The following is a 44,942-nucleotide window of genomic DNA, read 5'->3' on the forward strand; positions in this document are numbered from 1 at the left end:
CGGCCGCGGCCGCCCCGGCGCCGGCGGCGGCGCGGACGGATGTCGTCCTCGGCGCCGTCGTCCTCGACCAGGTCCTCGGGTCCGAGGTCGACGAGCTCGATGCCCTCGGCGGCAAGCTCGGACTCGATGACGCCGATCTCCTCGGCCGCGGCCGCGTCGTCGCCGCTGAGCTCGACGTCCAGGAGCGCCGCTGCGGCGTCCCGAGCGGCGGCGGCACGCGTCGCAGCGGCGCGGGAGTCGCTGGCGCGGGAGTCGCTCGCGCGGGAGTCGGCGCCCGCGGCCTGGTCTGCCGGGGGCGCGGCGACGGCGGTGGTCTCGACGACGTCCGGCGCCGGCGCGGCCGGCGAACCCGAGCGGCGCGTGGCGCGCTTGCGCGCCGGGCGTGAAGTCGTGGCGGGTGCCTGCTCGACGGCGGGTGCCCGCTCGACGGCGGGCTCGACGGGCGCCTCGGGGCTGACCTCCGGGGTCGCGGCAGCCACGGCCCGGGCGCGGGAGAACGACGGCTGCTCCTCGTGCGGGCGCGGCGGCCCGGCGGGGGCCTGCGCTCGACGGGACCGGCGCGGCGTGGACAGGTCGGGCGCCTGGAAGAGCATGGCCGTGGTGGCGAGGCGGGGGGTCGTCGACCCGCCCGTCCGGGCCGCGGGAGACGAGGGGGCGTCGGCCGTGGGTGCCGTCGCGGCCGGCTCGGTGGCGGCCTCAGGCTCCTGGGCCTTGGCCCGGGTGCGTCGCGCGGCCGTCCCGCCAGCCGTCTTCGCGCCGGTGGACTTCGTTCCGGCCGCCTTCGCGTCCGTGGACTTCGCGCCTGTGGACTTCGATCCCGCCGCCTTCGCGCCGCGGCGGGTCTTCGCAGCTGCCGGCGCAGCGTCGTCAGTCGCCCCCGCCGGCTCGACCGGGCCGGCAGGGCTGGCCGTGTCGGTGCCGGCCGTGTCGGTGCCGGCCGTGTCGGTGCCGGCCGTGTCGGTGCCGGCCTGGGCGGCGGCATCCGGCTCGACGGCTGCGTCGGGCTCAGCGGTGTCGGCCTTCGCCGCGCGCCTGGACTTCGTCGCGGCCTTGGTCTTCGAGGTGGCGGCGCGCTTGGACCGCGCGGCGCCCTTCGTCGCCGTGCCGGCGGTCTCCTTCCCCTCGGCGGGCTCCGCGCCGGCGTCGGCCTGGTCGGCCCCGGCGGCGGGCTCCGCCGCGACGGCCTCGGCCGGCTGCTCGGCCGGCGTCGAGACCGGGCGGGTAGCGCGGCGTCGCCCGCGAGCGGGCTTCTCCGGCTCGGCGGCTCCGTCCGCCGCACCGGCGGGGCCCTGCGGGAGCACGATGTCGGCGAGCGAGCGCGGGGCGACGTCCCCCGCCTGGGGCGCGGGAGCCTCCGGCGCATCGGCGGCGCGCTCGGGGAGCACGATGTCGGAGAGCCCGCCCTCGGCGGGCGTCGCGGTCGGAGGTGCGACGGGTGCCGCCGCGGGCCGGGTGGCACGCCGGCGGGCCGGCCTGCGGCGCGGCGCCTCGGCGGTCTCGCCCGCAGCCTGGTCGGTGCGGGTCTGGTCCCCGGTGGGAGTGTCGGACGTCACGTAAGGCGCTCCTGCCCCGGCGACCCGCGCCACACCTGCGGGCAGCCGGCTGGTCGTCGTCGGACGGCGGCGCTGCTCAGCGCACCGGCCGGACGGAAGTCTCGGTCGCGGCTGCGGCACCGGCGCTCTTCGCGGACGCCTGCGGTCGGGAACCTTGCTGCCCGGCCGCGGCATCGCGTGCGGATCGCGAGTGCTGCGAGCTCGTGGCCGCCCGGGGATGTGGCCCGGCGGCCTCGTCCAGTATCGCACCCCGCAGGCACGGCCGCGCCCTCCCCCGCTCGCGACACGCCGCCGTCGGGCCCGGTTTGACTCGTGAAGGAATTCACGAGCAAGATCGTGAACATCTTCACGAGCGCTCTTCCCTCGGGCGACGTCCCTGGTCGTGCGCCCGCGGAGCATCGGTCCTACCTTCGGAGTGGACGGGCCGGTACGACCGTCGTCGTACCGGGCCGGCAGCGCCTGAGACCCCCAGGAGACCCCGTGGACGCCCTCGCACTCGCCCGTTGGCAATTCGCCATCACCACCGTCTACCACTTCATCTTCGTCCCGTTGACGATCGGGCTCGCTCCGCTCGTCGCCGGGATGCAGACGGCCTGGGTGGTCACCAAGAAGGAGCGCTGGCTGCGGCTCACCAAGTTCTTCGGGAAGCTGCTGCTCATCAACTTCGCGCTGGGCGTCGTCACCGGCATCTGGCAGGAGTTCCAGTTCGGGATGGCGTGGAGCGAGTACTCGCGGTTCGTCGGCGACGTCTTCGGCGCCCCGCTGGCCATGGAGGCGCTCGCCGCGTTCTTCGTGGAGTCGGTCTTCCTCGGCCTGTGGATCTTCGGCTGGGACCGGGTGTCCAAGAAGGTCCACCTCGCGGCCATCTGGCTGTTCGCGCTGGCCACCAACCTCTCCGCGTTCTTCATCCTCGCGGCCAACTCCTGGATGCAGCACCCCGTCGGCACGATCTACAACCCCGAGACGGGGCGCGCCGAGATGGAGTCCATCGGGGCCGTCCTGACGAACAACACCCTGTGGGCGGCGTTCCCGCACACCATCAGCGCCGCGTTCCTCACCGCCGGCACCTTCGTGTGCGGGATCGCGGCGTGGTGGATGGTGCGGCTCGCCCGGACGAAGAAGCCGGAGGACGCCGAGACGGCGCGCACCGTCTACCGCCCCGCGGTCCGCCTCGGCGCCTGGGTGATGATCGTCTCGGGCCTCGTGGTGATCTGGTCGGGCGACGTGCAGGGCAAGCTCATGTTCCAGCAGCAGCCCGGGAAGATGGCGTCCGCCGAGGCGCTCTGCGAGGGCGAGGAGGCGGCCGCCTTCTCCATCCTGTCGATCGGCAACCTCAACGAGGGCTGCGAGGGCGTGCGGCACATCCTCACCGTCCCGTACCTCGCCAGCTACCTCGGCACCGGACACTTCACCGGCGAGGAGTCGTTCCTGCCCGGCGTCTACGACGTCCAAGAGGACTACACCGCCCGCTTCGGGGACACCACCGAGGCCGGGGAGCCCGTCACCTACACGCCGCCCCTGGCCGTCGCCTACTGGTCGTTCCGGCTGATGATCGGGTTCGCGGCGTTCTCGGTGGCGCTGGCGCTCGCCGCCTTCTGGTTCACGCGCAAGGGCCGGGTGAGCGACAACCTGTGGCTCTCCCGACTCGGAATCCTCGCCATCCCCATGCCGTTCGCCGCCTGCTCGTTCGGGTGGATCTTCACCGAGGTCGGTCGCCAGCCGTGGGTCGTGGCGCCCAACCCGACGGGCATCGACCAGGTGCGGCTGCTGACGGAGCGGGGCGTGTCCACCGCCGTGCCACCGGGGGTGATCCTCACGTCGATGATCGTCCTCACGGTCATCTACGCCGTGCTCGGGGTGATCTGGTACCGGCTCATGCACCGCTACACGATCGAGGGCGCGCCGGTCGCGGTGCGCGACGAGTCGCCCGAGTCCCAGGACCCCGACGACGCCGACCGCCCCCTGTCCTTCGCCTACTGAGCACCGAGAACGAGACCGGAGACCCGCCGTGGACCTCGCCATCCTGTGGTTCGTCATCATCGCCGTCCTGTGGACCGGCTACCTCGTGCTCGAGGGCTTCGACTTCGGCGTCGGCATGCTGCTGTCGATCCTGCCGCACGGCGGCAGGGAGCAGAAGGAGACCGAGCGCCGGGTGCTCGTCAACACGATCGGGCCGGTGTGGGACGGCAACGAGGTGTGGCTGCTCACCGCCGGCGGCGCCACCTTCGCGGCGTTCCCCGAGTGGTACGCGACGATGTTCTCGGGCTTCTACCTGCCGCTGCTGATCATCCTCGTCGGGCTCGTCGCCCGCGGCGTGGCGTTCGAGTACCGCGGCAAGATCAACGACCCCCGGTGGGCGCGCCGGTGCGACCTCGCGATCCAGGCCGGGTCGTGGATCCCGGCGATCATGTGGGGCATCGCGTTCGGCAACCTCGTGCGCGGCCTGCTGCTCGACGCCGACTTCCAGTACGTGGGCGGCTTCTGGGCGCTGCTCAACCCGTTCGCGCTGCTCGGCGGCCTCACGACGCTCGTCCTCTTCCTCCTGCACGGCAGCGTCTTCGTCGCGCTGAAGACCGACGGCGACATCCGGCAGCGGGCCTGCCGGCTCGCCGCCGGGCTCGCCGTCGTCGCGCTGGTCGTCGCCGGCGGGTGGGCGATCTGGGCGCAGGTCGCGTTCTCCGTGCCCTGGACCTGGGCGGCGGTCGCCGTCGCGGCCCTCGCGCTCATCGGCGTCGTCGTCGCCACCCGGGCTCGCCGCGAGGGCGTCGCCTTCACGCTGTCGGCGGTCGCCATCGCGAGCGCCGTGGTGCTGATCTTCGGCTCCATGTACCCCGACGTCATCCCGGCGATCGACGGCGGCGTGCCCCTCACGGTCGCGGAGGCCGCCTCCACGCCGTACACGCTCACGGTGATGTCGTGGGTCGCGGTGGTCCTCACCCCGCTCGTGATCGCCTACCAGGCCTGGACCTACTGGGTCTTCCGCCGTCGGCTGTCCACCAAGGACATCCCCGCGCCCGTCGGGCTGAGCTGGCAGAAGATCAAGGACGCGGCGTTCTGAGCGCTCGGACCCCGGCCCGCCTCCCGCCCGCGACCCGCGACACTGGTCCCGTGAAGCCCCTCGACCCCCGGCTGCTGCGCCGCGCCCAGGCCGCCCGGCGGTACGTCGTGCTCACCGCCGGGCTCGGCGTCGCCGCCGCCGTCGCCGTCGTCGTCCAGGCCTTCGCGATCGGCCATGCCCTGGGGCCGGCCGTCACGGCCGGCAGCGCCGAGACGGCGCTCGCCCTGGCCGACGTCGCCCCGTGGCTCGCCGTCCTGGTCGCCGCGCTGGTCGTGCGCGCCGGTGTCGCGTGGGCGCAAGAGCGTTACGCCCAGCGCGCCGCGGCGCGCGTCGTGGCCGAGCTGCGCGAGCAGGTCGTCGCCCACGCGGTGGCCCTCGGCCCGCGCGGCGCGGCGGACGACGGCTCGGCGCGCGACGGCGCGATCGGCGGCGCCGCGGCGGCGACGCTCGCGACGCGCGGCCTCGACGACCTGCAGCCGTACCTGGTGCGCTACCTGCCCCAGCTCCTGCTCACCGCGATCCTCACGCCGACGCTCGTGCTCGTCGTGGCCGGCCTGGACTGGGTGTCCGCGGTGATCTGCGTCGTGACGCTGCCGCTGGTGCCGCTGTTCATGTGGCTCGTCGGGGTCATGACGGCGGGCACCTCCGAGCGGCGGCTGCGCACCATCTCCCGGCTCGGTGCCCAGGTGCTCGACCTGCTGGCCGGGCTGCCGACGCTGCGCGCGTTCGGGCGCGAGATCGGGCCCGGCGCCCGGGTGCGGGCCCTCGGCGACTCCGCGCGACGGGCCACGATGGGCACGCTGCGGGTCGCGTTCCTGTCGGGGATGGTCCTCGAGCTGCTCACCACGCTGTCGGTCGCGATCGTCGCGGTGGGTGTGGGCCTGCGGCTGGTGGAGGGGATGATCGCGCTGGTCCCCGCGATCATCGTGCTCGTCCTCGCCCCGGAGGTCTACCTGCCGCTGCGCCGCGTCGGCGCCGAGTTCCACGCCTCGACCGACGGCCTGGCCGCCGCCGACCGGGCCTTCGCCGTGCTCGAGCGGCCGCTGCCGGACGCCGGGACGGTCCCGGTGCCCGCGCTCGCGGGCGGCGCCCTCGTGCTGGACGGCGTCAGCGTGCGGGCCGGAGACCGCGGCGTCCTCGCCCCCGCCGGGCTCGACGCCCGCATCGTCCTCGGCAGCGGCCGCCCCGGCGGCGGGCGCGTCGTCGCGCTGCGCGGCCCGAGCGGGTCGGGCAAGTCCACGACCGCGCTCGTGCTGCTGGGCCTGCTGCGACCCGACGCCGGGCGGGTGCTGGTGGAACCGGCCGACGTCCGTGCGGGCGGCGGCGCCGTGGACCTCGCCGACGTCGCTCCCGCCGACTGGTGGCGCCAGGTCACGTGGGTCCCGCAGCGCCCGTCGCTGGCGCCGGGCCCGCTGCGCGACGTGGTCACCGACGGTCGGGCCGTCCCCGACGACGCCCTGACCATGGCCGGACATACCACCGGGCTCGACGCCGTCGTCGCCGGCCTCCCGGACGGCTGGGACACGCCCGTCGGGCTGGGCGGCACCGGGCTGAGCGTCGGGCAGCGGCAGCGGGTGGCGCTGACCGCCGCGCTGCTCGGCGGCGACGCGCCCCCGCCCCTGGTGCTGCTCGACGAGCCGACCGCCCACCTGGACGCCCGCGGGGAACAGGTCGTGCTCGACACCGTGCGGGCCTGGCGCGACGCAGGCCGTACGGTCGTCGTCGTCGCGCACCGCGCGTCCCTGCTCGCGCTGGCCGACCAGGTCGTGGACGTCGAGGCACGGGAGGTGGCGGCGCCGTGAGCGGGCAGACGACGGCCACGAGGGCGGGCCGCGACCCGCTGCGCCGGGTGCTGCCGCTGCTGGAGGTGCGCTGGGCGCGGGTCGCGCGGGCGGTGCTGCTGGGCACGCTGGCGCTCGGGTTCTCCGTGGGGCTGTCGGCCACGGCCGCGTGGCTCATCGCCCGCGCCTCCCAGATGCCGCCCGTCCTGCAGCTCTCGGTGGCGGTGGTGGCGGTGCGCGCGTTCGGCACCGGGCGCGGCGTGCTGCGCTACCTCGAGCGGCTGGCCTCGCACGACGTGGCGCTGCGCGGGATGGCGGCGCTGCGCGCGAACCTCTACGACGCGCTCGCCCGCGGCCCCGTGACCCGCGTGATCGCCCTGCGCCGGGGCGACCTGCTGGCCCGCGTCGGGGCGGACGTCGACGCCGTGGGGGACGTCGTCGTGCGGGCGCTGATCCCCGCCGGGGTGGCCGCGTGCGTCGGGCTCGGCTCGGTCGTGCTGGTCGGCGCGTTCCTGCCCGCCGCCGGGCTCGCCCTGCTCGGCTGCCTGCTGCTCACGGGCGTGCTGGCGCCGTGGCTCGCGTCCCGCTCGGCCGCGTCGGTGGAGCGTCGGGGCGCCGCCGCGCGCGCCGAGGTGACGTCGCGCGCGCTCGAGCTGCTCGAGGACGGTCAGCAGCTGCGGGTGTCGGGCCGGCTCGACGAGCGGCTGGCGGGCCTTCGCGACGCCGACGCCCGGCTGACGCGCTCCACGGATGACGGGGCCCGGATCTCGGGCACGTCGGCCGCGATCGACGCCGGCGCACAGACCCTGGCCGTGCTGTGCTCCCTGCTGCTCGGCATCCCGGCGGTCGCGGCGGGGACGCTCGCCCCCGTCGAGCTCGCCGTCGTCGTGCTCACCCCGCTCGCGGTCTTCGAGGCCACGTCCACCCTGCCAGCCGCCGCGGTCCAGCTGCGCAGGTCCCGCGAGGCCGCCCGGCGCCTCGTCGCGCTGCTGCCCGACGAGCCACCGGCACCCAGCCTGGGCACCGCTCCCGTCGACGGTGCGCCGGCCACGCCGCTCCTGCGGCTCGACGGCGTGGCGGCGGGCTGGGCGGACCGCGCCGTCGTGACGGGCGTCGACCTCGAGCTGCGCCCCGGCTCGGTCGTCGCGCTCGCCGGGCCGTCCGGCGTCGGCAAGACGACGCTGCTGCTCACCGGCGCCGCGCTGCTGCCGCCGGTCTCGGGCGCCGTCGGGCACGTCGGCGACGCCCTCTTCGTCGCCGAGGACGGCCATCTCTTCGGCACCACGGTGCTGGAGAACCTGCGCGTGGCCCGCGCCGACGTCGCCGAGGACGAGGCGCGCGCCGGGCTCGCGGCCGTCGGCCTCGACGCCTGGCTCGACGCGCTGCCGGACGGGCTCGGCACCGTGCTCGGTCCCGACGGCGCGAACGTCTCCGGCGGCGAGCGACGGCGCCTCCTCGTCGCCCGCGCCCTCCTCGCCCCCGCCCGGGTGCTGCTGGTCGACGAGCCCGCCGAGCACCTCGACGCCGCCACCGCCGACGCCCTGGTCGCGACCCTCGCGGAGCACGCGCGCGACACCGGCCGCGCCGTCGTGCTCGCGTCGCACCGGCTGACCGCGCTGGCCGTCGCCGACGAGGTGCTGCTGCTGGGGGCGGACGACGGCGGGCCGGCCCGCGTCGTCGCGCGCGGGCCGCACGACGCGCTGCTGCGCGACGACGCCGGCTACGCGTGGGCCGCGGCACAGGAGCGTGAGGCGGCGACCCCACCCGTGGGATGACCGGCCGGAGGGGAGGTCCACCCGAGGGATGACGCGGGCGTCACCGGAGCGCACCTACCGTCGTCGACCATGATCATCATCGACGCGCTGACGAAGCGATACGGAGACGTCACCGCCGTCGACGACGTCTCCTTCCGCGCCGAACCGGGCCGCGTCACCGGCTTCCTCGGCCCCAACGGCGCGGGCAAGTCGACGACGCTCCGTATCGTCGTCGGCCTCGCCGGCCCGACGTCGGGCTCGGCGACCGTCCTCGGCCGGCGGTACGTCGACCTGCCCAACCCCGGGCTGGAGATCGGCGTGCTCCTCGACGCGTCCGCGCAGCACGGCGGGCGCACCGGCCGCGAGACGCTCGTGCTCGGACAGCGGACCCTCGGCCTGCCGGGTGCCCGCGTGGACGAGGTGCTGGAGCTGGTCGGCCTCACCCGCGCGGAGTCGCGCCGGCGCGTGCGCGACTACTCCCTCGGCATGCGCCAGCGCCTCGGCCTCGCCACCGCACTGCTCGGCGACCCCCGCGTCCTCGTCCTCGACGAGCCCGCCAACGGCCTGGACCCCGCCGGCATCCGCTGGATGCGCGACCTGCTGCGCACCTTCGCCGACGACGGCGGCACGGTGCTGCTGTCCAGCCACCTCCTCGCCGAGATCGAGATGATCGCCGACGACATCGTCATGATCGGCGGGGGCCGCATCGTGGCCTCCGGCACCACCACCGGGCTGCTCTCCGGCGGGGAGACTCTCGTCCGGGCCGACGATGCCGGCGCGCTCGCCGCCGCCCTGCGCGCGGCCGGGCTGGACGCGGCGGCGACGGCGGACGGTGCCGTGCGCACCGACGGCGACCTGGCCGCCGTCGGCCGAGCGGCGTTCGCCGCGGGACTGGCCGTCACCGAGCTACGCACCGCCGACGGCGGAGGCCTGGAGGACATGTTCCTGGAGCTCACCGCCTCCACCCAGCGCGAGACCGCGCCGACGCAGGGAGCCGCAGCATGACCGCCACCACGCCGACGACGGCCGGGGACACTTCCGGGGGTACGGCCGGCAGCCGGGGCGTATCGGCGCGCGCCAGGAGGGACACCGCCGACGTCACGATCCGCCCCGTCCCGTTCCACCGCCTGCTCGACGTGGAGCTGCGCAAGACCCTGGACACCCGCGCCGGCGCGTGGCTGCTGGCGAGCATCGCTCTGATCGCCTGCCTCGTCGTCGGCGTGTTCGCGCTCTGGGGCAACGAGGACGAGCTCGACATGCAGTCGTTCGCGAGCACCATCAGCTTCCCGATGCTGCTCGTGCTGCCGATGGTCGCGGTCCTCGCGGTCACGAGCGAGTGGACCCAGCGCAGCGCGCTGACCACGTTCGCGCTCGTGCCCCGGCGCGGGCGGGTCGTCGGCGCGAAGGCCGCGGCGGCGCTGCTCGTGGCCGTGGCCGCTTCGGCCGTCCAGCTCGGCGCGAGCGCGCTGGGTGCCGTGGCCGCCGCCGCGTTCCGCGGGCTCGACGCACGCTGGGACCTGCCGCTCGACCTGGCGCTGCGCCTCGCCCTCCTGAACGTCGTCGCCGTGGCCGTCGGGTTCGCGTGGGCCGTGCTCATCCGCGCGTCGGCCCCCGCACTCGTCGCGTACCTCACGTTCGTGCTGGTGCTGCCCATGCTGTCGGGCATCGTCGCGGCGGTCTCCGACTGGTACAGCGAGCACTCTGCCTGGCTCGACCTGTCGAGCACGATGCTGGTGCTCAGCGCGCCGTCCGTCTCCGGCGAGGAGTGGGCGCAGCTCGGCACCGCGGCGCTGCTGTGGGTCGGCGTGCCGCTCGCGGTCGGGCTGCGCCGGCTCGTACGGGTCGAGATCCGCTAGTCGTCGTCGCCGGGGCGGCGGGTCCGGCGCCCCGGGGTGTCCCCGGACGGTCGTTCAGGGTCGGAACCGGGGCGATGCCCGATCCGGGGGGCGCCCCGGCCGACCTAGCGTCGGGGCCATGATCACGATCTCGGGACTCACGAAGCGCTACGGAGACGTCATCGCCGTCGACGACGTCTCGTTCACGGCCGCGCCGGGCCGCGTCACTGGCTTCCTGGGCCCGAACGGAGCAGGGAAGTCCACCACCCTGCGGATCCTCACCGGGCTCGGCACAGCGACGTCGGGCTCCACGACCGTGCTCGGCACGCGGTACGCCGACCTGCCCAACCCCGGGCTGGAGATCGGCGTGCTCCTCGACGCGTCCGCGCAGCACGGCGGGCGCACCGGCCGCGAGACGCTCGTGCTGGCCCAGCGCACCATGGGCCTGCCCGCCGGCCGGGTGGACGAGCTGCTCGAGCGCGTCGGCCTCACCCGGGCCGAGTCGCGGCGGCGCGTGCGCGACTACTCCCTCGGCATGCGCCAGCGTCTCGGCCTCGCCACCGCGCTGCTCGGCGGCCCCCGCGTCCTCGTCCTCGACGAGCCCGCCAACGGCCTCGACCCCGCGGGCATCCGCTGGATGCGCGACCTGCTGCGCTCCTTCGCCGACGACGGCGGCACGGTGCTGCTGTCCAGCCACCTGCTCGCCGAGATCGAGATGATCGCCGACGACATCGTGGTCATCGGCTCCGGGCGCGTCGTCGCCCGGGGCACGAAGGACGAGCTCCTGGCCGGCGCCGGGACGCTGGTGCGCGCGGACGACGCCGGCGCGCTCACCGCTGCCCTCGCCAGCGCCGGCCACGAGGTCGTGCCGGCGGACGGCGCCGTGCTCACGGACGCCGACCTCGCCACGGCCGGACGCGTGCTGTTCGCCGCCGGCGTCGCCGTCACCGAGCTGCGCGCCGCCGACGGCGCCGGCCTGGAGAAGATGTTCCTCGAGCTCACCGCCGCCACCGCGCGCGACGACGTCGCGCCCGCCACGACCGGAGTCGCAGCATGACCGCCACCTCTGCCACCGCCCCCGTCCTGACCCGCTCGAGCCGCCCGGCGCGCGCGTCGGCGCCGGTGCCCTTCGGTCGGCTGGTCGGCGTCGAGGCCCGCAAGATGTTCGACACGCGGTCGAGCTTCTGGCTCCTGGCCAGCATCGGCATCGTCGCGCTCGCCGCGGTGCCCATGGTGATCGCGTTCCAGCCGACCGACCAGATCACGTACTCGATGTTCGTCAACACCCTGGGCTACCCGTGGTCGCTCCTGGTCCCGATGGTGGGCCTCCTCTCGGTGACCGGCGAGTGGAGCCAGCGCGGCGCGCTGACCACGTTCGCGCTGGTGCCCCGCCGCGGCCGCGTGATCGGTGCGAAAGCCGTCTGCGCGACCGGGGTCGTGCTGGCCGCGATGGCGCTCAGCTTCGCCGCCTCCGCCGCCGGGAACGTCGTCGGCGCCGCGATCGTGGGGATCGACCCGGTCTGGGACGTGACGCTGGACGAGCACCTGTTCCTCTCCCTGTTCCAGACGATCGGGATGGCGGCCGCGTTCACGCTCGCCGTCGTCCTGCGCAGCAGCCCCGCCGCCCTGGTCGGGTACTTCGTGTTCGCCCTGGTGATCCCCGGGCTCTCCAGCGCCCTGGCCAGCGCGCAGGAGTGGTTCCGCGACGCCGCGCCCTGGGTGGACCTCACCTACGCCCAGTACGGGCTGCAGTCCGGCTCGATGTCCGCCGAGGCCTGGGCGCAGCTCGGCACGACGACGGTGCTGTGGCTCGTGATCCCGCTCGTCCTCGGCATGCGCCGGCTGCTGCAGGTCGAGATCCGCTGACGCGCCCGCGCCTCAGGCGGCGCCGAGCACCGCCATCGCCGCGGCGCGGCCGGGGATGCCGCTGACTCCCCCGCCGCGCCGCGCGCCGGCGCCCGCGACCAGGACCCGCGGGTGCACGGTCTCGACGCCCCACGTGCCCGGCCGGTCCAGCCCCGCGGCGTCCTCGTCGTCGTCCGCGGCCCACGGCCACGACAGGTCGCGGTGGAAGATGTGCCCGCCCGGCAGGCCGACGTCGCCCTCGAGGTCCACGGGGGTGCGCGCCTCCAGGCAGGGCCGCCCGTCGGCGTCCGCGAGCAGCACGTCCGCGATCGGCTCGGCCAGCACGGCGTCGAGGGACCCGAGGGTCGCCCGCAGGGCTTCGGACCGCGAGCGCTCGGGGTCGTCGCGGAACAGCCGCGCGGGCATGTGCAGGCCGAAGAGCGTGAGGGTCTGAGCGCCGGACTCCCTGAGGCCCGGGCCCAGGATGGACCGGTCCGTCAGCGAGTGGCAGTAGATCTCGCACGGCGGCACGTCGGGGACCCGTCCCGCGGCCGCCTGCGCGTGCGCGGCCCGGAGCTGCTCGAACGACTCGTTGACGTGGAACGTGCCGCTGAACGCCGCCGCCGGGTCGACGCCGTCGCGCAGCCGCGGGAGGCGACGCAGCAGCATGTTGACCTTGAGCTGAGCTCCCTCGGGGCGCGCTGCGGTCGCCCGGCCCGAGGGCGCGGCGCCGCCCGCGGCCAGCAGTCGGTCGAGCGTCGCCGGGGCGGCCCCGGACAGCACGGCGCCGGCCCGTGCGGCGCCGGCGCGCCCGCCGTCGTCGGTCCAGGCGACCTCGGCGTCGCCCCCGGCGGTGCCGGGGTCGACGGCGGTCACCTCGGCGCCCGTGACGATCGTCGCGCCGGCCGCGAGCGCCGCGTCGCGAAGCGCCGCTGTGACGGCGCCCATGCCGCCGACCGGCACGTCCCAGTCCCCCGTGCCGCCCCCGATCACGTGGTAGAGGAAGCAGCGGTTCTGCACGAGACTCGCGTCGTCCAGGTCGGCGAAGGTGCCGATGAGCGCGTCCGTCGCGACCACGCCGCGCACGACGTCGTCGGCGAACGTCGCACGGAGCGTCTCGCCGAGCGGGCGCTCGACCAGCGCGCGCCAGGTCTCGTCGTCGTCGACGAGGGCGCGGGCCCCGGCGGGGGGCAGCAGCGGCTCGGTCACCGTCGGGAAGAGCCGCCGCGCGAGACGGCCGGTCGACGCGCCGAACCGGCGCCACGCGTCGTGGTCCGACGGCGGCGCCCCGATCGCCGCGAACGACGCCCGCGTGGCCGCGTCGTCGCCCGTGTCGACGAGCAGCCCGCCGTCCCCGACCGGCGTGTACGAGGCGTACCGCCTCCGGACCAGCCGCACGGGCAGCGCCAGCTCGTCGACCACCCGGCGCGGCATCAGCGAGACCAGGTAGGAGTAGCGCGACAGGCGCGCGTCGACGCCGTCGAACACCGGCGCCGAGACGGCGGCGCCGCCCACGTGGTCCAGGCGCTCGAGCACGAGGACGCTGCGCCCGGCCCGGGCCAGGTACGCGGCGGCGGTGAGCCCGTTGTGCCCTGCCCCCACCACCACGGCGTCGTAGCGGGCAGCGGGCGATGGCGTCGTCGACATGCGGCCCATCCTGCCCCGGGCGCCGGGCCCGCTGGTAGCGTCCCGGGACGTGAAGATCCTCGTGCCCGGCAACGTGCCGTTCGACCTGACGATCGACGTCCCCGGGGTGGAGGTGGCGCACTACGTCATGCGCGACCTGGTGCCCGAGGAGCACACGGACGCCGACGCGCTCGTCACCTGGTCCAGCCCCCAGCGGGTGCTGGAGGACGCCGCACGCCGGATGACCGGGCTGCGCTGGGTGCAGACGCTCAACGCCGGCCCCGACCAGGCGCTCGCGGCGGGGTTCGCGCCGGACGTGGTGATCTCGTCCGGCCGGTCGCTGCACGACGCCACCGTCGCCGAGCACACGCTGGCGCTGGTGCTCGCGTCGGTGCGCCGCCTCGACCGCACCCTCGGGGCGCAGGCCGAGCACCGCTGGGACCGCGACCTGGGCCGCGAGCAGGCGAACGACGAGGCGCGCTTCACGCTGCACGGCGCGCGGGTGACGGTCTGGGGCTTCGGGTCGATCGCCGCCGTGCTCGCGCCGCTGCTGGCTGCGCTCGGCGCCCGGGTGACGGGGGTCGCGTCGTCGGCGGGCGAGCGGTACGGGTTCCCGGTGGTCGCGTCGTCGGCCGTCGACGAGATCCTGCCGACGACGGACGTGCTGATCTCGCTGCTGCCTGCCACCGACGCGACCCGGCACGCGCTGGACGCGCGCGTGCTCGGCCTGCTGCCCGACCACGCCCGGTTCGTCAACGCCGGCCGCGGCGCGACCGTCGACGAGGCGGCCCTGGTCGCCGCGCTGCAGGACGGGACGATCGCGGGCGCGGCCCTGGACGTCACCGAGACGGAGCCGCTGCCGGCACAGTCCCCGCTCTGGGACGCGCCGCACCTGATCCTCACCCCGCACGTCGCCGGTGGGCGCCCGCAGGGCGCGGCGGCGTTCGTCGCCGAGCAGCTGCGGGCGTGGCTGTCCGACGGCGCGGCCGGGCTGCGCAACGTCGTGCGCCGGTAGTAGCGTCCCGCCGTAGCCACGCCGTTCGCCGGCGCCCCTCACTGAGCAGAGCGTTCCGCTCAGCCGAGCTCGTCCAGGGGCCAGAACCGGACGGTCTTGTCGACGCTCCCGGACGCGAGCCAGCGCCCGTCGGGACCGAACGCCACGCCCCTCACCGCGTAGTCGTGCGATGCCTCCAGCCGCTGCTTCCCGGTCGTCAGGTCCCACAGGCACACCGTGCCGTCCTCGCCGCCCGTGGCCAGCCATCGGCAGTCGTGGCTGAAGGCCACTGTCCTCGCGACGCCGTCGAAACACAGATGCCGACTCCCCGAGGTCGCATCCCAGACCTGTGCCGTCCCGTCGCTCCCGGCGCTCGCCAGCCACCGACCGTCGCGGGACGCCGCGACTCCGCACACGGAACCACTCTTGTGGCGCACCGCGAACACCTCGTTCCCGGTCTCCGCGTCCCACAGCACTGCGGTGCCGCCTGGCCGACCACCGAAGACATGCTCGCCCCCGGGCGTGAACACCACCGACTCGACACCGACGGACTCGATCGCCCGGCGGATCTTCCCCGACCGGGCGAACAGGACCTGCACGGGCCGGCCGGTCCCGGCCACCACCGCCCGGTCGCCCTGCGGGCCGTAGGCCACGGCACGGATCGGCCCCTCCTTGCGCGGGCTGAACGCGGCGGCCGGTTCGCCCGTCCGCACGGCGAGCTTGTGGCAGGTCCCGTCGTCGCACCCGACGAGGAGCCACCGCCCGTCGGGGCTGAACGCGACGCCGGAGACGTCGTTGAAGAAACCGCAGACGACGCGAGTCCAGAGGAGCTCCTGACTGGCGACCGACCACATCCGGACGCGCTTTCGCGACCCGGTCGCGAGCAGGCGCCCGTTCGCGCCGACCGCCAGGTCCGTCACCCACTGCCCCACGTCCCAGCGGCGCAGCGCCGTCGGCCGCACGATCACCGCCTCCGCCTGGCCATGTCCCTTCTTCCGTCCCTTCGTCGCGGGTCCGGCAGGCCGCGGTGTCGGCGCCGAGCCGGTCCGACCGACAGGTCTCACTGCTGCCGCCGGTCCCGGAACGGCAGGCACGTCGCCTTGCCGCTCAGCCGGGTCTCCCCTGCTGTCCCCCTGGTCCCGCGCCGTTGCGGCCCTGGGATCGTCGACCTCCGGCAGCAGTGCCGCCGCAACGCCCTCCCGGGCGGGCACGTTCCTGGCGCCGTCGGTCTTCGGGCCGACATCCGCCGCGACAGCACCTGCCGAGCCGGCCACCTCGATGTCGGACTCCGTGTCGACGTCGAAGATCTGGCCGTCCGGAGCACGCAGGTACAGCACCGGCGTGCCCCACTCCACGGCGTTCTGATCGTGGCGCACGGCCTTGCGGGCGTCGCCCACGGCGGCGTCCAGCGGGTAGCCGTCGGCGATCGCCTCGTACAACCCGTGGGAGAACACGATGGCCGCCCTGTCCGTGATGTCGGCCTGCATCGCCACCACCGCGGGGATGCCGCGGCGGACCAGGCTCTGAGCGGTGCCGCCGTACGGGTCCTCCCGTCCGCCCCGCGCACCCTCGCAGGCGTTCAGCACGCACAGGCGCAGCGTCCGGTGGTCGTGGAGCATCTCGCCGAACTCCGAGCCGCGGACGTGGACGCCCCGGCCGTCCGGACCCTCGACGATCAGGTACCCGTCGCCGTCGCGCTCGTCGTAGGCCCCGTGGCCGATGAAGTGGAAGACGTGGTACTCGCCTCGACGCAGCGCCTTCTGCAGGTCGGACATCCGCCCGCCCGGCAGCAGCTCGACGACCACCTTGCCCGCGCCCTCGAGCTCGCCGAGAGCCTCCCGCATCCGCGCCCACTCGTCCTCGACGTCCAGGACGTCCTCGTCGTTCGGGCTCGAGATCATCACGAGCACGCGGAGCGGCGGGTGGACCAGCAGGGGTTTGATGCTGCCCCGAAGGTGCAGGTACCGGATGACCGGAGTCCACTCCGACAGCGCCAGGTAGGCGGCGCTCTCCCGGTCGTAGAGGAACTCCCACGGGAGCTCGGCGAGCTCCGGGCAGTCGGTCAGCCGCAGCCGCAACCGGAGCCCGCACCCCTGGGCCTCGGCCTGGTCGCGGCTCTGGACCAGCGCCAGGTGCAGGGCGTCGTGGAAGACGGCGTCGAAGAGGTCGGCACCGAACTTCTGCACCGCGCGGTCCTCGTCGGTGCGGGTGTGGCGGACGGCGCTGCGCCGGCCGATCCGGTGGAAGAAGCGCTCGAGCTCGGCGCTCGAGAACGGGGGCGACACGGGGACCGCCGACGTCTCCCCCGACGGCGCTCGCAGCACGCGCGCCTGGTAGCCGCGCTCCAGGTCCCCCTCGACCAGGAGGTCGAAGTCCAGATAGCTTCGCGAGCGCAGCACGGCGGGCCCGGTCAGCTCGTCCCGGGGCCCTGCCCGGCGCTCTGCCCGGCACCCTGTCCGGCGCGCCAGGTCAGCGTCACGCGGAAGTTCGCCTGGGCCTCCGCTGCCGCGATGATCGCGCCTGCCGCCGCGGTGAGCTGCACCCCGAACTCGACCTGGATCGTCTCCGGTGTCGTCCCGAGGTCGCGCATCTGCCGCAGCAGCACCTCGGCGGCGGGCCGGACGCTCGCCACGGCCGCCTCGAACGACTGCTGCGCCTGCTGGACGACCCGCGTCGACGCCCCGCCGCGCGTCACGGTGTCCGTCCTGCCGGCGTCACCGGCCACCAGCAGGGACCCACCGCCCTCGAGCGGGAACTCGATGATCTGCGGCATCCCGCGACTCCCTCGTGCGCGCGGCGTGACGAGGTCCACCCGCTCGTCAGGGGCGAGTCGTCGCCGAGCCTTCACCCAGGATGAGCATGCGCGACCGTCCGCGATACGGCGGGCGCGAAAGTTCACCCGGCGACGCCGCGTGCCCCGGACGGCGCGACGTCGCCGCCCGGGATCTCACCACCGACCGGCCCGCGGCCGCGGCTGGCAGACGGGGCACGTGTACGAGGAGCGGTTCATGAACGGGTCGCGGCGCACCGGCGTCCCGCACCGGAGGCACGGTTCGCCCGCGCGGCCGTAGACCGCGAGCCCGCGGGCGAAGTAGCCGGACTCGCCGTTGACGTTCACGTACAGGGCGTCGAAGCTCGTCCCGCCCGCCGCGAGCGACTCGCGCATCACCTCGGCGGCGGCGTCGAGCGCGCGGCGGATCTCGACGGGTCGCAGCCGGTCCGTCGCCCGCGCGAAGTGCAGTCGCGCGCGCCACAGCGCCTCGTCCGCGTAGATGTTCCCGACCCCCGACAGCAGCGTCTGGTCCAGCAGCGCCCGCTTGATCCCGGTGCGCCGGCGGCGGACGGCGGCCACCACCGCGTCGACGTCGAACGCCGGGTCGAGCGGGTCGCGGCCGATGTGCGCCACCGGCTCGGGCACGGCGGGCAGGTCGCTGCCCCGGCCGCCGGGCGCGCCGTCGGGCGTGGGCGCCAGGTCGACGATGGACAGGTGCCCGAACGTCCGCTGGTCGACGAAGTCGAGGTACGAGGCTCCCGACGGCGCGTGGCTCAGGTGGAGGCGCACCCGCAGGTGGGGGTGCGCCCAGTCCCCCGCGACGGCGGGGTCGCGCACCAGCAGCTGGCCCGACATGCCGAGGTGCGCCAGCAGGGCGGCGTCCGCGCCCTCGAGCGGCAGCCAGAGGAACTTGCCGCGGCGGGCGGCGCCGGCGAGGCGGCGGCCGCGCAGCTGGTCCGCGAAGCCCGCGGGGCCGCCGTCGTGCCGGCGCACCGAGTAGTCGCGGAAGACCTCGACGTCCCGCACGACCGCACCCACCACGAGGCGCTCGAGGCCGTCCCGGACGGTCTCGACCTCGGGCAGCTCAGGCACCGGCGGGAGGTTCCTGGGTCTCGACAAGCTCGACCGGCGAGGCAGGCTCGACCGCCGAGGCAGGCTCGACCGCCGAGGATCCCGGCACGGGGACCGACTGCAGCGCGCGGTAGGCCTGCTCCGCGGCGGCCTGCTCCGCGTGCTTCTTCGCCGTGCCGGTGCCCAGCCCGAGGACCGTGCCCGCGGACACCTGGGCGTGGAAGACCCGCGCGTGCTCCGGACCCTCCGAGGAGACCTCGTACACGGGAGCGCCGAAGCCGCGCACGGCCGCCGCCTCCTGCAGGGAGGTCTTCCAGTCCAGCCCCGCGCCCAGGTCGGCGGCGGCCTCGAGCGTGGGGTCGACCAGCCGGTGCACGAGCCCCCGAGCGGTCTCGAGGCCGTGCGAGAGGTACGTGGCGCCGATCAGCGACTCGACCGTGTCCGACAGGATCGAGTCCTTGTCGAAGCCGCGGGTGCGCAGCTCCCCCTTGCCCAGCAGCACGTACCGGCCGAGGTCCAGGTGGCGGGCGATGGCGGCGAGCGAGCGCTGCGACACCGTCGCCGCGCGCATCTTCGCCAGCTCGCCCTCGGGCTGGTCGGGGTGGCGCCGGTACAACGCCTCAGTCACGACGAGCCCCAGGACGGTGTCGCCGAGGAACTCGAGCCGCTCGTTGGTGGGGATGCCGCCGGCCTCGTGCGCGAACGACCGGTGCGTCAGCGCAAGGACGAGAAGCTCGGGGTCCAGGTGGACCCCGAGCTTCTCGAGAAGAGCGGTCGGCTCCGGTCGCTGCCGGGTGCCGGGTGCAGGCATGTCAGCCCGCGTGCTCGGTGCGCAGCGCCTCGGCGTACTGGCGGCCCTTGTACGCGCCACAGGTGGGGCACGCGGCGTGGGACAGCTTCTGTCCCTTGCAGCTGGGGCACGTCGTGAGGGTCGCCGCGGAGGTCTTCCACTGCGAGCGACGCGCACGGGTGTTGCTGCGCGACATCTTGCGCTTCGGAACAGCCACGGCTAGCTCTCTTTCTTGTCGTCGGACACGCTCGACTCCTCGAGCATGGTCTGCAGCGCCGACCACCGAGGGTCGACGACGTCGTGATGGTGGTCAGGATCTTCTGCCAGCCGCGCCCCGCACTCGGAGCACAGGCCAGGGCAGTCCTGACGGCACAGCGGTTGAAATGGTAGTGCAGTGACCAGCGAATCCCGAACGGCGGGCTCGATGTCGGCCAGGTCGTCGACCAGCACCGCCTCGTCCTCCGCGTCCTCGTCGCCCGACTCCTCGGCCGCCTGGACGCGCTCAGGGTACGCGAACAGCTCCTGGACCCGGACCGTCACCTGCTTCGACACCGGGTCGAGGCAGCGGACGCACTCGCCGACCGCCGTGCCGCGCACGACGCCCGTCACGAGCACGCCCTCCAGGACCGACTCGAGCCGCAGCCCCAGCATCAGATCGGCGCCCTCGGGGATGCCGATGACGGCCGTGCCCAGGTCCGCGGGGGCCTGGACCTTGCGCGAGACCTCCTGCATCGTGCCGGGACGCCGCGAGAGCTCGTGCGTGTCGAGCACGAGCGGCGAGCGCTTGTCGGTACTGATGGCAGGCTCCAGGTCTGATGGTGCGCAAGAAAAGGGGGTGCGGCCCGGACTCGGGGCCAGCGACCTAGTCTAGGGCATCTCCGGGGCGCCGCGCACGACGCCGCGGAGTGACCCGCCTCTCAGGACGACTGCGCCCGCGGCCAGCCCGGATCCTGCACGGAGTCCCAGCGCACGCGGGGGGCATCGCCCTCGAGCCGGCCGGCCAGCTTCTCGCGTCCGGCCCGCACCTGCGCGCCCAGCGCGTCGAGATCCTGCTGGAAGTCCGCGAGGCGGCGGTCGCAGTACTCGTCGGCGTCGGTGCGCAGGGCGGCGGCCTTGCGCTCGGCCTCCGCGACGATCTCCGCGGCACGCGACTGCGCCTGCACCACGACCTGCTCGGCCTGCACCAGCTCGATCGCCCGGGCGCGCGCCGAGGCCACGATCTCCTCGGACCGGCGGTGCGCCGAGTCGAGGGAGTCGTGCGCCTCCGCGAGCACCTCGTCGGCGCGGGCCACCTGGGTCGGCAGCGCATCGCGCAGCTCGTCGACCAGCCCCAGCGCCTGGTCGCGGTCGATCTTGACGTTCGTGGACAGCGGGCTGGACCTCGCGTTCTCCACTAGCGCCGCCAGGTCGTCGAGGATCTCCAGCAGGCCCGCGGTGGGGTTCTCCCCCGCCGCGACCCCGGTCGTCGCGCCCTGGGGCGCCGTCGTCTCGCTCATCGTTCGCTCCTTGGTCGTGCGAGTGCCGCGTGCACCGAGTCCGCGACCCCGGGCGGCACGAGGTCGTCGATCGGCCCTCCGAACCGGGCCACGTCCTTGACCAGCGACGACGCGACGTGCGCGTACCGCGGGTCGCCCGGCACGAACACCGTCTCGACGCCGGTCGAGCGGCCCGTCAGGTGCCGGTTCATCAACGCCATGGGCAGCTCGGCGTCGAAGTCCGCGCCGCCGCGCAGTCCCTTCACCACGGCCACGGCGCCGACGTCGCGGCAGAAGTCCACGAGCAGTCCCGGGACCTCGGCCACCCGCACGTCCGCCGTGGCAGGGTCCGCCTCGAGCGCGCCCCGCGCGAGCGCGATCCGCTCCTCGGGAGCGAGCAACGCGTTCTTGGCGGCGTTGCGGGCGACGCCGACCACCACGACGTCGAACATCCGGCGGGCGCGCCGGACGATGTCGAGGTGGCCGAGCGTGATCGGGTCGAAGGACCCGGGGCAGACGGCGATGCTCACGCGGCCACCGTAGGCCGCCCGGCGGCCCCGCCCGGGGATTTGGGCCCGGCCCGTCGCGGGGTGCCGCCCGACGGCGCCGAGCGCTACGCGCCGGGCTCGGCGCCGGGCTCGGCGGCGGGCTCGGCGTAGTGCACGGCCGTCTCGCCGTAGTCCTTGCGCGCGAACGCGGCGAGCCCGGCCGGCCATGACGGCTCCGGGCTGCGGGCCGACCGCTCCACGACGACGACCGCGCCGGCGGCGAGCACCCCCGGTGCGGCGAGGTCGGCGAGGACCCCGCCGAGCGCGTCGTCGGACAGGTCGTACGGCGGGTCGAGGAAGACGAGGTCGAACGGGCCGGGTGCGCTCCGGGCGTACCGCTCCGCCGCGTCCCCGACGACGCTGACGCTGCCGCGCAGGCCCAGCGCCGCGACGTTGCGGCGCGCGACGTCGGCGGCCTTGCGCGCGACGTCGACCAGCACGACCTCGGCGGCGCCGCGGCTCGCCGCCTCCAGCCCCAGCGCGCCCGACCCGGCATACAGGTCGAGCACCCGGGCGCCGTCGAGCACGTCGAGGTGCTCCAGCCGGGAGAAGATCGCCTCGCGGACCCGGTCGCTCGTGGGGCGCGTGCCCTGGGGCGGGACGGCGATGGTGCGCCCGCCGACGGTCCCGGCCACGATCCTCGTCATGGCGACGAGCGTAGGTCACGCGCGCTCGAGGAACTCCTCCTGCTCGTCGTCGAGCTGCGCGGCGATGGCGGCCTGCAGCTCGGGCTGGAAGTCCAGGTCGGGGTCGGACTCGACGACGGCGCTCGCCTCGTGCCGCGCCTGGGAGATGACGTCGGCGTCCTGCACCACCCGCAGCAACCGCAAGGAGCTGGACCGCCCGGACTGGGCCGCGCCCAGGACGTCGCCCTCGGACCGCAGCTCGAGGTCGAGCGTGGCCAGGCGGAACCCGTCGGTCGTCTCCGCGAGCGCCTCGACGCGGGCCGCGGCCGGCGTGCCGGGCTGGGCGGTGGACACGAGCAGGCACAGGCCGGGCGCGCTGCCGCGGCCGACGCGCCCGCGCAGCTGGTGCAGCTGGGAGAGCCCGAAGCGGTCCGCGTCGAAGACGACCATCACGGTGGCCTCGGGCACGTCGACGCCGACCTCGATCACCGTCGTCGACACCAGCACCTGCACCTCGCCCGTCGTGAAGCGGGCCATGGCCGACTCCTTGTCGGCGGGCGCCATCTGGCCGTGCAGCACCCCCACCTCCAGCCCGGCGAGCTGCGGCGTCTCGCGGAGCATGTCGGCGACCTCGAGGACGGCGCGCAGCGGCGCACGCTCCCCGGCCTGCCCCGTGCCGTCGCCGTCGACGAGCTCGAGCAGGTCCGGGACGTCGTCGAAGTCCTTGCTCGGCGACTGCCCGGCCGCGGCCAGGTCGGCGTCGGGGTGGATGCGCGGGCACACGACGTAGACGCGGTGCCCGGAGTCCACCTCCTCGCGCACGCGTGCCCAGGTGCGCTCCAGCCAGCGGGGGTTGCCCGCGGGCACGACGTGCGACGTGACGCCCGCCCGCCCCGCCGGGACCTGGGTGAGGGACGACGTCTCCAGGTCGCCGAAGACGGTCATGGCCACCGTGCGCGGGATCGGGGTCGCCGTCATGACGAGCAGGTGCGGGGCCGTGCGCCCCTTGGCCCGCAGCGCGTCGCGCTGCTCGACGCCGAACCGGTGCTGCTCGTCGACGACGACGAGGCCCAGGTCCGCGAACTGCACCTGCTCGCCCAGCAGGGCGTGCGTGCCGACGACGATGCCCGCCTCCCCGCTCGCGGCCTGCAGCAGCGCCGCCTTGCGCGCCGCCGCCGGCAGCGAGCCGGTGAGCAGCGCCACCCGGGTGCCGTGCTCGGCCCCGCCGAGCAGCCCGCCCTCCGCGAGGGGCCCGAGGAGCTGGCGCAGCGTGCGGGCGTGCTGGGCGGCGAGCACCTCGGTGGGGGCGAGGAGCGCGGCCTGCCCCCCGGCGTCGACCACCTGCAGCATGGCGCGCAGCGCGACGACCGTCTTGCCCGAGCCGACCTCGCCCTGCAGCAGCCGCTGCATCGGGCGGGGCTCGGCGAGCTCGCGCGCGACGTCCTCGCCGACGGACCGCTGACCGTCGGTCAGCGTGAACGGCAGCGCGGCGTCGAAGTCGGCGAGGACGCTCGCCTCCCCGGCCGCACGTGGCGGGCGGGCGGTCGCGTCCTGCGCGGCCGCCCGGACGCGGCGCTGGGCGAGCGCCGCCTGGAGGACGAACGCCTCCTCGAAGCGCAGCCGGTCGCGCGCCCGCTGCCACTCCCGCTGGTCGGCGGGCCGGTGCACGGACCGCAGCGTGTCGAGCCGGCCCGCCAGCCCGAGCCGCGCGCGCACCTCGAACGGCACGGGGTCGGTGACGTCGTCGTCGGTCAGCGGGTCGAGGACGGTGCGGACCGCGCGCTGGATGCGCCAGCTCGGCACCGCGGACGACGCGGGGTAGATCGGGATGGGGCGGCTCGCCTCGAACATCGCCGACTCGGCGTCGTCCGCGTCGACGCCCACCATGACGTAGTCGGGGTGGGTGAGCTGGCGCGTGCCCCGGTACTCGCTGACGACCCCCGTGAACAGCCCGACGCGCTCAGGCCGAAGCTTGTCCTCGTGCGGGCGCAGCGCCCCGGGCCGCTTGGCGAAGAAGGTCAGGGCGAGCTCGTGGTGCCCGTCCGTCACCACGGCCTGCAGCATCGCGCCGCTGCGGGCGCGCATCGTACGCACGGTCGCACGCGACACCCGGGCCATCACGGTCACGTGCTCGCCGAGCGCCAGCCGGTCCATGTCCGTGAGGGTGCCCGGGTCGCCGTACCTGCGCGGATAGTGCCGCAGCAGGTCACCGACCGTCTCCAGCCCGAGCTTGGCGAGGGGCGGCGCGCTGCGGGTGCCGATCACCTTCGACAGGGGCTCGTCCTCGCGCCCGCGCGGGGCGCCCTCCTGCGCGCTCATCCGTCCACCTCCGTCGCGATCTCGATCTCGTCCCCCGGGCGGCCCGTGGGCAGGACGAGCGCCTCGGCCCCCGCCGCCTCCGCGGCGCGGACCACCGCGTCGACGGCGACGTCCCCGACGCCGGCGTCGACCAGCACGGTCACGACGTCGGCCCCCGCCGACCCCTCGAGGAGCGCCGCGAGGGCGCCCGCGCCGCGGTCCGCGCCGACCCGCACCACACGCAGCCCGTCGAGCGCCGCCCGCAGGGCCTCCGGCGCGCCGCCCGGGGCTTGGTCCGCCTCCGCGAGCGCGGCCAGCGCGACCACCAGGTGTGCGTCCGTCGGCGCGTCGAGGACGACGACGACGTGCTCGTCCTCCGGCTCCCCGGCACGGTGCGCGTCGAGCGCGGCCGCCACGCCGGGGCCGGCGTCGAGCGCCGGGCCCGGCAGCACCAGCACCTGGGGCTGCGGGCTACCGACCGCCGCGACGGCGAGATCCTCCGCCGTCACGGGTGCGTCGAGCCCGACGAGGACGACCGCGCCGGTGCGCGCGAGCTCGCCGGCGAGCCCCGGGGCCGTGGTGGCCGCGACGACACCCCACCCGGGGCCCGGGGCGTCGCGCGTCGCGAGGTGGCGTACGTGCACGTGCGAGACGGTCGCCCGCGCCGCCCACCGGCGCGCGACGTCGAGCGCGGCGTCCAGGTCGACGGTGTGCACGTGCGCCTGCCACAGGGTGTCGGCGTCCGGCTCCGCGTCCGCCAGGGCCGCCCCGGACGGGTCGGCCCCGCCCACCACGACCACGGAGCCGCCGACCGCGCCGAGGTCGCGGCGCAGCGCGTCCGCGACGGCCCCCGTCGCGTACTCGCCGGCGCCGGCGGGACGGTGGAGCACGAACATGAGCTCGAGCTCGTCGTCGTGCGGACCGGCCGGCACCACTCCGCCGGCGGGCGGCCTCAGGTCGATGTCGAGCGTCACGGGCGCCATGCTGCCCGGCACCTCCGACATCCCGCCCGCCGTCCCGACCGCCCGGTGGGCCTCCGCCAGGGCGTGCAGCACCAGCAGCAGCCCCCCGGCCCCGGAGTCCAGGACGCCGGCCTCCCGCAGCGGGGCGAGCGTCTCGGCGCTGGCGAGCGCGGCGTGCCGGGCGCCGCGTCGCGCCGCGTCGAGCAGTCCCTGCCGGTACGCGGCCGGGCCCCCGGGCACGAGGTCGCCGTCACGCTCGGCACCGCCCCGGGCGGACTCGTCGCGGGCGGCCCCGGCCGCTGCCTCGGCGGCCGTGAGGATCGTGCCAGGCGCGGGGCGCGCGACGGCCCGGCGCGCGGTCCGCGCCGCGGCGTCGAGGGCCACCTCGAGCGGCTCGCGGCGGGTCGCCGCGGCGGCGAGGCCGCGCAGCCACTCGCTCAGGATGACGCCGGAGTTGCCGCGGGCGCCCAGCAGGGTCCCGCGGGCGAGCAGCCGCAGGAGCCGCGCCCCGTCCGCCCCTGCGGGCTCGGCGCGCACCGCGTGCGCGCCCTCGCGCAGCGTGAGGAACATGTTGGTGCCGGTGTCCCCGTCGGGGACGGGGAAGACGTTGGCGCTGTCGAGCGTCGCCCGGGCCGCTCCCAGCGCGTCGACGGCGAGCGACGCCCACGCGCGCACGACGTCGGCCTCGAGCAGCTCGGCCGGGTGCACGACGAGCGCCACGCCACCTCCTCCTCGCGGGTACGGTCCCGCGGGACCCGCCGTGTCGTTCGAATGTCCAGCGCCGGACGTCCGCCGTCGGGGCGCCGGCCCGGGCTCCACGGTAGCGGTGGGGCCGCGGTGATCGACCCCACGTTGAGGCGGCCCCCGAAAGTCGGCTATCCTCGTGTAGTTGCCCGGGCTGTCCTGGGCTCCCCCAGACCACCATCCCCACATCCTGCTGCCCAAGCGCGGGAGTGGGCTCGACGATTCAGGAGACACCGTGGCTGCCAACTGCGACGTCTGCGGCAAGGGCCCGGGCTTCGGGCACAGCATCTCGCACTCCCACATCCGCACGAAGCGCCGCTGGAACCCGAACATCCAGCGCGTGCGTGCCGTGGTCGCGGGCACCCCGAAGCGTGTCAACGTGTGCACCTCGTGCCTCAAGGCCGGCAAGGTCACGCGCCAGGCCTGATCCCCCGGCACCGGTCCGACCGGTGCCACCGCACGTCGACGACGCCCGTCGGGTCCGCCCGGCGGGCGTCGCGTCGTTCCCGGACGCGCCACCGCGGCGCGGGCCCGGCGAACCGCAAAGAATTCGTGAAGCATTCACCAACACACCTTGGCCGACCGCCCTCGGGCATGGCACGCTGAGGCCATGGCCGAGGGAGTGATGGTGCAGACCGACAACGACGTGGTGATCCGTTCCGCCGGCGTGACGGACGCGGCGAACATCGCGCGGGTGCATGTCATCTCGTGGAAGGGCGCGTACGCGAGCATCCTTCCCGCGGCATACCTCGAGTCCGTCGACCCGGCCCAGCGCGCCGCCAAGTGGGAACGGCTCCTCGCCGACGGGCGCCGAACCACGCTCGTCGCCGAGGGCGACGGGCGGCTGCTCGGCTTCGCGAGCTACGGGCCGTCGCGCGACGAGGACGCCGATGACGGCGACCTCGAGCTCTACGCTATCTACCTCGACCCCGAGGCCTGGGGGCGCGGCGTGGCCCGCGACCTCATGCGGACCGTGCTCGCCGAGGTCCCCGACGGCGTCCCCATGACCCTCTGGGTGCTCGCCCAGAACGAGCGCGCGCACCACTTCTACCGGCGGCACGGCTTCCAGCGCGACGGCGTCGAGCGCATGGACGACATCGCCGACACGCCCGTCACCGAGGTCAGGTTCCGCCGCGACCTCGGCGCCTGACCCGCTGACCCGCCCGCGGGCCTACCCGCGGAAGTGGTCCCAGCCGGGGCCCACCTCCGGCGGCGCGCCGTCGACCGTGACCCCCGGACCTCCGCCCGCCACCCGGACCGTGCCCACCGGCCGGAACTCCGCCGGCAGCGGCGCGCCGGGCGGGAACGTGGCGAGCAGGCCGTGGTCCTCGCCCCCGGACAGCACCCAGGCGAGCGCGGCGCCGGCGCCCCGGCCCAGCGCGCGCACCGCGGGGACGAGCGCCTCCCCGTCGGCGGCCAGCGCGGCAACCTCGAGATCCAGCGCGACGCCGCTCGCGGTCGCCAGTCGGCCTGCGTCGCGCAGCAGGCCGTCCGAGACGTCGAGCATCGCCGTCGCGCCCGCGACCGCCGCCGCGGGCCCGGCGGCCAGCGGCGCGGCCGGCCGCAGGTAGCCGGCCACGTACGGCGCGAGCGGCCCGGCCGCGCCCGGCGCGCCGTCCGCCGGGGCCGCCGCGCCGGAATCGAGCAGCGCCAGCCCGGCGGCGGACCGTCCCCGCACGCCGGCGTGCGCGACGACGTCTCCCGGCCTTGCCCCCGAACGGGTCACCGGATCCCGGCCCTCCAGGTCGCCGTGGGCCGCGACGGCCACGACCAGCGCGTCGCCGCCGGACAGGTCGCCGCCCACGACGGTCGCCCCGACCGGCGCGCACACGTCGGCCAGCCCGCGGGCCAGGCCCGTCACCCACGCGACCTCCACGTCACCCGGCACGACGAGGGAGACCACGAGGGCGGTCGGGACGGCGCCCATGGCGGCGACGTCCGCGAGGTTCTGCACGGCCGCCCGCACGCCGACGTCGTACCCGGACGACCAGCGGCGCCGGAAGTGCCGGTCCTGGACGAGCACGTCGGTCGTGACGACGAACCGCCCGTCCGGGGCGGCGACCACCGCCGCGTCGTCGCCCGGCCCGAGCAGGGTCGCGCGGCCGCGGGGCAGCAGCGGGAAGATCTGCGCGAGGAGCTCCGTCTCGGACAGGTCGCGCACGAGGGCGCCGGTGGCCTCGCGAGGGTCGCCGGCGTCGGTGGTGTCGGTCACGGGGACGACTGTAGGCGGTCGGGCGGCCCGTCCCGGCAGGTACCGTGGGCGCGTGCTCCGCCGCCCCGTCCCCCGCCGCGCCGCGACCGGCGTCCTCGCGGCGCTCGTCGTCGTGCCGCTCGCAGCCTGCGCGCCGACCATCGGCGCCACCCCCGCCGAGGACGCCGCGAACCCCGACTGCGCCCCGGTGATGCTCGCGCTGCCGACCACCCTCGCCGGCGACCTGCCCCAGCGGGACACGAACGCACAGGCCACCACGGCGTGGGGCGATCCCGGTGCCGCGGTGACGCTGCGCTGCGGCGTGACGCCGCCCGGGCCGTCGGCCGACTGCCAGAGCGTCGAGTCGCCGGCGGGCGCCGTGGACTGGATCGTCGAGGCGTCCGAGGAGGGCACCTGGCGGTTCACCACCTACGGGCGCGAGCCCGCCGTCGAGGTCGTGGTCCCGCCCGCCGTGACCGCCGGCCACTCCACGTCCTTCATCGGCGACCTCGCCCAGGCCGTGGGCAACGTCGAGCCCACGAAGACCTGCAGCTGACCCGGCGGACGTCGGACGCCCGTGCCACCGTGATGGCATGGAGCAGCGCCTGAGCCTCGTCACCCTGGTCGTCGCGGACCTCGCCGCCACGCGGCGCTTCTACGTAGGCGGCCTCGGCTGGGATCCCCTCCAGGAGGCCGCGGGCGAGGTGCTCATGTTCCGCGTCGGGCAGCACGTGGTGCTGTCGCTGTGGGACGAGTCGCACGCCGCCGAGGAGATCGGCCCGGTCGTGCGCGGCGGCACCCCGCCGGTGACGCTCGCGCACAACGTGGCGACGACGGCCGAGGTCGACGCGGTGCTGGACGACGCCCGGCGCGCGGGCGCGGGCACCGTCGTGCCCGCCGTCGCGCGGGAGTGGGGCGGGTACTCGGGGTACTTCACGGACCCGGACGGGTTCCTCTGGGAGGTCGCGCACGCGCCGGGAGAGCTGGGCGCGCTCGTCGTGCCCTGAACGGACCGGCGCCGGTCAGCGCAGGCCGGTGGAGCGCTGCAGCGCGAGCTGGATGAGCTCGTCCACGAGCTCGGCGTAGCTCAGCCCGGACGCCTCCCACATGCGCGGGTACATGGAGAACGGCGTGAACCCGGGCATGGTGTTGATCTCGTTCACGACCACCCGCTGGTCGGGCGTGACGAAGACGTCCACGCGGGACAGCCCCTCGGCGCCGACGGCCTCGAACGTGCGCACCGCGACGTCGCGCACCTCGTCGATGACCGCCTGCGGCAGGTCGGCCGGGCAGCGCAGGTCGACGTGGGCCTCGTCGAGGTACTTGGCCTCGAAGTCGTAGAAGGTGTGGCTGTCGTGGTCGACGACGATCTCGCCGGGCAACGACGCGCGGGGCTTCTCGCCGTCGCGCCCGCCCAGCACGGCGCACTCGACCTCGCGCCCGTCGATGCCGGCCTCGACGATCACCTTGGGGTCGTGCTCGCGGGCGGCCTCGACGGCGGCCGGCAGGTGGGCGAGGTCGTCGACGCGCGTGATGCCGAGCGACGAGCCGGCCCGGGCGGGCTTGACGAACAGCGGCAGGCCGAGCGGCCGGACGGCGGCCACGCAGGCCTCGCGGTCCCGCTCCCAGTCGGCGGGCCGGATCACGGCGTACGGCCCGACGGCCAGCCCCTGCCCGGCCAGCACCAGCTTCATGAAGTGCTTGTCCATGCCCACGGCGGACGCGAGGACGCCGGCGCCGACGTAGTGCACGTCCGCGAGCTCCAGCAGCCCCTGCACGGTGCCGTCCTCGCCGAACGGGCCGTGCAGCAGCGGGAAGACGACGTCGACCTCGCCGAGCACGCCGGGCACCTGGCCCTGCTCGAGCACGCGCAGCGTGCGCTCGCCCTGGGTCAGCGAGAGCACCACCTCGGCGCCGGAGTCGGCGGTCACCTCGGGCAGGCGGCCGTCCGCGATCTGCCAGCGCTCCGGGTCGTCGGCGGCGACCACCCAACGGCCCTCGCGCGTGATACCGACCGGCACCACGTCGTAGCGGTCGCGGTCGATCGCGCGCAGCACGCCCGCGGCGGTGGACGCGGAGATGGCGTGCTCCCCCGAGCGGCCGCCGAACAGCACGGCGACGCGCGTCTTGCGCGGGGCGCCGTCTCCCGGGGCGGGGACGACGGGGACGGAGGCGGTGGTGGCGGCGGCGTCGGACATCGCGGCCCAACCTACCGGAGGTACGCCTCTCGTCGGTCGAGCCTGTCGAGACCACCTCCGGGTCTCGACAGGCTCGACCGACGAGCGCCCGACCGACGGGCGTCAGCGGGCGCGCAGCTCCTTGCGCAGGATCTTCCCGGCCGCCGACTTCGGGACCGCGTCGACGAACTCCACCGCCCGCACCTTCTTGTACGGGGCGACGCGCTCCGCGACGAACGACTGCACGTCGTCGGCCGTCAGAGCGCTGCCGCCCGCACGCACGACGAACGCCTTCGGCACTTCCCCCGCCTCGGGGTCGGGCACGCCGATGACGGCGGCGTCGGCGATCTCGGGGTGCGACAGCAGCAGGGCCTCCAGCTCGGCGGGGGCGACCTGGTAGCCCTTGTGCTTGATGAGCTCCTTGAGCCGGTCGACGACGTGGAACACGCCGCCCGCGTCCACGGTGACGACGTCGCCCGTGTGCAGGAAGCCGTCGGGCTCCAGCGTGTCGCGGGTGGACTGCTCGTCCGCCAGGTACCCGACCATGACGTTCGGCCCGGCGCACAGCAGCTCGCCCGGCGCGCTGACGCCCTCGTCCGGCAGGGGGATCTCCTCCCCCGTCGCCGGGTCGACGACCTTCGCCAGCATGTTGGGCACGAGCAGGCCCACCGACCCTGCCGAGACGTCCGGCCGGTCGATCGGCACCACGTGCGAGACCGGCGACATCTCCGACATGCCGTAGCCCTGCAGCACCCGGGCCCCCGGCAGCCGCCCCGCGACCGCACCCGCGAGCTGCTCGTCGAACGGGGCCGCGCCGGACATCAGCATCCGCACGCCGGACAGGTCTCGGCCCGCGGCGGCCGGATGCTTGGCCAGCGCGAGGGCGATCGGAGGCGCCACGAACAGCACGGTCGCCCGGTGCTGCTCGACGACGCGCAGGTACTCGGCAAGGTCGAACCGCGGGAGCGTGACGAGCGTCGAGCGCTGGTACACCGCCCCGTTCATGAGCACCGTCATGCCGTAGATGTGGAAGAACGGCAGCACGGCGGGGATCACGTCGTCCGCGGTGAGCGGGATGTACGCCTCGGTCTGCAGCACGTTGGCGACGAGGTTGCGGTGCGTGGCATCACGCCCTTCGGCAGGCCCGTGGTGCCCGACGAGTACGGCAGCACCGCGAGGTGGGTCGCGGGGTCGAACGCGACGTCGGGCGCCGGGTGGCCGCCCGCGACGAGCTCGCCGAGCGAAGGATGGCCGTCCGCGCCGTCGAGCACGACGACGTCGTCCGCGTCGAGGCCCGCCGACGACGCGCCCGCCTCGGCGGCCGCGAGAAGCGGCGACACCGTCACCAGCGTGCGGGCACCGGAGGCGGCGAGCTGCTTGCCGACCTCCGACCCCGTCGCCAGCGCGTTGATCGATCGTGGTCACGGTGATGCCGGCGCGCAGCAGCCCGTGGAAGACGCTCACGAACGCGGGCACGTTGGGGCTGTGCAGCGCCACCACGTCCCCCACGGCGAGCCCGCGCCCGGCGAACGCCCCCGCGATCGCGTCGACCTGGGCGCGCAGCGCCCGGTAGGTGGTCTCGGCGCCGGACGGACCGTCGATCACGGCGACCCGGTCGAGGTCCGCGTCCTGCAGCGAGGCGAACAGGAAGTCGTAGAGGGAGACGTCGGGGATCCGGACGTCGGGGTGCGGGCTGCGGATGACCATCGGCGGTCCTCTCGTCCGGCACGGTCCTCGTCGACCGTGAGAGCCGCAGGATAGCCCCGGAACGGATCCGGCCGGGCGTGCGTTAATGGGTCCGTGGAAAACACGATCGAGATCCCGGTCGCCGCGGCGGAGGAATCGCCCGCGACCGACGACCCCAGTCATAGTCCCGGCCCGGTGACGCTCCCCCGTTCGGGACGAGCAGCGTCACCGGCCTCGCGGCGCAGGGCGGTGCACCCGCGGTGACCGCGTTCCTCACCCTTCTCCTCGGGCTCCTCGTGATCCTCGTGATCACCGCGGCGACGGCGTACTTCGTCGCCCAGGAGTTCGCCTACATGACGGTCGACCGCTCCCGGCTCGCCGCCCGCGCGGAGGGCGGCGACGCGACCGCGACCCGGGCGCTCGCCGTCACCCGACGCACGTCCTTCGTCCTGTCGGGCGCCCAGCTCGGCATCACCGTCACCGGCCTGTTGGTCGGCTACGTCGCGGAGCCGCTCGTCGGCGACGCGCTGGGCACGATGCTCGGCGGCGTCGGCGTCCCGACCGGGGTCGGCGTCGCCGTCGGCACGGTCGCCGCCCTGCTGCTCTCGACCCTGGTGCAGATGCTCTTCGGAGAGCTCGTCCCGAAGAACCTCGCGATCTCCCGCCCGGAGCCCACGGCGCTCCGCCTGGCCGGGTCCACGACGGCGTACCTCACCGTCTTCGGCTGGCTCATCGCCGTCTTCGACAAGGCGTCGAACCTGCTGCTGCGCGTGCTGCGCATCGAGCCGGTGCACGACGTCGAGCACTCGGCGACGGCCCGCGACCTGGAGCACATCGTCGCCGACTCCCGCACCAGCGGCGACCTGCCGGGCGACCTGTCGATGCTGCTCGACCGCATCCTCGACTTCCCGCAGCAGGACGTGGAGCACGCGATGATCCCGCGCTCGCGGGTCGGGACGGTCTCCCCGGACGTCACGGTCGGCGAGGTGCGCCGGCTCATGGTCGGCGGCCACTCCCGCTACCCAGTGGTCGACGACGCGGACCAGGCGCTCGGCGTCGTCCAGCTCTCCGACCTGCTGCGCACTCCCCTGCCCGACGCCGCGCCGGTCACCGACCTCATGCGACCCGTCACCGTGCTCCCGACGGTGATGGCGCTCCCCGACGCGCTGACCGAGCTGACCGCCACCCGCAACCAGCTCGCCGTCGTCGTGGACGAGTACGGCGGGCTCGCCGGCGTGCTGACGCTCGAGGACCTGGCCGAGGAGCTCGTCGGAGAGATCACCGACGAGCACGATCCCGCCCTGCCCGTCACGGTGACGGCCGAGGAGGACGGCGCCTGGGTGATGGGCGGCGACGTCCACCTGGACGAGGCCGAGCGCGCCATCGGGCACGACCTGCCGCGGGGCGACCACGAGACCGTGGCCGGGCTGCTCATCGCCGCCCGGGGTGCGCTCCCGCGCGCCGGCGAGACGATCGTCGTCGAGCTGCCGCCGGACCCGGCCGACCTCGTCCACGACGAGCCCACCCGGCGCCGGCTGGACGTGGACGTCATCGCCGTCGAGCGGCACGTCCCGCACCTCGTGCGCGTGCGCCTCGTCGAGCAGGACACGGCCGCCGAGGAGGGGGACCGATGAGCCACACCTGGGTCGTCCTCGTCGCGACCGTCGTCATCATCGCGCTGAGCGCGTTCTTCGTGGCCGTGGAGTTCGCCCTGCTGGGCGCCCGTCGCCACCGTCTCGAGGACGCCGCGCCGACCAGCCGCTCCGCCCGCGCCGCGCTGCGCAGCTCGTCCGAGCTGACCCTGCTGCTCGCCGGGTCGCAGCTCGGCATCACCGCCTGCACGCTGGCGCTCGGCGCCGTGACGAAGCCGGCGGTGCACCACTGGCTGACCCCCGTCCTCGAGGGCTGGGGCGTGCCCTACTGGGTGGCGGACGTCGTGGGCTTCGTGCTCGCGCTCGTCCTCGTGACGTTCCTGCACCTCGTCGTGGGCGAGATGGCTCCCAAGTCGTGGGCCATCGCGCACCCCGAGACCTCGGCGACGCTGCTGGCGCTCCCGATGCGCGGGTTCATGTGGCTCACGCGTCCGGTGCTGCGCTGGCTCAACGCGCTCGCGAACCGCTGCCTGCGGGCCGTGGGGGTCGAGCCGGTGGACCACGTCGAGGTCGGGCACGACCCGGCCACGCTGCGCCATCTCGTGGAGCACTCCGCGAACGTCGGGGCGCTCGACGCGGCGTACTCGTCGCCGATCGCCGGCGCCCTGGAGCTCGAGACGCTCACCGTGGACGCGCTGGTGCCTGCCGGCGCACGCCCCACGTGCGTGCCCGCGAGCGCCACCGCGGCCGACGTGCGTGCCGCGTCGGTGACCTCGGGGCACCTGCGCATCCTGCTCGGCTCCGGCGACGACGGCGACCGTATCGAGGGCGTCGTGCACGTGCGCGACACCCTGCTCCTGGACGACGACGCCCCGGTGGCGGACGTCGCGCGCGAGCCGTTCGTGCTCGACGCGTCGACGACGGTGCACGCCGCGCTCGCCCAGCTGCGGGCGGCGGGCGAGCAGCTCGCGCTGGTGCGCGGCGAGGGCGGGACGCTCGGCGTCGTGACCCTGGCCGACGTGCTGCGCCGGCTGCTGCCGCTGCCGGCCGCCGGCTGAGCCCTGCTCGCCGAGTTCGAGGTGAGCGTCCGAGTTCGAGGTCGGGGACCTCGAGCTCGGACGCTCCACCTCGAGCTCGCGGCGCTACCGTGGAGCCCATGCCCACCCCGTCGCCGTTCGACGCGCCCCGCCAGATCCTCACCGACGACCTGCTGACCACGATCCGCTCGCGCGCGGCCGGTTATGACCGCGAGAACTCCTTCTTCACCGACGACCTCGCGGACCTCAAGGCGGCCGGCTACCTGCAGGCGATGGTGCCCCAGCACCTCGGCGGCGCGGGGCTCACGCTGCGCGAGGCCGCCCGCGAGCAGGCCCGCCTCGCCGGCGCCGCCCCCGCGACGGCGCTGGCCGTGAACATGCACCACGTGTGGGTCGGCGTCGCCCGCTTCCTGCACGAGCGCGGCGACGACTCGCTGGACTGGCTGCTGGAGGAGACGGCGCACGGCGAGGTCTTCGGCTTCGGCTACTCCGAGGCGGGCAACGACCTGGTGCTGCTCGGCTCGCGCACCGAGGCCCGGCCGGACGGCGAGGGCGGGTACGCGTTCCACGGCACGAAGATCTTCACGTCCAACTCCCCCGGCTGGACACGGCTCGGCGTCATGGGCCTCGACGACGTCACCGACCCCGACGACCCGCGCGTCGTGCACGCGTTCGTCACCCGCGACGGCGGCGGCTTCGAGATCAAGGACGACTGGGACACGCTCGGCATGCGCGCGTCGCAGTCGTGCACCACGGTGCTCGACGGGGCGCACGCGCCCGCGGACCGGGTGCTGCGGAGGATCGCGCCGGGTCCCAGCCTCGACCCGTACGTGCTCGGCATCTTCACGTCGTTCGAGATCCTGCTCGCGTCGGTCTACCTGGGGATCGCCGACCGCGCGCTGGCGCTCGCCGTCGAGACCGTGGGCCGGCGCAGCTCGATGAAGACCGGCAAGGCGTACTCCCAGGACCCGGACATCCGGTGGCGCATCGGCACGGCGGCGCTCGCCCTGGACGGCCTGTGGCCGCAGCTCGACATGGTGGCCGGGGAGGTCGACGCGCAGGTGGACAAGGGCGCCGGGTTCTTCCGCTCGACGGCGGGGCTCAAGGTGCGGGTCACCGAGACCGCGCGCCAGGTCGTGGACGAGGCGATCCGCTGCTCCGGCGGTTCCACCTACTTCAACCGCTCCGAGCTCGGCCGCCTCTACCGCGACGTGCTGGCCGGGATCTTCCACCCGTCCGACGACGAGTCCGCGCACTCGACCGTCGCGCAGTCGGTCCTGGGCCCGCTCGACGACTGACAACGTGTCAGAGCCACCCTGGGGCGTCGTCCGGCAATGACGGCGCGGGGCGCGGACGGCGCTACGATCCGGGCCCATGACGATGCGCAGGGGCACGGTGGCGCGGTACGCCGTCGGCTCGGTCGGAACCGGCGGCTTCGCGACGCTCCCGGGCCTCGTCCTCGTCTTCTACCTGACCGACACGCTCGGCGTCGCCGCGGTCGTCGCGGGGCTCCTCGTCACGCTCGCGAAGGTCTGGGACGTGGTCGTCGACCCGCTGATCGGCGCGGCCAGCGACCGCGAGCGGGCCCGCACCGGCCGGCGACGGCGGCTCATGGTCGCCGGGGGCCTGGCGCTGCCGGTGTTCTTCGCGCTCACCTTCGCGGTGCCGTCGGGCCTCGCGCCCACCGCCGGCGCCGCCTGGGTCATGGTCGCGTTCCTCCTGGCGGCGACGGCGTTCAGCCTGTTCCAGGTCCCGTACATCGCCCTGCCCGCCGAGCTGGCGGACACCTACGACGCCCGCACCCGCCTGCTCACCGCCCGGGTCGTCGTCCTGACCGCGGCCATCCTGCTGTTCGGCGGCGGAGGGCCGGCGCTCCGCGCGCTCGGGGGCGACGACGAGCGGCTCGGGTACCTGCTGATGGCCGTCACGGCGGCGGTGGTGCTCGGGGCCGCCCTGCTCGTCGCCGCCACCGTGGAGCGGTCGGCAGGGCCGCCCGCGACGCCCCGGCCCGTCGCGCCCCGGGCCGGGCTCGCCGTCCACTACCGCGAGGGCCTCGCCCTGCTGCGCACGAGCCTGCCGTTCCGCACGCTGCTCGGCACGTTCGTGCTCCAGGCGCTCGCGACCGGCGCGATGCTCGCGGGCGCCCAGTACGTCGCCACCTGGGTGCTGCGCGACACCACCGCCGTCACGTTCCTCTTCGTGGCCCTCGTGGCGCCGGCGCTCGTCGTGACCCCGCTGTGGGGCGTGCTCGCGCGCCGGGTCGGCAAGGAGCGCGCTTTCACGGCCGCGTCCGCGCTGTTCGCGGTGGCCGCGCTCGCCCTGCTGCCCCTCGCCTGGACGCCCGGCGCGTGGGTGTACGCGCCGGTCGCGGTGGCGGGCGCCGCGTACGCGGGCATGCAGTCGCTCCCGATGGCGATGCTCCCCGACGTCATCGCGCACGACGCCCGCACGCGCGCGACCGACCGCGCGGGCGCGTTCGGTGGCGTGTGGACCGCGGGCGAGACGACGGGGATGGCGCTCGGCACCACCCTGCTCACCGTGGTGCTCGCCGCGACGGGCTACGCGGAGTCCACCGGGGCCCAGACGGTCGCCCAACCGCCCGCCGCGGTGCTCGGCATCGTCGCCGCCTTCAGCCTGCTGCCCGCCGTCCTCGTGGCGGCCAGCCTCGCCTCGCTGGCGCGCTACCCGCTGCGCCGCCAGGACATCGACCTCGGCATCGAGCCCAAGACCGCCGACCCCGGCCCGATCCCGGCCGGCGACCCCCAGGAGGCCCCGTGACCCGCCCCGCTCTCGACGCGCTGGACCTCGAGCAGGCGCCGGAGGCCGTGCTCGCGGCCCTCGCCGCGCTGCGCACCCGCGACGCGCCCACCCACGGCGGGCGGGTGCTCAGCTACGTGTACGACCCGGGCGTCCCCGAGCTCGACGAGCTCGCCGCCGGCGCGGTGCGCGCCATGCAGCCCGTCAACGGGCTCGACCCGACCACGTTCGGCTCCGTCGCGGCACTCGAGCGCGACGTCGTCGCCTTCGCGCGCGACCTGCTCGGCGGCGACGAGGACACGGTCGGCACCGTGACGAGCGGCGGCACGGAGAGCTGCCTGCTCGCCGTGCAGTCCGCCCGCGACACCTGGCTCGCGGAGCGTGGCCTGCGGCCCGGCGAGGCGCGACCCCGCCTGGTCGCGCCCGTCACGGTGCACGCCGCGTTCCACAAGGCGGCGCACCTCTACGGGCTCGAGCTGGACCTCGTGCCCGTGGCCTCGTCGGGCCCGTCGGCGGGCGCGGTCGACGCCGGCGTGCTCGGCGCCCGGCTCACCGCCGGCCCGGCCGGTGCGGCCGACGTCGCGCTCGTCGTCGTCTCCGCGCCGTCGTACCCGCACGCCGCGCTGGACCCGGTGGCCGAGGTGGCGGCCCTCGCCGCCGACGCCGGGGTTCCGGTGCACGTGGACGCCTGCATCGGCGGCTTCGCGCTGCCCTTCTGGCCCGACCTGCCCGCCTGGGACCTGCGGGTGCCGGGCGTCACGAGCCTCAGCGCGGACCTGCACAAGTACGCCTTCGCCCCCAAGGGGGCGTCGGTGCTGCTGCACCGCGATCGCGACCGGCAGCGCGCGCAGTACTTCGCCACCACCCGTTGGCCGGGCTACCCGGTGGTCAACCCGACGCTGCTCGGGTCCCGCTCGGGCGGCCCGCTCGGGGCGGCGTGGGCGATCCTCCGGGCGCTCGGTCGGGACGGTCTGGCGACGCTCGCCGGCCGCGCCCGCAGGGCCACCCTCGCGCTCGGCGACGCGGTGTCCGGCATCGAGGGCCTGCGGGTCGTGGGCGTACCGGCCGGCCCGCTGCTCGCCGTCGCGACGGACGAGGAGGCCGCCGCCGACCGGCGCGTGGACCCGCACCTGTGGGCCGACGCCGTCGCCGCGCACGGCTGGACCCTCCAGGCCCAGCCGGGGCTGACCCAGGGCGACGGCACCCGCCTTCCCCACACCACCCACCTCACCGTCACGCCCGTCACCGAGGGCGTGCTGGAGGATCTGGTGCCCGTGCTCGCCGCCGCCGCGGACAAGGTGCGGGGCCGGCCCCGCCCCGACGCCACGGCGCTCCTGGGGGCGCTGCCGCCACTGGACGGGGGCGCTCGGCCCGGCGCCGGGCTCGACTCCGCCGCGGCGGCCGCGCTCCTGGACGCGATCGGGCTCGGCGCGGTCGGCGAGGAGGGACCCGACGCGGGGCCCGGGGTGGGGCCGATGGCGCCGCTGCTCGCCCTGGTCGAGGCGCTGCCCGCCCCGTTCGTGGAGCGTCTGCTGGTCGAGCTGCTGGCCCGGCTGGTGGAGCCGCGCGCCGCCTGACCACGCCCGATCCGTTCGGCAGGAGGTACGTCGGTTCGGCAGGGACTTCTGCCGACCTGACTCACCGTCTGCCGAACAGATCCACGCGCTGCGCGCACGCCGTCGTACCCTGCGCAGCATGACGCACGACCCGCACGGCACCCTGTCCCCCGCCACCCTGGCCGTCACCGCCGGACGCCCCCCGCGGACGCAGGGCGGGCCCGTCAACGCGCCGATCGTGCTCAGCTCGACGTACGTGAACCAGGGCGTCTCCGCACCCGGCGAGCTGCTGTACACGCGGATGGACACCGAGACCTGGCACCCGTTCGAGGAGGCCCTGGCGGCGCTGGAGGGCGCCCCGCACGGCGTCGTCTTCGGCTCCGGGATGGCCGCGGTGATCGCGGCGATCGGGCACGTGCCCGAGCAGGGCGTCGTCGTCGCGCCGCGGCACGCGTACCAGGTGTCGCTCGGCTACCTCGACGACCTCGCCGCCAAGCGCGGCGTCGAGGTGCGCCGCGTCGACATCGCGGACACCGACCAGGTCGTCGCCGCCCTCGACGGCGCCCACGTGCTGCTCGCCGAGTCGCCCACGAACCCGATGCTCGAGGTGGCCGACCTGCCCGCGATCCTCGCCGCCGCCCGCGAGCGCGGCGTGCGGTCCGTCGTCGACAACACGTTCGCGACGCCGCTCGGCCAGCGCCCCCTCGACCTCGGCGCGGACGTCGTGGTCCACTCCGTGACGAAGTACCTCGCCGGGCACTCCGACGTCGTGCTCGGCGCCGCCGTCACGCGGGACGACGAGCTGGCAGCCGGGCTGCGCGCCTACCGCACCCTGCACGGCGCGATCCCCGGCCCGATGGAGGTCTGGCTCGCCCTGCGCGGCCTGCGCACCCTGCACCTGCGGGTGGAGCGGGCGAACGCCAACGCGGCCGAGCTCGCCCGCCGCCTCGCCGACCACCGGGCCGTCGCGCAGGTGCGCCACCCCTCCCTGCCCGGCGACCCGGGGCACGAGCGGGCGGCACAGCTCATGAACGGCTACGGCGCGGTGCTCGGTCTGCGGCCGCACGGCGGCGCCGCCGCGGCGGACGCCGTCGTGGCCGCGGTGCGCCTGTGGCTCCCCGCCACGTCGCTGGGCGGCGTGGAGTCCATGCTGGAGCGGCGCCGTCGCTTCGCCACGGAGTCGCCGACCGTGCCCGAGGACCTGCTGCGCCTGTCCGTGGGCGTCGAGGACGTCGAGGACCTCTGGGCCGACCTGGCACGCGCGCTCGACAGCCTCTGAGCACTACGGCCGGAGCCGCGCGGCCGGGCCGGACGACCGGCGCCGGGCGTCAGGTCCAGACGCCCTCGGCCTTCTGGGGGCGCGACAGCAGCCCGCGCGCCATCTCTTCGACCGGCATGCCGTCGTAGAGCACGGACACCACGCCGCGGGTGATCGGCATGTCGACGCCGTGCTTGCCCGCGAGGTCCAGCACCGACCGGCAGGACTTCGCGCCCTCCGCCGTGGTGCCCGTCGCCGCGAGCGCCTCCTCGAGCGACATGCCCTCGCCGACGTGCCGGCCCAGCGTGTGGTTGCGCGACAGCGGCGACATGCACGTCGCCACGAGGTCGCCCATGCCCGCGAGCCCCGAGAACGTCCCGGCGTCGGCGCCGAGCGCCAGGCCCAGCCGGGTGATCTCCACGAGCCCGCGAGTGATGACGGTGGCGGTGGTGTTCGACCCGAAGCCGCGGCCCTGCGCCATCCCGACCGCGAGCGCGATGACGTTCTTCACGGCGCCGCACAGCTCCACCCCGACGACGTCCGCGTTGGTGTACGGGCGGAAGTACGGGTTGCCGCACGCCTCCGCCACGAACCGCGCCGTCCCGGGGTCGGTGCACGCCACCACGGTCGCCGTGGGCTGCCGCGCCGCGATCTCCAGGGCCAGGTTCGGGCCGGAGACCACGGCGACCCGGCCCGCGGGGACGTCGAGCGCCTCGGCGATGACCTGGCTCATGCGCTCGTCGGTGCTGAGCTCCACGCCCTTCATCAGCGAGACGACCACGGCGTCGGGTTCCACGAGGTCGCGCATGCCGCGCAGCGTCGCGCGAGCGACCTGGGAGGGGACGGCAACGACGACGAGCTGGGCGCCGGCCAGCGCCTCGGCGGCGTCGGTGGTGGCGGTCATCGCCGGCAGCTCGACGCCCGGCAGGTACTTCTCGTTGCGGCGCTCACCGGCGACCTGCGCGGCGACGGCCTCGTCCCGGCCCCACAGCCGCACCTCGCACCCGGCGTCGGCCAGGACCATCGCGAACGTGGTGCCCCACGAGCCGGAACCGAGGACGGCGGCCCGGATCGCCGTCCCGGCGCTCGGCGAGGTCGGTGCGGTGGTCGGGTTCGTCACGGGCGCTCCACGGGCGGGTAGGTCGTGCGCTTGGCCTCGTACTCGGGGTGCTTGCGCAGGTCGAACCGCGCCGCGGGGGCCTGCTCCGCGCGGATCTGGGCGAGCTGGGCCGTGATCGCGTCCATGACCCGGTTCGTGGCCTCGCGCAGCACCTGGGTGTCGAGGGGGCGGTCGTACAGGTCGGACAGGTCGACGGGCGGGCCGGCGACGATCGTCACCCGCTTGCGCGGGAACGGCCGAGGCAGCCTGCCGTACCGCGGCAGGACCCGGTGCGCGCCCCACTGGGCGACCGGCACCACGGGCAGGCGGCTCGTGAGCGCCATCCGCGCCAGGCCGGTCTTGCCCTCCATGGGCCACAGGTCGGGGTCCCGCGTCAGCGTGCCCTCCGGCAGCACCGTCACGCAGGCGCCGTCGCCGAGCTGCTCGGCGGCGGCCTCGAGCGACCGGGCGGCGGCCGCGGTGCCCCGGTCGACGGGGATCATGCGGGTGGCCCGCAGCACCGAACCCACCAGCGGCGCGGTGAACAGCCCGCGCTTCGCCAGGATCCGCGGCTCGAAGCCGTGGTCGAACAGGTAGTGCGCCAGCGTGACCGCGTCGAGCTCGGTGACGTGGTTCGCGGCGGCGATGAACCCGCCGGTGCGGGGCAGGTTCTCCGCGCCGCCGTCCCAGTCGTAGCGGACCAGCGCGAACATCAGCGGCCGCACCACCCGTGCGACGGCACGGTAGGCACGGGACTCGGGTCGGGCGATCGGCACGGGGCCAGAGCCTACCCGTCGCCGCCGCCGTCCCGCGTGGGCGGGACGACGGCGGCGCGACGGCGCATGGCGTCAGCCGGGTTCGTCGGCGACCGGGGCTGGAGTCTCAGTCGCGGGAGACGTCGGCGCCGAGGGAGACCAGCTTGTCCTGGAACGACTCGTAGCCGCGGTCGATGAGGCTGATCCCCCGCACCGTGGAGGTGCCCTTGGCCGCGAGCGCCGCGATGAGGTGCGAGAAGCCGCCGCGCAGGTCCGGCACCTCGATGTCGGCCGCGGACAGCGGCGTCGGGCCGGACACGACGGCGGAGTGGTGGAAGTTGCGCTGGCCGAAGCGGCAGTCGCGCCCGCCGAGGCACTCCTTGTACACCTGGATCGAGGCGCCCATCTTGCGCAGGGCGTCGGTGAACCCGAAGCGGTTCTCGTAGACGGTCTCGTGCACGATCGACACGCCCGTGGCCTGCGTGAGCGCGACGACCAGCGGCTGCTGCCAGTCGGTCATGAAGCCGGGGTGCACGTCGGTCTCGAGCACGATCGAGCGCAGGTCGCCGCCCGGGTGCCAGAACCGGATGCCGTCCTCCTGGACGTCGAACTGGCCGCCGACCTTACGGAACGTGTTGAGGAAGGTCATCATCTCGGGCTGCGTGGCGCCCTTGATCGTCACGTCGCCGCCGGTGGCGAGCGCCGCCGACGCCCACGACGCCGTCTCGATGCGGTCGCCGAGCGCGGTGTGCTGGTAGCCCTCCAGGCGGTCGACGCCCTCGATGCGGATCACGCGGTCGGTGTCGACCGAGATGATCGCGCCCATCTTCTGCAGGACGGCGATGAGGTCCATGATCTCGGGCTCGATCGCGGCGCCCGTGAGCTCCGTGATGCCCTCGGCGCGCACCGCCGTGAGCAGCAGCTGCTCGGTCGCGCCGACCGACGGGAACGGCAGGGCGATCTTGGTGCCCTGCAGGCGGCGGGGGGCGCGCAGCTGGATGCCGTTGGGCATCTTGTCCACGACGGCGCCGAACTGCCGCAGGATGTCGAGGTGGTAGTTGATCGGCCGGTCGCCGATCCGGCAGCCGCCCAGGTCCGGGATGAACGCCTCGCCGAGCCGGTGCAGCAGCGGCCCGCAGAACAGGATCGGGATGCGGCTCGAGCCCGCGTGGGCGTCGATGTCGGCCACGTGCGCCGACTCGACGTTCGACGGGTCGAGGTCGAGGATGCCGGCGTCGGGGTCGGACTTGACCGTGACCCCGTGCAGCTCGAGCAGCCCCGTCACGACCCCGACGTCACGGATCTGCGGGACGTTCCGCAGCACGCTGGCCGACTCCCCGAGCAGGGAGGCCACCATCGCCTTGGAGACGAAGTTCTTCGCGCCGCGCACGGTGATGGTGCCCTCGAGCGGTGTCCCGCCGTTCACGTACAGCAGATCGTTCATGTCCTCGCGTCGTCCCGTCGTACGGATGCAGTGTCCTGGCGTCGTCCTGGCGTCGTCCCGGTCCCGGGCGCCCGCCGCGCGACGCTCCCCCGGGGACCGTCGCGGCGCCGTCGATCCTGCCCCGCGTGACCCGGTGGTGCCAACACGCGCCGCCACCCGAGTATTCACGTTCACCACACCTTCACGCCCCTCGCACCCGGCGGACGGCAGACACGCGGACCAAATTCTGAGACGAGTGCCCATCATGCGGACTGGTTGCCCTAGGCTCCCCGGCCATGACCACCGCAGTCTCCCCCGGCGCCGCGCACACCGCCGCACCGGCGAACTCCCGCGGCCGCGTGATCGTGGCGTCCCTCATCGGGACCTCGATCGAGTTCTACGACTTCTACGCGTACGCCACCGCCGCCTCGCTCGTCTTCCCCGCGCTCTTCTTCCCGAACCAGGACGGCACGACGGCGCTCCTCGCGTCGTTCGCCGCCTTCGGTGTGGCGTTCGTCGCCCGCCCGCTCGGCTCGGTGCTGTTCGGGCACTTCGGCGACCGGGTCGGTCGCAAGACGACGCTCGTCGCCTCGCTGCTGACGATGGGCATCGCCACGGTGGTCATCGGCGTCATCCCGGCCGCCACCAACCCCGGCTGGGCGGTCCTGGCGCCCGTCGTGCTCGTGCTGTGCCGGTTCTGCCAGGGCCTCGGCCTGGGCGGCGAGTGGAGCGGCGCGGCCCTCCTCGCCACCGAGAACGCCCCGGAGGGCAAGCGCGCGATCTGGGGCACGTTCCCGCAGCTCGGCGCCCCCATCGGCTTCATCCTCGCCAACCTGGTCTTCATCGGGCTGTCGAGCAGCCTCACCGCCGAGCAGTTCCAGTCCTGGGGCTGGCGCGTGCCGTTCCTGGCCAGCGCCGTGCTGGTGATCATCGGCCTGTGGGTGCGCCTCAAGCTCATCGAGACGCCGGCGTTCCAGAAGGTGGTCGAGGCGGACGCCGTCGCCAAGGTGCCCGTGGCCCGCGTCTTCCGCACGTCGTGGCGCAAGATCGTCTCGGGCACGTTCATCATGCTCGCGACGTACGCGCTCTTCTACCTGATGACCACGTTCACGCTGAACTACGGCATCGCGGCCACCGACGCCTCTCCCGCAGGCCTCGGCTACGAGAAGATCGACTTCCTGTGGATGCTCATCGTCGGCGTCGTGTTCTTCGGCATCTTCACGCTGGTCTCCGGCCCCCTCGCCGAGCGCTACGGGCGCCGGGCGCACCTGCTCGTCGTGACGGCCGCGATCGCCGTCTTCGGCCTGCTGTTCGTGCCCCTGTTCGCGTCGGGCACGATCGGCGTGATGACGCTGCTCATCCTGGGCTTCACGCTCATGGGCCTGACGTTCGGCCCGATGGCGGCGATGCTGCCCGAGCTCTTCCCCGCCAACGTGCGGTACACCGGCTCCGCGGTGGCGTACAACCTGTCGTCCATCCTCGGCGCCGCCGTCGCGCCGTTCGTCGCCGTCTGGCTGTGGGACGCCGCCGACTCGCCCGTGCTCGTGGGCGTCTACCTCGCGGCCATGGCCGCCATCACGTTCGTCGCGCTGCTCTTCGAGCGTGAGACCAAGGACGTCGACTTCACCGACGACATCGGCAGCTGACGTCGACGCCGGTCGAGCCTGTCGCGACCGTG

Annotated in this window: 39 protein-coding genes; 20 read left to right on the top strand and 19 right to left on the bottom strand. The window is 75.2% G+C overall.

Annotated features, from left to right (window positions below; all coding sequences use genetic code 11):
* The coding region (locus ABD254_RS00090) for a DNA polymerase III subunit gamma/tau domain-containing protein (protein WP_486326995.1) at positions 1–1,553 on the bottom strand (1,553 nt) is incomplete at its 3' end.
* A gap of 480 nt (positions 1,554–2,033) precedes the next feature.
* Here ABD254_RS00090 and ABD254_RS00095 point away from each other — a divergent pair.
* The 8 genes from ABD254_RS00095 (at position 2,034) to ABD254_RS00130 (ending at position 11,847) form a co-directional block, all read left to right on the top strand.
* The gene (locus ABD254_RS00095) at positions 2,034–3,533 is read left to right on the top strand and encodes a cytochrome ubiquinol oxidase subunit I (RefSeq protein ID WP_344244410.1); all 1,500 of its coding nucleotides are present in this window, start codon (positions 2,034–2,036) and stop codon (positions 3,531–3,533) included.
* A gap of 28 nt (positions 3,534–3,561) precedes the next feature.
* Positions 3,562–4,611, top strand: a complete 1,050-nt coding sequence (cydB, locus tag ABD254_RS00100; protein WP_344244412.1) for a cytochrome d ubiquinol oxidase subunit II — start codon at positions 3,562–3,564, stop codon at positions 4,609–4,611.
* A 50-nt stretch (positions 4,612–4,661) separates the two neighbouring features.
* Entirely contained in the window at positions 4,662–6,413 is a 1,752-nt protein-coding gene (gene cydD / locus ABD254_RS00105) for a thiol reductant ABC exporter subunit CydD (protein ID WP_344244414.1), read from the top strand.
* Positions 6,410–8,167, top strand: a complete 1,758-nt coding sequence (gene cydC / locus ABD254_RS00110) for a thiol reductant ABC exporter subunit CydC (protein ID WP_344244416.1) — start codon at positions 6,410–6,412, stop codon at positions 8,165–8,167. The genes cydD and cydC overlap by 4 nt, the downstream gene beginning before the upstream one ends.
* Positions 8,168–8,236: 69 nt before the next feature.
* Positions 8,237–9,151 (top strand): ABC transporter ATP-binding protein, encoded by a 915-nt coding sequence (locus ABD254_RS00115; RefSeq protein WP_344244418.1) that lies wholly within the window; start codon positions 8,237–8,239, stop codon positions 9,149–9,151.
* Positions 9,148–10,002 carry an ABC transporter permease gene (locus tag ABD254_RS00120; RefSeq protein WP_344244420.1) on the top strand — a complete coding sequence of 285 codons (855 nt, stop codon included), beginning with the start codon at positions 9,148–9,150 and terminating at the stop codon, positions 10,000–10,002. Before ABD254_RS00115 ends, ABD254_RS00120 begins: the two co-directional genes overlap by 4 nt.
* Positions 10,003–10,120: 118 nt before the next feature.
* A complete protein-coding gene (locus ABD254_RS00125) occupies positions 10,121–11,038 on the top strand; it encodes an ABC transporter ATP-binding protein (RefSeq protein ID WP_344244421.1) in 918 nt (305 codons plus the stop codon).
* Positions 11,035–11,847 carry an ABC transporter permease gene (locus tag ABD254_RS00130; protein ID WP_344244423.1) on the top strand — a complete coding sequence of 271 codons (813 nt, stop codon included), beginning with the start codon at positions 11,035–11,037 and terminating at the stop codon, positions 11,845–11,847. Before ABD254_RS00125 ends, ABD254_RS00130 begins: the two co-directional genes overlap by 4 nt.
* A 12-nt stretch (positions 11,848–11,859) precedes the next feature.
* Here ABD254_RS00130 and ABD254_RS00135 read toward each other — a convergent pair whose 3' ends face one another.
* Positions 11,860–13,473: a phytoene desaturase family protein gene (locus ABD254_RS00135; RefSeq protein WP_344244425.1), complete on the bottom strand. Its 1,614-nt coding sequence runs from the start codon at positions 13,471–13,473 to the stop codon at positions 11,860–11,862.
* A gap of 49 nt (positions 13,474–13,522) precedes the next feature.
* Between ABD254_RS00135 and ABD254_RS00140 the strand changes: the two genes are divergently transcribed.
* Positions 13,523–14,467 carry an NAD(P)-dependent oxidoreductase gene (locus ABD254_RS00140; RefSeq protein WP_344244426.1) on the top strand — a complete coding sequence of 315 codons (945 nt, stop codon included), beginning with the start codon at positions 13,523–13,525 and terminating at the stop codon, positions 14,465–14,467.
* A gap of 59 nt (positions 14,468–14,526) precedes the next feature.
* On the opposite strand, the gene ABD254_RS00145 is transcribed toward ABD254_RS00140, so the two are convergent.
* The 11 genes from ABD254_RS00145 to ABD254_RS00195 form a co-directional block, all read right to left on the bottom strand.
* On the bottom strand, positions 14,527–16,845 hold the full coding sequence (locus ABD254_RS00145) for a CHAT domain-containing WD40 repeat protein (RefSeq protein ID WP_344244428.1): 2,319 nt from the start codon (positions 16,843–16,845) through the stop codon (positions 14,527–14,529).
* A gap of 11 nt (positions 16,846–16,856) precedes the next feature.
* Positions 16,857–17,219: a CU044_2847 family protein gene (locus tag ABD254_RS00150; protein ID WP_344244430.1), complete on the bottom strand. Its 363-nt coding sequence runs from the start codon at positions 17,217–17,219 to the stop codon at positions 16,857–16,859.
* Positions 17,220–17,393: 174 nt separating this feature from the next.
* Complete coding sequence (gene mutM / locus ABD254_RS00155) at positions 17,394–18,311, bottom strand: bifunctional DNA-formamidopyrimidine glycosylase/DNA-(apurinic or apyrimidinic site) lyase (RefSeq protein ID WP_344244432.1); 918 nt, start codon at positions 18,309–18,311, stop codon at positions 17,394–17,396.
* Complete coding sequence (gene rnc / locus ABD254_RS00160) at positions 18,304–19,101, bottom strand: ribonuclease III (RefSeq protein WP_344244434.1); 798 nt, start codon at positions 19,099–19,101, stop codon at positions 18,304–18,306. The genes mutM and rnc overlap by 8 nt, the downstream gene beginning before the upstream one ends.
* Position 19,102: 1 nt before the next feature.
* Entirely contained in the window at positions 19,103–19,297 is a 195-nt protein-coding gene (gene rpmF, locus ABD254_RS00165; RefSeq protein ID WP_188522577.1) for a 50S ribosomal protein L32, read from the bottom strand.
* Positions 19,298–19,299: 2 nt separating this feature from the next.
* Positions 19,300–19,851 carry a YceD family protein gene (locus tag ABD254_RS00170; protein WP_344244438.1) on the bottom strand — a complete coding sequence of 184 codons (552 nt, stop codon included), beginning with the start codon at positions 19,849–19,851 and terminating at the stop codon, positions 19,300–19,302.
* A gap of 146 nt (positions 19,852–19,997) precedes the next feature.
* Positions 19,998–20,576, bottom strand: a complete 579-nt coding sequence (locus tag ABD254_RS00175; RefSeq protein ID WP_344244440.1) for an ATP synthase subunit B family protein — start codon at positions 20,574–20,576, stop codon at positions 19,998–20,000.
* On the bottom strand, positions 20,573–21,085 hold the full coding sequence (gene coaD, locus ABD254_RS00180; protein WP_344244442.1) for a pantetheine-phosphate adenylyltransferase: 513 nt from the start codon (positions 21,083–21,085) through the stop codon (positions 20,573–20,575). Before coaD ends, ABD254_RS00175 begins: the two co-directional genes overlap by 4 nt.
* Before the next feature lie 83 nt (positions 21,086–21,168).
* On the bottom strand, positions 21,169–21,750 hold the full coding sequence (gene rsmD / locus ABD254_RS00185) for a 16S rRNA (guanine(966)-N(2))-methyltransferase RsmD (RefSeq protein WP_344244444.1): 582 nt from the start codon (positions 21,748–21,750) through the stop codon (positions 21,169–21,171).
* Between the two features lie 15 nt (positions 21,751–21,765).
* Positions 21,766–24,048: an ATP-dependent DNA helicase RecG gene (locus ABD254_RS00190; protein WP_344244446.1), complete on the bottom strand. Its 2,283-nt coding sequence runs from the start codon at positions 24,046–24,048 to the stop codon at positions 21,766–21,768.
* Entirely contained in the window at positions 24,045–25,709 is a 1,665-nt protein-coding gene (locus ABD254_RS00195; RefSeq protein ID WP_344244448.1) for a DAK2 domain-containing protein, read from the bottom strand. The genes ABD254_RS00190 and ABD254_RS00195 overlap by 4 nt, the downstream gene beginning before the upstream one ends.
* Before the next feature lie 259 nt (positions 25,710–25,968).
* Between ABD254_RS00195 and rpmB the strand changes: the two genes are divergently transcribed.
* Both rpmB and ABD254_RS00205 read left to right on the top strand, forming a co-directional pair.
* The gene (rpmB, locus tag ABD254_RS00200) at positions 25,969–26,160 is read left to right on the top strand and encodes a 50S ribosomal protein L28 (RefSeq protein ID WP_069984843.1); all 192 of its coding nucleotides are present in this window, start codon (positions 25,969–25,971) and stop codon (positions 26,158–26,160) included.
* Between the two features lie 183 nt (positions 26,161–26,343).
* The gene (locus ABD254_RS00205) at positions 26,344–26,883 is read left to right on the top strand and encodes a GNAT family N-acetyltransferase (protein WP_344244451.1); all 540 of its coding nucleotides are present in this window, start codon (positions 26,344–26,346) and stop codon (positions 26,881–26,883) included.
* Positions 26,884–26,904: 21 nt separating this feature from the next.
* Here the strand turns inward: ABD254_RS00205 and ABD254_RS00210 are convergent, their stop codons facing one another.
* A complete protein-coding gene (locus tag ABD254_RS00210; RefSeq protein WP_344244453.1) occupies positions 26,905–27,945 on the bottom strand; it encodes a thiamine-phosphate kinase in 1,041 nt (346 codons plus the stop codon).
* Positions 27,946–27,997: 52 nt separating this feature from the next.
* Here ABD254_RS00210 and ABD254_RS00215 point away from each other — a divergent pair, with 52 nt between their 5' ends.
* The gene (locus ABD254_RS00215; RefSeq protein WP_344244455.1) at positions 27,998–28,480 is read left to right on the top strand and encodes a DUF3515 family protein; all 483 of its coding nucleotides are present in this window, start codon (positions 27,998–28,000) and stop codon (positions 28,478–28,480) included.
* Between the two features lie 37 nt (positions 28,481–28,517).
* The gene (locus ABD254_RS00220; RefSeq protein ID WP_344244457.1) at positions 28,518–28,931 is read left to right on the top strand and encodes a VOC family protein; all 414 of its coding nucleotides are present in this window, start codon (positions 28,518–28,520) and stop codon (positions 28,929–28,931) included.
* 15 nt (positions 28,932–28,946) lie between these two features.
* On the opposite strand, the gene ABD254_RS00225 is transcribed toward ABD254_RS00220, so the two are convergent.
* Positions 28,947–30,122 carry a D-alanine--D-alanine ligase family protein gene (locus tag ABD254_RS00225; RefSeq protein WP_344244459.1) on the bottom strand — a complete coding sequence of 392 codons (1,176 nt, stop codon included), beginning with the start codon at positions 30,120–30,122 and terminating at the stop codon, positions 28,947–28,949.
* A 102-nt stretch (positions 30,123–30,224) separates the two neighbouring features.
* Positions 30,225–31,808, bottom strand: a complete 1,584-nt coding sequence (locus ABD254_RS21405) for an AMP-binding protein (RefSeq protein ID WP_425553587.1) — start codon at positions 31,806–31,808, stop codon at positions 30,225–30,227.
* A gap of 239 nt (positions 31,809–32,047) precedes the next feature.
* Between ABD254_RS21405 and ABD254_RS00250 the strand changes: the two genes are divergently transcribed.
* From ABD254_RS00250 to ABD254_RS00275, 6 genes are all read left to right on the top strand, one after another.
* Positions 32,048–33,421 carry a hemolysin family protein gene (locus tag ABD254_RS00250; protein WP_344244461.1) on the top strand — a complete coding sequence of 458 codons (1,374 nt, stop codon included), beginning with the start codon at positions 32,048–32,050 and terminating at the stop codon, positions 33,419–33,421.
* Positions 33,418–34,437, top strand: a complete 1,020-nt coding sequence (locus ABD254_RS00255; RefSeq protein WP_344244463.1) for a hemolysin family protein — start codon at positions 33,418–33,420, stop codon at positions 34,435–34,437. Before ABD254_RS00250 ends, ABD254_RS00255 begins: the two co-directional genes overlap by 4 nt.
* A gap of 98 nt (positions 34,438–34,535) precedes the next feature.
* Positions 34,536–35,714: an acyl-CoA dehydrogenase family protein gene (locus ABD254_RS00260; protein WP_344244465.1), complete on the top strand. Its 1,179-nt coding sequence runs from the start codon at positions 34,536–34,538 to the stop codon at positions 35,712–35,714.
* A 76-nt stretch (positions 35,715–35,790) separates the two neighbouring features.
* Positions 35,791–37,194 carry an MFS transporter gene (locus ABD254_RS00265; RefSeq protein WP_344244467.1) on the top strand — a complete coding sequence of 468 codons (1,404 nt, stop codon included), beginning with the start codon at positions 35,791–35,793 and terminating at the stop codon, positions 37,192–37,194.
* Positions 37,191–38,750, top strand: a complete 1,560-nt coding sequence (locus ABD254_RS00270) for a pyridoxal phosphate-dependent decarboxylase family protein (protein WP_344244469.1) — start codon at positions 37,191–37,193, stop codon at positions 38,748–38,750. Before ABD254_RS00265 ends, ABD254_RS00270 begins: the two co-directional genes overlap by 4 nt.
* A gap of 118 nt (positions 38,751–38,868) precedes the next feature.
* Positions 38,869–40,008: a trans-sulfuration enzyme family protein gene (locus ABD254_RS00275; RefSeq protein WP_344244471.1), complete on the top strand. Its 1,140-nt coding sequence runs from the start codon at positions 38,869–38,871 to the stop codon at positions 40,006–40,008.
* 49 nt (positions 40,009–40,057) lie between these two features.
* Here the strand turns inward: ABD254_RS00275 and ABD254_RS00280 are convergent, their stop codons facing one another.
* The 3 genes from ABD254_RS00280 to murA all read right to left on the bottom strand — a co-directional run bounded on the left by ABD254_RS00280 (position 40,058) and on the right by murA (position 43,285).
* Positions 40,058–41,107, bottom strand: coding sequence for an NAD(P)H-dependent glycerol-3-phosphate dehydrogenase (locus ABD254_RS00280; protein ID WP_344244473.1), 1,050 nt, complete (start codon positions 41,105–41,107; stop codon positions 40,058–40,060).
* Entirely contained in the window at positions 41,104–41,862 is a 759-nt protein-coding gene (locus ABD254_RS00285; protein ID WP_344244475.1) for a lysophospholipid acyltransferase family protein, read from the bottom strand. Before ABD254_RS00285 ends, ABD254_RS00280 begins: the two co-directional genes overlap by 4 nt.
* 106 nt (positions 41,863–41,968) lie before the next feature.
* Positions 41,969–43,285, bottom strand: coding sequence for a UDP-N-acetylglucosamine 1-carboxyvinyltransferase (gene murA, locus ABD254_RS00290; protein WP_344244477.1), 1,317 nt, complete (start codon positions 43,283–43,285; stop codon positions 41,969–41,971).
* Positions 43,286–43,560: 275 nt separating this feature from the next.
* Between murA and ABD254_RS00295 the strand changes: the two genes are divergently transcribed.
* Positions 43,561–44,910 (top strand): MFS transporter, encoded by a 1,350-nt coding sequence (locus ABD254_RS00295; RefSeq protein WP_344244479.1) that lies wholly within the window; start codon positions 43,561–43,563, stop codon positions 44,908–44,910.
* Positions 44,911–44,942 lie beyond the last annotated feature (32 nt).

It is taken from the genome of Isoptericola hypogeus (assembly GCF_039531145.1).
Classification (GTDB): domain Bacteria; phylum Actinomycetota; class Actinomycetes; order Actinomycetales; family Cellulomonadaceae; genus Isoptericola; species Isoptericola hypogeus.

Bases quoted from the DNA above. Each gene is read 5' to 3' on its own strand.
- ABD254_RS00115 (WP_344244418.1), top strand. From the start codon at position 8,237: ATGATCATCATCGACGCGCTGACGAAGCGATACGGAGACGTCACCGCC.
- ABD254_RS00120 (WP_344244420.1), top strand. From the start codon at position 9,148: ATGACCGCCACCACGCCGACGACGGCCGGGGACACTTCCGGGGGTACG.
- ABD254_RS00125 (WP_344244421.1), top strand. From the start codon at position 10,121: ATGATCACGATCTCGGGACTCACGAAGCGCTACGGAGACGTCATCGCC.
- ABD254_RS00130 (WP_344244423.1), top strand. From the start codon at position 11,035: ATGACCGCCACCTCTGCCACCGCCCCCGTCCTGACCCGCTCGAGCCGC.
- ABD254_RS00135 (WP_344244425.1), bottom strand. From the start codon at position 13,473: ATGTCGACGACGCCATCGCCCGCTGCCCGCTACGACGCCGTGGTGGTG.
- ABD254_RS00150 (WP_344244430.1), bottom strand. From the start codon at position 17,219: ATGCCGCAGATCATCGAGTTCCCGCTCGAGGGCGGTGGGTCCCTGCTG.
- rnc (WP_344244434.1), bottom strand. From the start codon at position 19,101: ATGCCTGCACCCGGCACCCGGCAGCGACCGGAGCCGACCGCTCTTCTC.
- ABD254_RS00175 (WP_344244440.1), bottom strand. From the start codon at position 20,576: ATGAGCGAGACGACGGCGCCCCAGGGCGCGACGACCGGGGTCGCGGCG.
- rsmD (WP_344244444.1), bottom strand. From the start codon at position 21,750: ATGACGAGGATCGTGGCCGGGACCGTCGGCGGGCGCACCATCGCCGTC.
- ABD254_RS00190 (WP_344244446.1), bottom strand. From the start codon at position 24,048: ATGAGCGCGCAGGAGGGCGCCCCGCGCGGGCGCGAGGACGAGCCCCTG.
- ABD254_RS00205 (WP_344244451.1), top strand. From the start codon at position 26,344: ATGGCCGAGGGAGTGATGGTGCAGACCGACAACGACGTGGTGATCCGT.
- ABD254_RS00220 (WP_344244457.1), top strand. From the start codon at position 28,518: ATGGAGCAGCGCCTGAGCCTCGTCACCCTGGTCGTCGCGGACCTCGCC.
- ABD254_RS00225 (WP_344244459.1), bottom strand. From the start codon at position 30,122: ATGTCCGACGCCGCCGCCACCACCGCCTCCGTCCCCGTCGTCCCCGCC.
- ABD254_RS21405 (WP_425553587.1), bottom strand. From the start codon at position 31,808: ATGGTCATCCGCAGCCCGCACCCCGACGTCCGGATCCCCGACGTCTCC.
- ABD254_RS00255 (WP_344244463.1), top strand. From the start codon at position 33,418: ATGAGCCACACCTGGGTCGTCCTCGTCGCGACCGTCGTCATCATCGCG.
- ABD254_RS00260 (WP_344244465.1), top strand. From the start codon at position 34,536: ATGCCCACCCCGTCGCCGTTCGACGCGCCCCGCCAGATCCTCACCGAC.
- ABD254_RS00265 (WP_344244467.1), top strand. From the start codon at position 35,791: ATGACGATGCGCAGGGGCACGGTGGCGCGGTACGCCGTCGGCTCGGTC.
- ABD254_RS00275 (WP_344244471.1), top strand. From the start codon at position 38,869: ATGACGCACGACCCGCACGGCACCCTGTCCCCCGCCACCCTGGCCGTC.
- murA (WP_344244477.1), bottom strand. From the start codon at position 43,285: ATGAACGATCTGCTGTACGTGAACGGCGGGACACCGCTCGAGGGCACC.
- ABD254_RS00295 (WP_344244479.1), top strand. From the start codon at position 43,561: ATGACCACCGCAGTCTCCCCCGGCGCCGCGCACACCGCCGCACCGGCG.